This is a genomic window from Kribbella ginsengisoli, from assembly GCF_039537185.1.
Lineage (GTDB): Bacteria > Actinomycetota > Actinomycetes > Propionibacteriales > Kribbellaceae > Kribbella > Kribbella koreensis.
This window is the reverse complement of the sequence record NZ_BAABAA010000016.1, coordinates 1-55,262: the sequence shown is the minus strand read 5'-3', so window position 1 is coordinate 55,262 and position 55,262 is coordinate 1. Positions and strand designations below refer to the sequence as shown.

Below are 55,262 nucleotides of genomic sequence, written 5' to 3'. Positions count from 1 at the left end.
GTCGCGGCGTCGTACCGGTTGCACCGCAGGCTGACCGCCTGACGGTGCAACCGGATGGTTGGGCTAGCGGACGATCGCGACCGGGCAGTGGGCGTGGTGCAGGACCTGGTGGCTGGTCGAGCCGAGCAGCAGACCGGTGAAGCCGCCGCGGCCGCGGGAGCCGACGACGAGCAGGTCGGCCGATTCAGCCGCGTGCAGGAGGACCTGGGCCGGCCGGCCGGGGACGAGCTCGATGTCGACCTTGACGTCGGGGTGGTCCGCACGAGGTCCGGCGATGGCCTCGGAGACGAGTACCTCGGCCGCGTCGCGGACCTGGGCGTTGTCGAAGACCAGCTCACCCTTGCCGTTCTCGTAGGTGGAGAACGGGCTGCTCCAGGCGTTCACCGCGATCACCTGGCCGTCGAGCGCCTCGGCCTCCTGGAAGGCGAAGTCGATCGCCCTGGCCGACACCTTCGACCCGTCCACGCCGACCACGACGCGCCGCACTGCGTGCAGGGTGGGCAGCGTGTCCGGCGGTACCACGACGACCGGGCAGTTCGCGTGCGCGCTGACCTGGACCGCGACCGAGCCGAGGATCATGGCGCCGAACCCACCGAGGCCACGGGTGCCGAGGACGAGCATCCGGGCCTGGCTGGTCTCTTCGATCAGCTCTGGCGCGGGTGTGCCCTCCAGCAGCACGGTTTCCACCTGCAGGTGCGGGTGGGATTGCCGGATGGAGGCAGCGAGAGTCTCGAGTCCGCGCTCGCGGGCAGTGCGGAGTGCCGCCAGCGGCACCACCTTGCCGGGCGAGGGACGGTCCATGATCACCAGCTCGAACACCTCGGCGACACGCAGCGGTACGTGCGTGCGCGCGGCTTCGGCGGCGGCCCAGTTGACGGCTGCGGTGCTTTCCTGCGAGCGGTCGTATCCGACGACGATCGGGGCGGTTGGTGACGACATGATGCCTCCTCGGAGCTTGATTCCTTCTGCTTCGACTGTCGTCGTGAAAGCCAGGTCCGGGCAGGGCTCTTGGTCCCGTCACGGCGGGGCCGTCGGACCTCAGCGCACTGGCTGGTGGCCGGCGGCGATCCGGATCCCGGTGTAGTCCGCGACGACGGGATCGGCTCCGAGGACCCGAAGCTCCCCGGCGCGGCGGCCCCGGCCGATGCCGATCACCAGCCCGAAGGCTCCGGCGCGAGCCGCCTGGGCTCCGGCGGGCGTCGCTGCGAGGACGACAGTGCGCGACGGCCGTACGCCGAGCCGGCGGGCGGCGACGAGGAACGCGTCGGGTTCCGGCAGGTTCGCCAACCCGGGTTCGCATGCGCCGACGTGGAGGTCGAACAGCTCGCCGAGTCCGGCCTGTGCCAGTTCTTCGGCTGCTGCCAGGTCGGTCCAGACCGCGGCGGTCGACAGACCCGCTGCGACGAGCCGGCCGATCAAGGCCGACAGGGCGGGAACCGCTGCCCCGGCGGAACCGGCGGTCAGCCGGCCGAGGTCGAAGACGACGGCGTCGAACCGCATCGCGTCGACGGACGCCGACCCGTTCTCCGGCCGGGCCGGGTCGTTCTCCGGCAGCGCCGCTCCGTTGTCCGGCAGCGCTGAACCGTTCACCGGTGACGCCGGGCCGCCTCCCGTTGACGCGGGCTCCGAGCCGTCAGTTGCCCGCCGGGCCAGGACGACCGCAGTACCGACCAGGATCAGCCCGGCGGCCAGCAACACGAGCGGAGCGACAAGCCGGCCGGGGAACCATTCGTTCACCGCGATCGGGAGGATCTGCAGCGCTCCGATCGCCCCGATGGTGACCAGTGCGAGGTTCCAGCCCCTGAAGGCGTAGACCAGCAGACCGGCGACCGTCACGAGACCGACGATGATGCCGATGTCGAGCGGCATCATCATTCCGGAGCCAACGACCAGTCCGGCAGCAGCAGCCAGCTGGGTGACGTGCTCGGCGCGGACAAGGCTGCCGTGGGCCAGCAGGAACCACTCGAGCGCTGCGAACCATACGGCCAGCCCTGGCCAGTACTGCGCGTTGGCGTGCGCACCGATGGCCCCAGCGGCGACCAGGGTCGTGACGACGAGTACCAGCTGCGGCCCGGCCATCCGCTTGCTCAGCAACCAGGGCACGACGGCGTACGCCGAACTGCCGAGGCCGGCCAGCAAGGTGATGTTCATCGGCCGCCAGCCGAGGGTGTCGCCGAGAAGACCGAAGAAGAGCACGGCTGCCGCGGTAGAGCCGAGCCAGATCGTGCCGCGAAGGCGGCGGGCGGCCGGCGACTGCCCGGGGATGGCCAGCCCACCGGACAGCAGCACCAGAGCCGCCGTGGCAGTGATCGCCAATCGGGCCGAGTCCTGCAGGTCCGGCCAGTACCTGGCCGCGACCAGACCGATGCCGGTCAGCAGGACGACCCCGCCGACATACGCCAGCGCCTCGGTCAGCACGGTGGACCGCCGGTCGCTGGGTGAGGGCCGCAGCAGGACCGGGCCAGAGATCCGGTTGTGTGTCATGCAACGACTCTCCGCGCGGTCTGTGGCAGCCCACAGGGCCGAAGGTCACCAGCTTGCCGGGTCTGGCTGCCTCGGGCGTCCGGCCTGACAGATAGGGACCTTGGGCCCTGCCCGGAGGCCTTGCGGTTCGGTGATCCTGAAGGCACAGGGGAGGCGGTCGACCCGCCGGACCAGCGACAACCAGAGGTGGCCGAGGCCACGAGATTCACCGTCATCAGGACGGCAGACTGGTTCCGGCGGGTCGGCCGGTCCCCGGATCCAAGGGGGCAGTGATGGGCGTCGGTCGACCGCGACGAGGCGAGCCATGGGTCGTGATGCAGGCTCGCCGACTGGGCTGCGGGCACAACCCGCTGCGCCGCCCGTCCGATCGGTTCGAGGCGGCGCTCGCCGTCATCGCCCTGTTCGCGGGCATCCTGCTGATCCCGGTGGGAGCAGCCGTCGGTACGTCGGTCGAGAAGGCTGACGAGTCGCGAGTGGCTGAGCAACGCGCCGTACTGCGCCAGCTCGCTGCCAGGACCACGGCGGACGCACCGGCCGTCACGGGCCAGGAACTCGGCCGGATCACCTGGCCTGTCCCCGTTGTCTGGCAGGACGAGACCGGCGTCGACCACCGCGGCCTCGTGGACCTCATGCTGGGCACGAAGGCGAACACCGAGGTGGTGGTCTGGGTCGACCGCTCAGGCGCTCTGGTGAAGCCGCCCCGGACCGCCGGCGACAGCGCCGCCATCGGCGACGCGGTGGGCTTCGGGACCGTCATCGGCTGCTGGCTGGTGCTGTGGGTCCTGCTGCTGATCGCCCGGCGGGCACTGGATCGGCGGCGACTCGCCGACTGGGCGGCCGAGTGGGAGCAGGTGGCGCCGGGCTGGACCCACCACGACGGCTGACCAGCTGAGACCAACGACGGCCCGGTCCCCTCCTCTCGGACCGGGCCGTCGTGCTGGGCGGATTGTTATTGCCAGGCGTCCAGGGTCTCGTGCCAGTCGAGCCGCGGAGTGTCCGTTGCCGCGTGTTCCGGGTAGCCGGCGCGAATGATGACCTGCGGCCGGGCACTGTGGCCGACCAGGTCCTGGACCCGGGCGCGCAGCGGCGCGTATTCGACGGCCTGGTTGAGGAACGATGCCGCGATGTCGTAGGTCGTTGCCGTGAGCAACGCGTGCTGGAGGGCCAGGCCCGCGCGGGTCCAGTCCACCTGGTCGTCGACGGCGGTGGTGAGGACGGCGATCTGCGGATCGGCCTCGAAGACCGCCGCGTCCCGGTCGGGATCGCCGAAGCCGGCCGAGAGATCACGCACGAGGGTCGGGTGGGTCGGAAGCGGGCCGAGCGCGGATGCGGGGACGCCGTCGCCGAAGCGCCGGCCACCGACCCACCGGCCGCGTTCGGTCAGCCGGTCCTCGTCGTGCAACTCGAGATCTTCGGCCGTGTGCAGGATCCGGCGGAGTTCGTGTTTCGCGTCGGCGCCCAGCCAGCGCAGGTCGGCTCCCTCGGCCCGGGCGGCCGCGCTGATCTGCTCGAGCACCATCGACGACACCTCGGCCGCGAGCAGTGGACCGCGGTAGGTCCGCCGGCGGCGCAGTTCGCCGTACAGGGTGCCGAGCGGTGACACGGTCGTGCGCATGCGGGACCCGAGGAAGATCCGGACCGCGATGTCGGGCCGGTCCGGGTCCGGGTCGATCGCCAGCGTGGTCTCGTACCGGAGCATGGCCGCCGCCACCCGCACGTTGAGCGCGGCGGCGCCCAGGCCGATCCGGGTCATCCGCCCGGACGGGTCCTCGGCCGGCAGCGTCCGGTCCGGGTCGAGCAGCACGTCGATCACCTGGCCGGTGATCTCGAACCGCCAGGGCTGGGTATTGTGCATCGACGGAGCCAGCCCGGCCGAGTTGAGCAGGATGCCGACCTCGTCGTGGCTGAGCAGCGGGTTGCCGTACTGGATCACCATAATCTGACTCTTTCCGAATGCTGGGGCGCGACTGCGAGCCAGCCGAGCTCCTTGCGGATACGGTCCGCCAGGGCCTGCCGGGCGTCCGGCTCGCCGTGGACGACGTAGACCGTCTGCGGTGGTTCCGGGGACGCGGCCAGCCAGTCGACCAGTTCGTCGGAGTCCGCGTGCGCGGAGAACTCCGGCAGGTCGGTGACCTGGGCGCGGACGGGGACGTAACGGCCGTGGATCTTCACCGAGGTGGCGCCGTCGAGCAGGCTGCGCCCGCGGGTACCGGGGACCTGGAAGCCGGTCAGCAGCACGGTGTTGCGCCGATCGGGCAACTGGTGGGTCAGGTGATGGAGCACCCGGCCCCCGGTCGCCATCCCCGAGGCGGACACGATGATGCACGGGCGTCCGGGGCTGTTCAGCCGCTGGGACTCCTCGGCGCTGTGGACCAGCCGGAGGTCACCGGGGTCGAACGGGTCGTCGGTGCCGACCAGATCGGGGCGCAGCTCGGGCGCCTTCTCCTGGATGGCGGTCCGGTACGCGTTCAGGGCGGCCAGCGCCATCGGACTGTCGACGAACACGGGCAGGTGCGGGATCAGCCCATCGTGGGCGAGTCCGGCCAGTGTGTGCAGCACGATCGCCGTCCGGTCGACGGCGAAGGCCGGGATCAGCGTGACCCCGCCGCGGTGGGCGGTGGCGGTGATCAACCGGCCGAGACGCTCGCGATCCAGCGGGGCGTGCTTGCGGTTGCCGTAGGTCGACTCGACGACGATGGCGTCGACGGCCGGGGGAGTCACCGGTGGCCGCAGCAAGGGATGCTGCTGCCGGCCGAGGTCTCCACTGACCAGCAGGCGATGTCCGTTCCGCTCGAGGACTGCGAAGGTCGACCCGAGGATGTGCCCCGCGCGGTGCAGCCTGACCGTGGTACCGCCAGGCAGCTCGATCGCGCGATCGCCGACCGGCTGGAACAGCGCGATCGCGCGTTCGGCGTCAGCGGTGTCGAACAATGGCAGCGGCGGGTTGTGGCGGGAGTAGCCACCGGCGCGGGCGTGCTCGGCATCTTCCTCCTGCAGGTGTGCCGCGTCGCGCAGCACGATCGAGGCGACCGTCGCGGTGGACTCCGAGCAGATGACCGGCCCCTGGAAGCCCTGCCGGACAAGGGCCGGCAGGTAGCCACAGTGGTCGAGGTGTGCGTGGGTGAGCACGACCGCACGGAGACTGGCGGGATCGACGGGGAAGTCGTCCCAGTTGCGGCGACGCCAGGCCGCCTCGCCCTGGAACAGACCGCAGTCGGCCAGGTAGCGCTGTCCCTCCTCTTCGTAGAGGAACTTGCTTCCGGTGACAGTGCCTGCCGCGCCGAGGAAGGTGAGCACGCCGGATGTCATCGCAGCGACCTCTCGTAGCTGTGGACGGCGTCGGTCAGCTGATCGGACTGCTCGGGCGTCAGCCGGGCGGTCAGGCTGGGAAGCTCGACGTTCTGGCCGAAGCGGAGGACGACCCGGCCGAGGGCCCGCAGAGCCGCCAGGATCTCCGTCGCCTGGATCTGCAGCTGGGTTGCCTGCCCGAAGCGGATCAGCTCCAGCCGCAGCTCGTCCAGCCGGCCGACCAGCTCGGAGAGCTCGTCGATGATGATCTGGTTGTACGCCGCGAGGGCGGCGGGTGCCTCGTTGTCCGGGATAGCCGGCAACAGGAGTGCCCCCTCGGCCTGGAGACGTGGCAGGACCCGGTGCCGGTAGGTGCCGGACGTCCGCTGCAAGGTCATCAGCAGCTTCTCCGGCTCGGTCCAGCCCTCGGCCAGGCACTCGTCCTCGAGGGCGGCCAGGTCGTTCTCCCAGCGGGTGATCTCGTTCTGCAGGGCGGCGATGTCCGTCATGACTGCTCCTCGGAACCGGTATGGACGAAGGCGGAGACGGGTCGCCGGGGCGTCGTGGCGCGGACCGTGCTGTGGCCGAACCGGATCACCATCTGGGCGTAACCGGGCTTGCCGGTGATCCGCTGGACCTTGCGGCGCAGGTCGTCGAACTCGAGCGGCTGGTTCAGGAACGCGGCCTTCAGGCCGTCACGGGTGGCGACCAGCAGGCTGTGCTGGAGGCCCAGGCCGGCCGCGACCTGCTCGGCCAGGGAGTCACCGGCGGTCGAGAGGACGGCCAGTACGGGGTCGGCCTCGAAAGTCGTCCGGGCGCGGGTCTGGTCGGCGGGCTTGGTACCGAGGTCGCGGACAGGCGCCGGATAGACGGCCGACTTCGGGCCCAGTACCGAGCTCGGGATCCCGTCCACGGCGCGATCGCCGCCGACCCAGTGGGCGCGCTCGGCGCGGCGGTGCCAGTCGCCGATCTCGCGCAGGTCGGTGTCGATCAGCAGCCCCAGTACCTCGTGGACCTGGTCGGGTGGCAGCCAACTGAGCTCGGCGTTCTCCGCCATCGCCGCCCGGGTCAGCGCGACCCGCGAATCGGTCGGGACCTTGACCGGCCGGACCGGCTCCCGGCTGGTGTGCCGGCGGGGGATCTGGTCGAACAGTTCGCGCAGTTCGCGGTTGGGGGAGTCGGTCGGCTGGAGCACGATCCGGCCGACCAGGTCGAGGTCGGCCGGGTCCGGTACCAGGCCGTACCAGCTGTCGTAGTGCAGGGCGGCCGCGGCGCAGCGCAGGTTGAAGATCGCGGCGCCGGCCGCGATCCGCATCGCCCGGCCGGTCGGGTCCTCGGCGGGCAGTGCGCGCGAGCCGTCCACGAAGACGTCGATCACGGTGCCGTTCACCTCGAACCGCCAGGGCTGGGTGTTGTGCATGCTCGGAGCCGCCACGGCGGCGCCGAGCAGGACGTCGATCTGTTCCATCGACAGCTGGTCTTCGGGCATCAGGGCCTCCACGAACTGCTCGCGCGGCAACTCCTGCCGCACTTCCAGCGTCGACCGGGGCCGGGCCGGCAGGCAGTGGGCATGGGTCCCGTCCGGTCAGGCCCTTCGGCACCAACCAGCGTGACCACGGGCTCTGCCGCCACCCGTGCCGCGGCCCTGACGATCGATGTGTCCCAACAAACCGAAAGGAAAGACCATGACCACCACACCGCACCGGCGGCACGTTCCCGCCCCTGTGATGGAGCCCGACGGCGATCGGGGACCGACCCGCACCACCCGGGTGGCCGCCGGGCGGGCACTCGCCGTCCTCCGGATCCTCTACGGCCTCACCTTCTTGTGGGCCTTCGTCGACAAGGTGTTCGGCCTCGGCTACGCCACGAAGTCCGGCAAGGGCTGGATCGACGGCGGCGACCCGACCGCCGGATTCCTCGGCAAGGGCGCCAGCGGCCCGTTCGAGAGCTTCTACCACTCGCTGGTCGGTGACTTCTGGGTCACCCCGCTGTTCATGATCGGCCTGGCCGGCATCGGCCTCGCCCTCACGCTGGGGATCGGCATGCGGATCGCGGCCGTCGCCGGCACGATCCTGTACCTCCTCATGTGGAGCGCGGTGCTGCCGCCCGAGAACAACCCCGTGCTCGACGACCACATCGTCGGCGCCGTCACCCTGATCGTTCTCGCCCTCGTTGCCGCCGGCAACGTCTGGGGTCTCGGCCAGTGGTGGTCGCGGCTGTCGATCGTCAACCGGTACCCCTGGTTGCGGTGAGTCCGATGACCAAGCAGCCTGTGATCCACGTGGGTGTCGACGGCTCCTGGCGAGACACGGGCGCGCTGGAGTGGGCCTTGCAGGAGTCCTTGATCCGCAAGGCCCCGCTCCGGGCGGTCCACGTCCTCGACGAAGGGCTACGGCACGCGCCGTACTGGGAGCCCAAGGTCGTCGACGACGCGGCGCTCAACCTGGTGGACGAGGTCCAGCGGAAGATGGAGAGCCGTGATCCGGTCCGGGACCACACCACCAACCTGATGGTCGGTCCGCCGGCGGAAACGCTGGCCGAACTCGCCGGCAGCGGCGAGATGCTGGTGGTCGGGCGCCGGGGGATGAGCTCGGTGAAACGGCTGCTGGTCGGCTCCACCTCCGAGGCCGTGGCGAACCTGGCCACGGTGCCGGTGGTCGTGGTGCCGGAAGGGTGGAAGCTCTCCGATCACGCCGGACCGGTAGTCGTAGGGCTGGACGACTCCGGCGATTCGGAGACCGCCATCGAGTTCGCCGCGACCGCCGCGATCGAGCGGCACACGGCACTGCGGATGGTGAACGTCTGGGACCTGCCGGCCATCTACAGCTGGGATGCGATGAACGTCGCCGGAGTGAGTGACGAGTGGTCACGCAACGCCGAGCGGCACTTCGAGGCCATTGCCCAGCAGTGGCGGAACAAGTACCCAGAGCTGACCATCGAGTCCGAAGTTCGGCGAGGTCACTCCGTGGACGGACTGATCGCCGCCGCCGAGGCCGCCGACGCGCAGCTGCTCGTCGTCGGTGGACGGCGCCACCACAAGGTGGCCACCGTCCTGCTCGGCTCGGTCGCCAGAGGGGTTCTGCAGCATGCGACCTGCCCCGTCGCCGTTGTTCATCTCGAACAGCGCGACGCCTAGTCAGCTGGGGTCTGCGTGGAGAGGAGCGCGTAACTCCAGCACGGTGCCGTGCGGCTGGTTGGACTCCAGCCGTACGGCGCCACCTAATGTGGCGGCTCGCTCCTCGAGGTTGTGCAGACCGCTCCGCCGGCCGGAGGTCCCGATCCCGATCCCGTTGTCGGAGACCCGGGTGGTGACCTCGGTACCGGTGACGGCGACCTCGACCTTGACGGCACTCGCCTGAGCATGCCGGACGACGTTCGAGAGCGACTCCCGGACGGCAGCGAGGATCTGCGGTCGCACCGACCCCGGTACGGCGGTGTCGATCGGGCCGGTGAGGATCAGCTCGGGGCGGAAGCCCAGCGGTTCGGCGTACTCGCTGACCAGGTTCTGCAGGTCGCTGCGCAGGGACGCCTTGGTGGGCCGGGCCTGGAGTTCGAAGATCGCGCCGCGCAGGTCGCGGATGGTGGCATCGATGTCCTCGACCGCCCTGGTGATGCGTTCCTGGACGTCGGGGCGAACCATCCGGTGCATCCCCTGTAGTTGCAGGCCGGTGGCGAACAGCCGCTGGATGACCAGGTCGTGCAGGTCCCTGGCGATCCGGTCGCGATCTTCCAGCACCGCGAGGATCGAGCGGTTCTGCTGGGCTTGCGCCCGGTCGAGAGCCAGTGTCGCCTGGTCGGCGAACATCCGGACCAGGTCGGTGCCGACCGTCACCTCGAGCACCGTGCCGCGCTCGGCGGCCACGATCAGGATGCCGCCGGTGCTGTCCTCGCCGCCCGGCAGCGGGGCAAGGATGGTCCGGCCGAGGTCGCCGAGCTCCGGGAAGTCGGCCAGCCGGCCGTTCTCCTTGGCGAATGTGGACAGGTCGTCCAGGATCACCTGCTCGTCGCCGCTGAGCACGTCGCCGACCACCGGGAGACCGGTTGGCATCCGGCGGCCGAGGTAGGGGTCGAAGGCCGGCGGCCCGTCGATCGCCTGCACCACCAGCTCCTCGCCGTCCAGCAGCAGGACCGCGCCGACCATCGAGCCGGAGACTTCACGGGCCCGGGACGCGATCAGCTGGAGCGCTTCCTGCGGATCGAACTCGCCGAGCATCAGCTGGGTGATCTCGGCGGTCACTTCGTGCCAGCGCCGGCGCCGCTCGGTATCGGCGTACAGGCGTGCATTGTCGATCACTACGCCGGCCGCGGCGGCCAGTGCGGTCACGGTGCGCTCGTCGTCCTCGGTGAAGTCGGCGCCTTCGGCCTTCTCGGTCAGGTACAGGTTGCCGAACGCGTGCTCGCGGGTGCGGATCGGCACCCCGAGGAAGCTGCGCATCGGCGGGTGGTTGGCGGGGAAGCCGAACGAGCGTGGGTGTTCGGCCAGGTCGGTCAGCCGCAACGGGGTGGGATGGTCGATCAGCAGGCCGAGGATGCCGTGGCCTTCGGGGTACGGGCCGATCGCGGCGATCTCTTCAGCGGTGACGCCGTGGGTGATGAACCGGACCAGGCGTTTGCCGTCGTGGCCGACCACACCCAGGGCGCCGTAGCGGGCGCCGACCAGCTCGCAGGCGGCGGTGACGATCCGGTCCAGCGTGCTGGTCAGATCGAGGTCCGCGCCGATGCCGACGACGGCATCGAGCAGCGCGCGGAGGCGCTCCTGGGAGTCCATGATCTCGTCGACGCGGCCGAGCAACTCCTGCAGCAGCGCGTCGAGCCGGACCCGGGACAGCCCGGCGAACTCGAGTGCCCCCTCGTCCCACGAGGCGCGCGTCACCTCTTCCCTCCCACCCATGTCGACCACCGTACGGAACCGCAGAGGGAATTCCTACCCACCGTGGCCTTTCGGTGGGCCGAAGGTCCTCCGGATCGGCGCCTTCGGTCCCGCGGGCCGGTGTCCGGCGGCACTCCCGCCGGGCCGTCGCGGGCGAGACGCTGGAGTCAATGGATGAGGAGGATGACATGGGTACCTGGGCACGGACCGGACCGGTGGTCGTCGAGGTCGACGGCAGCGCCGAGAACTTTCACGTGGTCGACTACGCGTGCTTGGAGGCGGCGCGTTCCGGTGCTGAGCTCGTACTGGTGGCGCCGTACCAGGCGCACAGCTCGTTCAACCCCATGACACCGGGTTATCAGCCACAACCGCCCGCCGAACTCGCGGCCGCTGCTCTTCGGGACGCGGTGGCTCATGTCCGCCACCACTACGGTTACGAACTGCAGACCACCGCGGTGTCCGAGGAGGGCGCCCGGCTGAAGGTGCTGCCGCACGCGGCCCGGCATGCCCGGCTGCTCGTCGTCGGCCGGACCAAGACCCGCGGGCCGCAGCGACTGGTGGCCGCGCAGGGGAACATCTTCCTGACCGCGCGGACCGGCTGCCCGGTGATCGTGGTGCCGCTCAACTGGCGGCCGACGCTGCTCGACCGGAAAGTTGCCGTAGGCATCGACGGTACGCCGCTGTCCCTCGAGGCCGTGGAGTTCGCCTTCCGGGCGGCGGCCGACCGTGAGGGTGACCTGACCGTGGTGCACGCGCAGCACGCACCGCGGCACGACCCCGACGACGTCGAGGGTTCCTGGGTACGCCGCGGCGAGCTGACCGTGTCCGAGACCCTGGCCGGCTGGGACGAGGAGTACCCGGAGGTCAAGGTCACCCGGTTCCTGACAGCCAAGCCGGTCGTCGAAGCGCTGGTCCACGAAGGCGTCCACGTCGGTCTGGTGGTACTCGGCGCGCGGGCCGGGCTGCTGCCGGTCGGCGACCCGGTCGCCCGCCGCGCGGTGGCCGCGATGACCTGCCCGGTCGCGATCGTTCCTCATCACGTGACGGCCGAAGAACGCGACCGGAGGTACCGCGCGGTCGAGCCCACCACTGACGTCGTGGTGCCGACATACTGAGCTGGTGATGTTCGCGACGGGGCTCGCCGACGTCCGCGGCGGGCTGCGCGCGGACCTGATCGCCGGGGTGACGGTAGCCGCCTACCTGGTCCCGCAGGCGATGGCTTATGCCCAACTGGCAGGCCTTCCGCCCGTCGCCGGCCTTTGGGCAGTACTGGGCCCGTTGGCGGTCTATGCGGTGCTCGGTACTTCGCGGCTCCTGTCGGTCGGACCCGAATCGACCACCGCCCTGATGACGGCAGCCACCTTGGGAGCCGTGGCGACGGGTGATCCATCGCGGTATGCGGCCCTGGCGGCCGCCCTGGCCATGCTGGTCGGTGTCATCTGCATCGTCGCGTGGCTGCTCCACCTGGGCTTTCTGGCAGACCTCCTCTCGAAGCCGGTGCTGGTCGGGTACCTGGCCGGCATCGCCGTGATCATGATCGCTGGCCAGCTCGGCCGGATGACCGGCAGCAAGGTCTCCGGTGAATCTCCGGCCGCGCAGCTGTCGTCGGCCGTCCGGCAGATCGGGTCCTGGCATCCGGCGACCCTGGTGCTTTCTCTTTGTGTTCTCGCTCTGCTGCTCGCTGCGGCCCGGTGGGCGCCACGTCTTCCGGCGCCGCTGCTGGTGATGGTGCTGGCGGCTGTGGTCGCTGCAGTAGCAGGCCTGGGAGATCACGGGGTGGCTCTGATCGGCAATGTGCCCTCCGGACTACCAGTGCCGACTCTGCCGGCCATCACCGCCGACGATCTGCGGCTGCTGATCCTGCCCGCGGTGGGTGTTGCGCTGGTCGGTTACACGGACACAGTGCTGACCGGCCGCGCCTTCGCCAGCCAGGGGCACGAGCGGGTCGACGCCGATCAGGAACTGCTTGCCTTGGGCATCGCCAACCTGACGGCGGGTGGTTTGCGCGGGTTCCCGGTCAGCAGTAGCGGCAGCCGTACCGCGGTAGCCGCAGCAGCCGGCGCGAAGAGCCAGGTCTACTCGCTGGTCGCGCTCGCGATGGTCATCGCCACGTTACTGTTCGCTGGCCCGCTGCTGGAGACCTTCCCCACCGGGGCTCTGGGCGCCCTGGTCGTCTACGCAGCGGTACGCCTGGTGGATGTCGGCGAGTTCCGGCGGTTCGCCCGGTTCCGGCGCAGCGAGCTGATCCTGGCGCTGGCGACGTGCGTCGGCGTCGTCGCGCTCGATGTCCTGTACGGCGTACTGGTGGCGGTCGCGTTGTCGGTCCTGGACCTGTTCCGCCGGGTCGCGCGACCTCATGACGGGATCCTCGGGATCGCTCCCGGCGTACCGGGGATGCACGACGTGGACGACTATCCGACGGCGCGTCCGGTGCCCGGACTGGTGGTCTACCGCTACGACTCACCACTGTTCTTCGCCAACGCCGAGAACTTCCACCGGCGCGCGCTGGCGGCCGTCGACGCCGCACCCGAGCCGGTCCGGTGGCTGCTGCTCAACGCCGAGGCGAACGTCGAGATCGACATCACCGCGATCGACGCCCTGGACTCACTGCGGGAGGAACTCACCGCACGCGGCATCGTCTTGGCCCTGGCCCGGGTCAAGCAGGAACTCCGCGACGATCTCGAAGCAGCCGGATTCCTGGATCGCCTCGGTCCGGGCCGGATCTTCCTGACGCTACCCACCGCGATCGAGGCCTTCCGCGCCCACAGCACCGGCTGACCGGCGCGGCAGTCAGGGCCCGCGGGCCCTGGACCACGCTGCGGTGGATCTCCTCGGTCGGCCGGGACATCGGCCGCCCGCTCCTGCTGGTGCGCAACCACCACGGGGCGGTCATCAGGCATTGCTCCCCTCGGCATGCGGCCGCTGGCCCCAGGCGAGCAGGCGGCGGCCCTCGAGGAGTTCGATGGTGAGGCGGATGAGATGGCGTTCGCGGTCCGGCGCCCACGGCCTGACCGGAGGAATGTCCGGCAGTTCGTCCGAGTCGACCGCCGACAGGTGCCCGGTCGCGGTCACGGTCCAGCCAAGATGACGGTCGAGGTCGACCTCGTCGGCCTCGAAGGCGACCACGTCGCCGCGTTCGGCAGCGCGGTACTTGTCACCGTCCGCGGTGGCGAACAGCAGCGACCGGCCGTCGAGCGCGAAGTTGACCAGGCGCACCACGGGCAGGCCACCCCGGGTGAACACCAGCCGGCCGACCTGGACAGACGACAGCAGCCGCAGTGACTCGTCGTCATCGAGGATCTGCAGACCCGAGTGGTCGAACCGGCGGCGAGCCGCTGCGGTCATGATGACCTCCTTCGGAGCGGAGAGCGGTCTACCCTGTTCCCCAGGACAGTCTGCGAGGGCGGGAGTGGCGCGCGATGACGATCAAGGTGTTCCTGCTGGACGACCACGAAGTGGTCCGTCTCGGGCTGCGGCAGTTGCTGGAGGCCGAGGAGGACATCGAGGTGATCGGCGCCGCCGGTACGGCCGCGCAGGCGATCGCGCGGGTGCCCGCGCTGCGCCCGGACGTCGCGGTACTGGACGTCCGGCTGCCCGACGGCGACGGCATCTCGGTCTGCCGCGACCTGCGGTCGGCGATGGACGACCCGCCGGCCTGCCTGATGCTGACGTCGTACTCCGACGACGAGGCCCTCTTCACCGCGATCATGGCCGGCGCGGCCGGGTACCTGCTCAAGCAGGTCAGCGGCACCGACCTGGTCGGAGCGGTGCGACGCCTGGCCGCGGGGGAGTCGTTGCTGGATCCGGCGATGACGACAGCCGTGCTGGAGCGACTGCGGCACCCGGCCGAGGAGGACGACGACCCGCGGTACAAGTCGCTGACCGAGCAGGAACGCCGGATCCTCGACCTGATCGCCGAGGGCAAGACGAACCGGCAGATCGCCCAGGAGATGTTCCTGGCCGAGAAGACCGTGAAGAACTACGTCTCCGGCCTGCTCCGCAAGCTCGACATGGAACGCCGCACCGAGGCGGCCGTCTACGCCGTGGAGCGGACCAAACGCCGCCCGGCGAAGTGAGCTACCGGGTCCGAACACCCCGTCCATCGATCTCCTCCGCTTCGATCACGCGGTAAGGACTCCAGTCAGTCACCTGAAGACTCCCGTCAAGTCCCCCGGCGCCTGCGTCAATCGAACCTGGCCGATCCTGCCGAGATCAGTGCCACAGGCCCTCAGTTCATGGGACCCAGGTCCCTGCGGACCGGTCATCCTCGATTTCGCGGCGGGATCAGCCGACCAGCGCCTTGGTGGCCTGGGCGATGGCGTCGAGGCCGGCCTTGGCGTCGCTGAACAGCATCCGGGTCTTCGGATCGGTGAACAGCGGGTTGTCGATATCGGCGTACCCGTGCCCCATCGACCGCTTGATGACGATCACGGAGCCGGCCACGATGTTGCCCAGCGACCGGTTCATCGCCTTGGCCATCAAGACGGTGAGGATCGTGCCCGAGGCACCGACGAGCGCGCCGGCGGTGATCAGCACCGTGTTGCTGAGCAGGAAGCCGGCCATCGCCACGGCCATACCGGTGCAGGCGTTCAGCAGCGAGACGACCACGGGCATGTCGGCGCCGCCGATCGGGAGCACGAAGGTGCCCCCCGAGAACGATCGCGGTCAGGTACTGGGTTGGGCGTGCTCTGTCCGCTCTCGCCGGGTGACCCCGAGGGCCGCCGGTCCACGGCGACGAGGAAGCGTCACCAGGTACGGATGCGGCGTCCGGTGATCTGCTCGGGCTCGACCACGACGTATACCTGGCGGTCGCCGCCGCCCCACGGTTCGAGGTCCAGCAGCTTGCGGAGCTGCGCGGTCTCGTGCGGGCCTGCCTGCCGGGCGACGCCGTCGATCAGAACGCTCCAGCCCTCGTGCATGCCGTCGTCGATCCGGTCGACCTCGAAGGCGACCGCGCCCGTACCGTAGCGGCCCAGCGCGGTGGTCGCGCCGGTCCGGAAGACCACGGCCCCGTCGTGCATCGCGAAGTTCACCGGTACGACGTACGGCCGGCCGACCAGCTGGAAGGCGATCCGCCCGACGCCTCCGGGCTCGATCAGCCGGCGGCACTCGTCTTCGCGCATGGTGTCGAGCACCGGGTGCCGCGCTGCCCGGCCGTGGCCGGCAGGCTGCTCAGGGTGGGCGCCGAGCAGATCGGAGATGGTGGTGTCGAGCGCGTCGGCCAGCCGGATCAGGTCGCCGCCGGTCAGTGCGACCGGAGCGGTCTCGATCCGGTCGACGTACGAGGGATCCATCCGGGCCCGCTCGGCGACCTCGTCCCGGCTGAGGCCGAGCGCGGTTCGCCGGCCACGCACCCGCCGGCTCAGATCGCTGCCGGTCCAGCCGTGTCCTTGCCCGGTCCGCTTCGTCGTGTTCATGGCCATCGCCTCCGTGAACATCAGACCGCGCCGCGGCCCCGGCGATCATCTGCCATCTGCCCTGTGACCACGGGACCTATGTCCCTCCCGGCCACCGGTGCCTGGCGGAGACGATCGATGCATGTTCCAGATACGAGTGCATGGACGGGGCGGCCAGGGGGTGGTGACCACTGCCGAGCTGCTGTCCGTCGCGGCCTTCGCCGAAGGGCGGTACGCGCAGGCGTTCCCCACGTTCGGGTCCGAACGCACGGGCGCGCCGGTGGTCGGCTACTGCCGCATCGACGACCTGCCGATCCGCAGCCACGAACCGGTGGGCAAGCCCGACGCGGTGCTGATCCAGGACGCCACCCTGCTGCACCAGGTGGATGTCTTCGACGGTCTCGACACCGACGGCTATCTGCTCATCAACACGTCCCGCGACCTGGCCGCGCTCGGTCTGGCCGACTACGTCCAGCGGTTCGCCAGGGACCGGGTGATGACGGTGCCCGCGAGCGAGCTGGCGCTGAAGCACCTGGGCCGTCCGTTGCCGGGAGCGGTACTGCTCGGCGCCTTCGCGGCGCTCACCGGTGAGGTCGACGTCGCCTCGGTGAACAAGGCGATCCGGGAGCGCTTCTCCGGCTCCGTCGCGGCCGGCAACGTCGCCGCGGCCGACGAGGCCTATGACCATGTCCGCGCCCAGCTCGAGGAGAGGGTTCGTGCGCAAGCAGATTGAGGGTTCCCGCGGGGTCGCCGAGGCGGTCGCGCTCTGCCGGCCGGAGGTGACCTGCGCCTATCCGATCTCGCCGCAGACCCACATCGTCGAGGCGCTCAGCTCACTGGTGAAGTCCGGTGAGCTGGCGCCGTGCGAGTACGTCAACGTGGAGTCCGAGTTCGCCGCGATGTCAGTCGCGATCGGCGCCTCCGCGGCCGGTGCGCGGGCGTACACGGCCACCGCCAGCCAAGGCCTGCTCTACATGGCCGAGCCGCTGTACAACGCCTCCGGCCTCGGCCTGCCGATCGTGATGACGGTGGCCAACCGGGCGATCGGGGCTCCGATCAACATTTGGAACGACCACAGCGACTCGATGTCCCAGCGCGACTCGGGCTGGATCCAGCTGTACGCCGAGACGAACCAGGAAGCGCTCGATCTGCACATCCAGGCGTTCCGGATCGCCGAGGAGCTGTCCCTGCCGGTGATGGTCTGTATGGACGGCTTCGTGCTGACCCACGCGGTCGAGCAGGTGGACGTCCCCGACCAGGCGCAGGTCGATGCCTTCCTGCCGCCGTACGTTCCGCGCCAGGTGCTCGACCCGGCCGACCCGGTCTCGATCGGCGCGATGGTCGGCCCGGACGCCTTCACCGAGGTGCGGTACCTCGCCCACGACAAGCAGATGCAGGCGCTCGACCTGATCCCGGCGGTCGCAGCCGACTTCGGCGCGGCCTTCGGACGTGACTCCGGTGGGCTGGTTCGTCCGTACCGATGCGGCGACGCCGAGACCATCGTGGTCGCCCTGGGATCGGTGCTCGGCACGATCAAGGACACCGTCGACGAGCTCCGGGCCGGTGGAATGCGGATCGGCGCACTCGGGTTGACCTCGTTCCGGCCGTTCCCGCTGGACGCCGTCCGGAGCGTGCTCGGCAACGCGCGGCGGGTCGTCGTACTGGAGCGCGCGCTGGCGGTCGGTATCGGCGGCATCGTCTCCGCGAACGTCCGGATGGCCCTGTCGGGGATCTCGCTGCACGGCTACACCGTGATCGCCGGCCTCGGTGGCCGGCCGATCACCAAGGCTTCGCTGACCCGGCTGTTCCACGACGCCGCCGCGGACGAGCTCGAACCGCTGACCTTCCTCGACCTGAAGCGGGACCTGGTCGAGCGCGAACTGCAGCGGACCAGGACGATCCGGCGCTCCGGCCCGGCCGCGGAGAACCTGCTGCGCGACCTCGGTACCCGGACCGGTTGAGAGGACAGCCATGGAACGCGTGAGGTTCTACCAGATCGGAAGCTACGCGGCCGGGAACCGGCTGCTCGACAGCGAACTGCAGACCGTGCAGTCCGACACCCATCGGACGAACTCGCTCAACTCCGGGCACCGAGCCTGCCAGGGCTGCGGCGAGGCACTTGGTGCCCGGTACGTCCTGGATGCCGTGATGCGGGCCACCGACCGCCAGATGGTCGCGGTCAACGCGACGGGGTGCCTCGAGGTCTTCTCCACGCCGTACCCCGAGAGCGCCTGGCAGGTCCCGTGGCTGCACTCGCTGTTCGGCAACGCGCCGGCGGTGGCCACCGGGGTCGCCGCGGCACTCAAGGCGAAGGGGCAGACCGGCGTACGGGTGATCGGCCAGGGTGGCGACGGTGGGACCGTCGACATCGGGCTGGCCTGTCTGTCCGGCATGTTCGAGCGCAACGACGACGTGCTGTACATCTGCTACGACAACGGCGGCTACATGAACACCGGCGTCCAGCGGTCCGGCGCGACCCCGCACGGCGCGGCGACGACGACCACCCCGGCCGTCGGCCCGCAACCGGGTAACGACTTCGGGCAGGGCAAGAACCTGCCGGCGATCGCGATGGCACACCGCATTCCGTATGTCGCGACGGCGACGGTCGCCGACCTCCGTGACCTCGAGTACAAAGCGACCCGGGCGATGGAGTTCCGCGGCGCGCGGTACCTGCACGTCCTGGTGCCCTGCCCGCTGGGTTGGCGGACCGCGTCGAACGAGACCATCCAGATCGCCCGGCTGGCCACCGAGACCGGGGTCTTCCCCGTCTTCGAGGCCGAGGACGGCGAGGTGGTGGCGGTCTCCAAGATCCGCAGGCGCCGGCCGGTCGAGGACTACCTGCGGCCGCAGGGCCGGTTCGGGCACCTGTTCGGCGAGCAGCGCCGCGACGACATCATCGCCAGGATCCAGGCCGAGGCGGACCGCAACGTCCGGATCTTCGGCCTGACCGAACCGGAAAGGAGCCAGGTAGATGCCTGAGGCAAGCAAGCACGATTCGCTCCCATTCGCGATCACCCTCGACGTCGGATCCAGCCTGGCCAACAAGACCGGCGCCTGGCGGACCGAAGTACCGGCGTACGTCGATCGGCTGCCGCCCTGCAACGACGCCTGCCCGGCAGGGGAGAACATCCAGCAGTGGCTCAAGCACGCCGAGGAGGCGGACTACGAGTCGGCCTGGCGGGCGATCATGGCCGACAACCCGTTCCCGGCCACCATGGGCCGGATCTGCTACCGCCCCTGCGAGACGGCCTGCAACCGGGCCACCCTGGACGAGCCGGTCGGCATCAACTCGGTCGAGCGCTTCCTCGGCGACGAGGCGATCAAGCAGGGCTGGAACGTCACGCTGACGCTGCCTCCCAGCGGTAAGCACGTGCTCGTGGTCGGCGCCGGCCCGTCGGGGCTCTCGGCGGCGTACCACCTGCGGCTGCTCGGCCACGAGGTCACCGTCCGGGACAGTTGCCCGGAAGCCGGCGGCATGATGCGGTACGGCATCCCTGCCTACCGGCTGCCGCGCGATGTCGTCGACGCGGAGATCCGCCGGATCACCGACCTCGGAGTCCGGCTGGAGCTCGGTACCAAGGTGACGGACCTGGAGGCCGAGCTGGCCGCCTTCGACGCCGTCTTCCTGGCGGTCGGGGCGCACATCGGCCGGCGAGCGGACATTCCCGCTGGTGACTCCGCCCGCATCCTCGACGCCGTCTCCGTGCTGGCCGGGGTGGAGGAGGGCGAGCAGCCGTTGCTCGGCCGCCGGGTCGCTGTCTACGGCGGTGGCAACACCGCGATGGACGTCGCCCGGACCGCCCGCAGGCTCGGCGCCACCGACGCCGTCGTCGTGTACCGCCGCACCCGCGACCGGATGCCGGCCCACGAGATCGAGGTCGTGGAGGCGCTCGAGGAAGGGGTGCGGATGCGCTGGCTGTCGACCATCGCGTACGCCGACGAAGGCCGGATCAGGATCGAGAAGATGAAGCTCGACGAGACCGGGTTCCCGCAGCCGACCGGTGAGTTCGAGGACCTGGACGCAGACTCGGTGGTCCTGGCCCTGGGGCAGCTGTCGGACCTGGCGCTGGTGGAGGGACTCGACGATGTCGTGATCAGCGACCACGTGGTCCAGGTCGGCGCGCATCTGATGACCGGCCGGCCGGGCCTGTTCGCCGGTGGCGACATGATCCCGTCCGAACGGACCGCGACGGTGGCGATCGGGCACGGCAAGAAGGCTGCCCGCAACATCGACGCGTGGCTGCGCGGTACGACGGATCAGCGGCCGCCCCGCCACGACCTGGCCACGTACGACCGGCTGAACACCTGGTACTACTCCGACGCGCCGGCGACCGTCCGGCCCCGGCTGGAGCTCGCCCGCCGGATCAGCACCTTCGACGAGGTGACCGGCGGTCTGGACGCATCGACCGCGCTGTTCGAGGCGCGCCGCTGCATGTCCTGCGGCAACTGCCTGGAGTGCGACAACTGCTTCAGCGTCTGCCCGGACAACGCGGTGATCAAGCTCGGGCACGGCAAGTACGAGATCGACCTCGACTTCTGCAAGGGCTGCGGGCTGTGTGCCGCCGAGTGCCCGAGCGGCGTGATCGAGATGTTCCCCGAACGTTCCTGAAGTTGCCGATGGCAAGGAGATTGACCGATGTACGAAGGAAAGAAGTTCGTCCTGGTCGGGGTCGACGAGACTCCGGAGAGCCAGCTGGCCCTGCACTGGGCCGTCGACGCGGCCCGGACCGGCGGAATGGCCGTCCGGGTGATCCGCGCCTATCTGCCCGAGGTGAGTCAGTGGCCGGCCATCGGCGCGGAGGGCTACATCCCGCACACTCCGGTCGACGAGTACCAGGCGCAGCTGGACGCCGCGGTCGCCTATGTGCGTGATCGCCTGGGCTACGAGGCAGGTTCGGGCTGGCTGGCGTGCGAGAGCGCCGCCAACGCGATTCTGGCCGAGGCGCCGCAGGCCGAGCTGATCGTGGTCGGGACGCGGGCGCACCATCGGCTGGGGACCGTGCTCGGCTCGGTGGCGACCGCCGTGACCGCTCGGGCGGCGTGTCCGGTCGTAGTCGTCCGCGGGACGGACAGGACCGGGCCGATCCTGGTCGGTACGGACGGGTCGCCGGACTCCGAGCGCGCGATCGAGTTCGCGTTCGAGTACGCGGCGCGCATCGGCGTACCGCTTGATGTCGTCTACTGCCGGCAGCCGCAGAGCCGGGGTGAGTCAGCCAATGCCGACGCGCAGACCCTGCTGCGGGACTGGCTGGCGGAGAGCCTGGCGACGTACTGCGACAAGTACCCCGGTGTGAAGGTGAAGGCCAGGGTCGTCGACGGCCGTCCGGCGACGGCGTTGGCCGAACTGACCACCGGCGCGTCGCTCGTGGTCGTCGGATCGCGGGGCCGCGGCGGTGTCGCCGGCCTGCTGCTCGGCTCCGTCAGCCAGAGTCTGCTGCGGACCGCCGACTGCCCGGTCGTCGTCGTCCGTCGCTGAGGTCTTTGCCGGAAGGTCCCTGCGGGGGTGGGGACCTTCGGCCCGCGTGACGAGGCCCCTTCCCGGGTCCAGCGGCCTCTCGGGTCAGGTCCGATTCCCGTGTGCCAGGTCACACCGGAAACGGAAGACTCAGGGGCAAGGATCGAGGGAAGGAAAAGGGCGATGAACACCATCCGGAAGCAGACCACCACCGACCTGGCGCTGGACGAACCGATCGTGGTGGACGGCCTGTCGGTGTACGGCGTCGAGCTGGGCGAGCTGCGGGTCCGGCGGGGTGAGGTCGTCGCGCTGGTCGGTCCGAACGGGTCCGGCAAGAGCTCGGTGAGCCAGGTTCTGGTGGGCGCGCTGCCGGCATCGACCGGTACGGCCCGGGTGCTGGGTCTGGACCCACTGGACGGCGCGGCCGCGCTCAAGGGACGGCTGGGCTTCCTGGTCCGTGACCTGGAGACGATGGGGTCGCTGACCTCCCGCGACGTACTGGACATCTGCGCGGCGGTCCGGGACTGCACGACGGCGTACGCGCTGGAGCTGGCCGCGCGGCTGGAGCTGGACCTGGACCAGCCCATGAGCCGGCTGAGCCGGGGCCAACTGCGCCGGCTGGGCATCGTCCAGGCCCTGATGCACCGCCCAGAGGTCGTCGTCCTCGACGACCCGACGACAGAGCTGGACGAGGCCGGTTGCGTGACGCTGGCGGAGGTCCTGCGCGAGGTGGCGGCCGAAGGCGCCGCAGTACTGGTCACCGCCCAGAGCGAGACCGAGGCGGAGTCCTACGCCGACCGGATCGCAACCTTCTCCCAACTGACGGCCACCGACCGGAGCACGACCACCGCGCCGGCTCCCGTCCCCATGCCGGAACCTCCCTCCGCGGCAGAACCCACCCCGGCGCCGGAGTCCACCGCCGTGCCGGCACTCGGCACCGCGCCGGCGACCTGCTCAGGTTCAGAGGTACCGGCCGCGGCGAAACCTCGAATCCTCAACCGGTCCTCGGCGCCGCATGGTTCAGTCCCGCGGCCGGCCGGTGATGCGCGACGGTGCCGGCTGACCGGATCGGATCCGTCGGCCCGCCCGCCGCCCGGGTCGAGACAGGTGGCGCACGCGACGATCGCCGGCCCGCCCGGCAGGTGACCTGCAGACGGCCGGTACGACGGGACACTGTCGGACCGGCCTCCACCGCGCAACGACCCGGTGGCCATCATTCGTGGAAACGGAGGCAACTCATGCTCGTCTTTCTGATCGTTCTCCTGGTTCTCTGGCTGGTCCTGACGATCATCGGCTTCGCCATCAAGGGTTTGGTCTGGCTCGCGATCATCGGGATCGTGCTGTTCCTGGGGACCGGCGCCATCGGGTACGTCCGGCGCAAGGCGGCCAACCGCTGACCGGTCCAGCTTGATGCTTCCGGAGTACCGACTAGGGTTTCGGCCATGGAGAGCAGCGTGTACGTCGCATCGGTGGAGGGATATACCGGCAAGTCCACGGTGGCGCTCGGAGTGCTCCAGCAGTTGTCCAAGCGGGTTGAGCGGGTGTCGGTGTTCCGGCCGATCGTGCGGCCGGACACCGCGCTGTACGGCGGACGCGACTACGTCCTGGACCTGCTCACCTCGCACGACGCTGTCTCGCTGCCGTACGACGAATGCGTCGGGGTGACGTACGACGAGGTGCACAAGGACCCCGACGCGGCGCTCGACCGGATCGTGCAGCGGTACCGCGACGTAGTTGATCGTGGTGACCCGGTGCTGATCGTCGGGAGCGACTACACCGACGTCGGGACGCCGACCGAGTTCTCCTACAACGCGAGGATCGCGGCCAACCTCGGAGCGCCGGTTCTCCTGGTGCTGAACGGTTCGGGGCGCAGCCCGGCGGACCTGCGGACGCTGGCCGACATGGCCGGCGCGGAGCTGGCGGCCAACCACGGCTCGCTGTTCGCGGTCGTCGCCAACCGGGTCGGCGGTGATGAGCTGGCGTCGGTCATCGCGGCGCTGGCGGGTACCGGCGTACCGGCGTACGCGATCCCCGAGGAGCCGCTGCTCAGCGCCCCGGCCGTGACGGATCTGATGAAGGCGGTCGACGGGCGGCTGCTCGGTGGCGATCCGCGGCTGCTGGCGCGGGAGGCCAGCGGGTTGGTGGTGGCCGGGATGACGATGCCGAACGTGCTGGACCGGCTGTTCGAAGGCGCAGCGGTGATCACCGCGGCGGACCGCCCTGAGGTCGTGGTCGGTGTGCTGATGGCGCACGCCTCGCAGAACTTCCCACAGGTCTCGGCGATCTTCCTGAACGGTGGTTTCGAGCTGCCGCCGCAGATCCTGCGACTGATCGAGGGCATCGGCAGCACGATGCCGCTGATCGAGACCGGCCTCGGTACCCACGCCGCATCGACTGCATTGACCGCCGTCCGCGGCCGGCTGACCAAGGACTCGGCGCGCAAGGTGGACCGGGCGCTGGCGTTGTTCGACCAGCACGTCGACGGGACCGCGTTGCTGGACCGGCTCGCGGTGGCGCGCAGCGCGGCGGTCACGCCGTTGATGTTCGAGCACCAGCTGGTCGACGAAGCTGTTGCCCAGCGCAAGCACATCGTGCTGCCCGAGGGTGAGGAGGAGCGGATCCTGGGTGCCGCCGACGTCGTACTGCGCCGTGGTGTCGCCGATCTGACCTTGCTCGGCGATCCGGTCGTGATCAGTGCGAAGGCGGCCGCGCTCGGGGTGGACCTCTCGGCCGCGCGGATCCTGAGCCCGGACGACGAGGAGCTGGGGGAGCGGTTCGCGCAGGAGTACCACCGGCTGCGGCAGCACCGCGGCGTCGACCTCGACAAGGCCCGCGAAGTCGTCCGGGACGTGTCGTACTTCGGCACGATGATGGTGCAGCTCGGCCTGGCCGACGGGATGGTGTCGGGATCGGTGCACACCACCGCGCACACGATCCGGCCGGCGCTCGAGGTGGTCAAGACGCTGCCCGGTGTCTCGGTCGTCTCCTCGGTGTTCTTCATGTGCCTGGAGAATCAGGTCCTGGTGTACGGCGACTGCGCGGTGAACCCCGATCCGACGTCCGAGCAGCTGGCTGACATCGCGATCTCGTCGGCGGCGACCGCGGCGGCCTTCGGGGTCGAGCCGCGGGTGGCGATGCTGTCGTACTCGACCGGTACGTCCGGCAGCGGGACCGACGTCGAGAAGGTGTCGAAGGCGACCGGGATCGTCCGGGAGCGGGCGCCCTCGTTGCTCGTGGAGGGGCCGATCCAGTACGACGCGGCGATCGACAGCGCGGTGGCACGGACGAAGTTGCCGGACTCGGAGGTCGCGGGCCGGGCGACGGTGTTCATCTTCCCTGACCTCAATACGGGCAACAACACCTACAAGGCGGTGCAGCGGTCGGCCAATGCGGTCGCGGTTGGACCGGTGCTGCAGGGTTTGCGGAAGCCGGTGAACGACTTGTCCCGCGGGGCGACCGTGCGGGACATCATCAACACGGTGGCGATCACGGCCGTTCAGGCGCAGTACGGCGTACGGGGTGGAACTGATGAGTGAGCACGTGCTGGTGATCAACGCAGGCTCGTCGTCACTGAAATACAGCCTGATCGACGCCGGGTCGGGGAAGGCGGCCGGGTCCGGCCTGGTCGAGCGGATCGGCGAGGCGGAGGGCCGGCACCTGCATCGCGGACCTGACGGCGAGACGAGTACCGACGGCAAGATCGACACCCATGAGGACGCGTTGCGCGCGGCCCTGGACGCCTTCGAGACCCATGGCCCGTCGCTGGACGCGGTCGAGGTCGCCGCGGTCGGCCATCGCGTGGTGCACGGCGGATCGCGCTTCGCCGACCCTGTGCTGATCGACGACGAGCTGATCGACGCCGTCACCGCGCTCGTGCCGTTGGCGCCGCTGCACAACCCGGCGAATCTCGAGGGGATGCGGGTGGCTCGGCGGCTCTTCCCGGAGCTGCCGCAGGTCGCGGTCTTCGACACCGCGTTCCATCAGACCCTCGAGCCGGCGGCCTACACCTACGCGGTGCCGCTGGCTTGGCGTGACGACCATGACATCCGCCGGTACGGCTTCCACGGTACGTCCCACGCCTTCGTCTCGGCTGAATCAGCACGATTCCTCGGCCGCGACCCGGCCGGGCTGAACGTGATCGTCCTGCACCTCGGCAACGGCTGCTCGGCCGCGGCGATCCGGGGCGGCGTCTCGGTCGACACCTCGATGGGCATGACTCCGCTGGAAGGACTGGTGATGGGCAGCCGCTCCGGCGACCTGGATCCGGCGATCCACGCCCACCTGGTCCGCGAACTCGGCTGGACCGTCGAGGAGGTCGACCACGCCCTGAACTTCGACTCCGGCCTGAAAGGCCTTGCCGGAGGCAACGACTTCCGCGAACTCTCCACCCGCGTGGAGGCCGGTGACCCGGTCGCCCAACTGGCCTTCGACGTCTACTGCCACCGGATCAAGAAATACGTCGGCGCGTACTACGCCGTCCTCGGCACCGTCGACGCCATCGTCTTCACGGCGGGGGTCGGCCAGAACGGGGCCGACGTCCGCGCGGCGTCGCTCGGCGGGCTCGAGCGGCTGGGGATCCGGATAGATGCCCAACGCAACGATGCGGCCGCGGACGGGAGCCGGCTGGTGTCCGCCGACGACAGCCCGGTGGCAGTGCTGGTGATCCCCACGAACGAGGAGTGGCAGATCGCGCGCGAGGCGCTCGCGGTCGTCGGAGGCTCCTGACGGGCCGCCGGACTGCGCGGCCGCGGTACCGGGGTCCCGTTCTGTTGGGGACCTAGGACCCTGGTCGCTCCCTGACACCGATCGGACCCTCTAAGCAGTGAACCGCCGCCGCCCGGCGGCGCTGCTGCGGAGGGGAACGAACCGATGAAACCGAGGGGCCTGGCCGTGGTGATCACGGCCATCGCGATGATGACCGGGGCGATGACCACGGCGTCGTCATCGCCGGTGGCGACACCGGGGATCGCGATCCTGCCCGATCTGCCGGAGCCGTCCGGCGCGCAGTTCGTCGCGGGCGCGAGCAACGTCGTACCGGCGACAGCCGCGCCGGCCGACGACATCCGGACGGACCCGTCGAAGGCTGTCGCGGCGGGCTTCTACACCTGTCCCGGGTTCAGCTCCGTCGACGACCAGACGCCGCTCGCGAACCTGTATCGCGACATCTACACCTGGGGACCGTTCGCGCCGTACAAGGTCGGCAACGGCGGTGGCAACATCAATTGGCGCCTGAACCCGTACAAGAACCCCAGCTGGTACATGTGGTTCCACTCGCTGCGCTGGCTCGGCCAGGGCATCGTCGCGGCCGGTCAAGGCGACCTGACCGCGCTGACCCGGGTGAACACGATCGCCTACGACTGGTCGCGTGACAATCCGTACTCCTGGAAGGCCGACGTCGGCGCCTGGGAGTCGACCATGCACCGGACCAACGTGCTGATCTGTCTGCGCCAGGCGATCCTGTCCGGCCTGCAGGTCACCACGTTGCCGGCCAAATACGCCTGGCTGGACACCGCGCTGGTCAACCACGCCAGGTTCCTGACGGCGAACTGGAGCGGTGCCTGGAACCACGGCACCGACGAGAGCATCGCCCTGTTCGGGGTCGGCTGCACGCTGGGCCGGTCCGACTACAAGCAGACCGCGCAGAGCCGGCTGGCCGCCGGGATCACCACGTCGATCGATACCCAGGGCTCGACCAACGAGCAGTCCGTCGGGTACGCGCAGTTCAACTATTCGCTGTGGGGGCGTGCGGTGACCGTGCTGCAGAACTGCGGCGCCGTCCCCGGGTCGACCATCTCGAGCCGGCGGACGCTGATGGCGACCTGGCTCGCGTTGGCCACGACTTCGCTCGGCAAGCTGCACCAGCTCGGTGACTCGGAGTTGCTGGCGACCCTTGCGGCGCCCGGTACGCCGATGGAGTACGCCGCATCGCTCGGCACCAGAGGCACCGCACCGTCGAAGCGGGTCGGGATCTACTCGGCCGGGTACGTGTTCGGCAGGACCGGGTGGGGCGCGGTCCGGGGCTTCACCGGCGAATCGACGTACAGCATCAGGTTCGGTCCGGCCCGGGCGATGCACGGGCACAGTGACCACACGTCGATCACCTACACCGCTCGTGGCCGCGACATCCTGGTCGACAGCGGGCACGCGGGGTATCAGAACGACGTCTGGCGTACCTGGGCGAAGAGCCCCGCCGCGCACAGCATGATGACGACGCCACGGACCGCCGACCGCCTTCCGGTGACCAAACTGACCAGGTCGCTGGTGAAGGCGAATGCCGAGTTCTACGAGTTCAGCGACGTACCGGGTACCTCGGTCAGCCGGACGCGCGCAGTACTGGTGCTGAAGGATCCGGACCTGGTGGTCTCACTCGACCGCGGACTGGCCAAGACACCGCAGGCGTTCCAGACTCTGTGGCACCTGCCCGCCGACCAGCGCGCGACCGTGTACTCCCGCGCTACCGCCATCGCGATGGCCCCGGGCGACTCGACCAGGACGATCATCTTCCAGATCCCTTACCGGCAAGCGCTTCCGCCAGGCGCGACTCTGGTGAAGCAGGGCCAGACCAACCCGATCCAGGGCTGGTACTACCCGAGCACCTTCAACCGGAAGTCCGCGCCGACCCTGATGCAGGCAAGGTCCGGTACGTCCGCGACGATCCTGTCGTTCGTCGTACCGGTGCGGGCGACCGGATCGGTCACCTACACGACTCACTGGTCAGGCACCAGCTACGTGATCGCCCTCGATGTTGCCGGCCAACGGATCTCCGTAGGAGTGTCGGCCGGGGGAGGGCTCTACCGGGCGACGCCGTAGCGCGTCAGTGCTCCGGATCGAACAACCGCAGGTCCTTCCCGATCATGCCGTCCACACCCAGGGCGTGCGCCTTGACGAGGTCGTCCTCGTTGTCCACCGGCCAGGTGAGGACGACCTCGGCGCCGCGCCTCAGCTCAGTGACGAGCTCGGGGGTGAGGAGTCGCCGGTGAACACAGGCCCCGTACGCCGGCCTGCTGCGCAGCCTGGAACGCAACCGCCGCAGGCCGCGCCGGCTCCCGGCCGACAACACCGGTCGTACCGACGGCAGCTCCCGGAACGCCCTGAGCATCCACCAGTGCTGGGTACACACGGTGACAACGGTGTCCGGACACGTGTCGCGCAGGACGGCCGCCACCCGGCCGGCCAGACGGGGATGGATCCCTTTCAGATCCAGCAACAACCGCGGTTCGCCGCCCATCGCCTCGACGAGTTCGGGCAGCTCGTACAGCTCGATGTCGCGCCGGAGGAGCAGCTCGTCCCGCTCCCACAACCAGCGGGGGCCCAGCGACTTCAGGTGACGTACCTCGAGGCGACCGCGGAAGGCGTGCACGTCGGCCTCGATCAGGTCCGCGCCGGCGTCGAGCGCGGCCCGCAAAGCGCCGAGGTCGTTGCCGGCCCGATGCGCCACCACCAACCGCGGTCTCATGCTGTCGCAGGCTCCCGGGACCTGCCTCGCCAGCGCAGGAAGTGGGAACCGCCGCCCAGCAGCAGCGCCGGAACCCAGTAGAGCAGCGCCGTCAGGGCGACCGCCCCGAACGCGGCGCTCCAGGGAACGCCGATCGAGGCGAGACCGGCGACCAAGGCACCTTCACGCGGGCTCGCGCCGTGCACGCCGGGCAGGATTCCGGCGATCTGGCTGGCCCCGAAGACGGCGATCAACTGGAACGGGGACACCGAGTCGCCGACGGCCTGCAGCGCCCCGATCAGCAGGCCGAGGATGCTGGCCTGATAGCCGATCGACAAGACGATCCCCAGCACGAACACCTTCGGCGACGGCAACGGCCAGCGACGGGTCAGCCCGGGACGCCGCCGGGACACGACGATCGCGGCCACCAGCGCGACGGCCGCGATGCCGAGCGCCACCGCGATCACGACCGGCGGGAGCGCCACTCCGCAGACCACGACGGCGACGACCAGCCCGACGGCGCCGACGAACCGGTCGAGGGCGACCTCGGCGACGGCGGGGGCGCGGCGTACCCCGACGCCCTCGAGCCGGTGGATCCGCCACAGGTCGGCGCCGGCATGCCCTGGTGAGATGAGGCCGAGGATCTCACTCTCCGCATAGGTCCGCAGATGCCAGCGGCGCGATCTGCCACTGGTCGACACGGCGTGCCAGCGCAGCGGGCACAGGACGTACTTGCCGATCGCGAACGGCAGCAGGCCGATGATGGCCGGCAGGATCGCGGCGTGCGGGATCCGCTCGAAGTTCCACACGGACACGGTGACGGCGATCACGAGTACGGCGACGCGGACCGCGCGGTTGGCGATGAGCGCCCGCCCGAACCGCAGGCAGGCATGGACTTGTTTCCGGCCGTGGTGCACGCGGCCTCCTTCCGACTCCCGGGCAGCGTCTCCTTGTGACACAGGAGACTTTCGGCCCGGTGTGTGCGGAACTACGCCCCTGGGAGCAACTGTGCGGCGTCGGTTTCAGTGTAGGCAGGTGATTCCAGAAGCCAGTGGGGTGAACGGTGATGCTCAAGTCCGGTACGACTCCTGATCGCGGCAGCAGACGGATCGTCCTGCTGCTCGCAGTGGTGCTCGCGGTCGCACTGGCGGCCGGCTCGGTGATAGTCCTGGTGAACCGTGATCAGCGGACGGACGGCCCCGGGCCGGTCGCGTCCGCGACGCCGAGCGGCTCGGCATCCACCCAGCCTTCGTCTACTCAGCCTTCCGCGTCCACCCGGCCTTCGACCTCCGCGCGGCCGTCGTCCTCGCCGACGTCGACTGTGCCGTCGAGTGCGCCCACCAATCGGCGCAGCGCGGCTGACTCGCTCTCGACGTTCTTCTCCTCGGCCGGCGTGCTGGATCGTCAACTGAAGGAGGCCGCGGCGGCGATCAACGCGTCCGGTCCGCCGTGGACCGCTGCGAACCCTGGGGTGGCTCAGAAGGTACGGGCCGCCAAGCTGGCTCCGGTGGCAGGCGCGATCCCAGCAGGCATGTCGCACGACCTCCTTCAGTCGGTGGTCCTGGTGCTGAGCGACCTGACGTCGAGGCGGTACGCGATGGGATCCTTCGAGTTCCAGCCGCCGGACCCGTACGCGAACCTGCTGCGCGAACTCCGCAACGGCCACCCGGCCGCGGCGCGGTACGCCGATGACGTGGCCGCCGCCCGCGCGCTGGCCCGCTCGACTGCTCCGTTGGCGCCGGTGCCGGGCAGTTCCCGGCGTACTGCCGAGGTGCTGCTGCTGGTCCGCTACGTCACGCTCGCGAACGGCGGCTGCGGGTCGCGGGGCGGCACCGTGCTGACCCGGCTGCCCGAGGTCGTTTGGGGCCCTGTCACCCGGAACCCCGAAGCCGACGGCACGGTCGGCGGGGTGGCCTTCAGCGCCGACCTGGATTCGGACGGGCGCTGGCAGGTCAACCTGTTCGCCTGCTGACCGGGAGGGGTGTAGAGATGGTCACGATCAGCCGCCAGGCCGCGCTGCGCGCCTCGCAGAAGATGAGGCCGGTTCTGCGTGAGATCGCCGTGATCGCCGGGGGCATCGTGTTGTACTTCGGTGTCCGCGGCCTCATCGACAGCCGGGTCGACACTGCTTTCCGCAACGCCGCGCACGTGGTCAACCTCGAGCAGTCCGTCGGTTTGTTCACCGAGCCGGCACTGCAGGCCGCGGCGTCGCAGCACGGCTGGCTGCTGCGGGCCACGGACTACATCTACATCTACGGCCACTGGCCGGTCGTGCTGACAACCCTGCTGTGGTTGCTGATCCGGCATCGCGCCGCGTACCGGCGGTTTCGCGACGCGATGCTCATCTCCGGCGGGATCGGGCTGGCGATCTTCGCCCTCTTCCCGGTCGCCCCGCCGCGATTCCTGACCAGCTACGGTTTCGTCGACACGGTGACCCAGCAGACCTCGGCGTACCGGGTCCTGCAACCACCGGCCTTCGTGAACCAGTACGCCGCGGTGCCGAGCCTGCACTTCGGCTGGAACCTGTTGATGGGGATCGCCGTGGCGGGATTCGCCGGCCATTGGCTGGCCCGGCTGTTCGGCTGGCTGATGCCACTGTGGATGCTGATCTCGGTCGTACTGACCGCGAACCACTACCTGTTCGACGCCCTGGCCGGCGGCGCCGTCGCGCTGTTCGGTCTCGCGGTGGCAACCCGATGGGCCAGAGCCCGCGACAGGCGTACCGACCATTCACAATGAAAGGGCTCAACGTTCCCGGCGGCCTGGCGTCGCGGCCCCGGCCCGGCCGGCGCCCGAGAAGGCCGTCGCGATGCCGAGGACGAAGCCGACGTCGTACCAGTTGCCGTTGTTGTGCACCTCGTAGATGCTCACCTTGCTGGTGAACAAGGAGATCACAAAGGTGATCGGGCTGATCAGGCCGTGCCACAGGCCCAGCCAGAAGCCGGCGTCGTGCCCCGCGCCGGCTCCGGCGACATCGTTGGCCCCGGCAGCACAGGCGGTCAGCAACAGCAGGCAGGCCGCTGTTGCCGCGATCCAGCCGCGGCGGGGGCTTCTCTTGGGCATCGTCGTCAACGGCTGTGCTGCTCTCGCATCTGTTCGGCCGTCATGATGTGGGCTCCTGGGCCCGGAATGAAGACGGTCTCGGTGCCGGTGTCGTCCCAGCGGACCAGGTACGGCGGATCGCCGGCCGGACCGTGGACCTCCAAGATCTGACCGTGCCGCCTCATCTCACTCAGATGGGTGCTCTCGACCACCACCCAGTCGCCAGGCGTTGCCTTCATCGTGCTGGTCCTTCCCGTGGGGCAAGTCGTCCTTCCAGCCAATCCCCGGTCGCCCGGCCGCTACAGGGCTCAAGGACCCGGTCGGGTGGGACTTAGGTCCCGGCCGGCGCCGGGCAGGTCCCATCGGAAGGGACCGGACGACTCTGGGCCGGCTCGCTGCGGCGGCCGACGATGACAGTGCAGAACTGTCCAGCAAGAAGGGGTGACGACGATGGTGGCGACGAAACGATGGACCGTCGAGATCTTCATCGACGAGCACGAGGACGACCGGAGCACCCACGCCGAGGCGCGGTTGCACACCGACGACGACACGCACCTGATCGGCCGGGGGACCGCCCACCGCAACCCCGGCGACCGCGAGATCGCGGAGATCGGCGACGAGGTCGCGGTGGCCCGGGCGCTGTCGAAGCTGTCGCGCGAGCTGCTCCACGCCGCGACCGGTGACATCGAGCAGATCACCAAGCACCACGTCCACCTGCACAGCTGACCGGGTGGCACTCCGGCACACGCTCCCGGGACTTTGGACCCTGCCCGGGACGCATGGCCGGCGGAAGCGTGGAAGGTGGAGGAAAGGAGTTTGTGATGACACCGGTACGGATCTGGATCGGGCTGGTACTGCTGGCCCTTGGTGTGATCGGGATACTCCAGGCCGCCGGCGCCGGCCTGGGCGGAGTCACCGACTGGTGGCCGATCGCCGTGATCGGCCTCGGCCTGACGGCGCTGGTGACGAGGCGGCGCGCGACGGTAGGCCCACTGCTGCTCATCGCGCTGGGCTTCGTGCTGCTGGCCGACCAGCTGTCGTGGACCACCGGCAGCCTGTTCGGCCCGGCGTTGCTCGTCGTCGTCGGCCTGATCGTGCTGTTCGGTCTGACCCGCAGCAACCACAGCCCCAGCACCGGCTCGGGCAGCACCTTCGCACTGTTCGGTGGTACCCGCATGACCGATCGCTCCGAGCACCTGCAGCGCTGTGACGCCACGGCGATCGCCGGCAGCGTGACGCTCGACCTGCGCGAGTCGCGGATCGATGAGGCTGCCACGGTCGACGCCTTGGGTGGCGGGTTGCCATCAAAGGCACCCCCATCCTCGGCGGCTTCGACGACAAGACCCACGCCGACGGCTACCTGCCACCGAACGCCCCGGTCCTGAACCTCAACGGCCTCGCGATCCTCGGCGGCGTCACCGTCGCCAACGAGCCCCGCGCCCTCGACCACCACCAAGACACCACCGTCGCCCACCAGAACTGACAACCGCCATGGACCAGAGCACCAGCGTTCATCTGCGCGAGTCGTCGCCGGACCTGTCCGTCGGAACCCGGATAGATCTGGACGACGTGGTCAAGCAGTACGTCATCGGCGACACGACGGTGACCGCGCTGACGGACGTGAACCTTCATGTCGACGAGACTGCCTTCGTCGTCGTGCTGGGCCCCTCGGGAAGTGGCAAGACGACGCTGCTCAACATGATCGGGTTGCTCGACACTCCGACGGGCGGCCGGGTCGCGCTCAACGGCCGGGACATGACCGGGGCGTCGCGCGGCGCGCAGTTCGCGCTGCGGCGCCATACCGTGAGCTTCATCTTCCAGACCTTCAACCTGTTCCCCGGACTGACCGCCCTGGAGAACGTGCAGTTCGGGGCCGAGGTCGCCGGACGCGGGTCAGCGGCCGAGGTCGCGCGGGCCGAGCTGGCCCGCGTCGGCCTGGCCGACCGGATGCGTCATTTCCCGCACCAGTTGTCGGGTGGCGAGCAGCAGCGGGTCGCGATCGCCCGGGCGCTGGCCACCGACAACCCGATCCTGCTGGCCGACGAGCCGACCGGGGAGCTCGACTTCGGCACCGGCGTACAGATCCTGGAACTTCTGCAGCAGCAGGCCGAGGCGGGCAAGACGGTTCTGGTCGTCACCCACAACCGCGAGTTGTCGCGGGTGGCGGACCGGGTGATCGAGCTGTCCAGCGGCCGCATCGTCAGCGACGGTCCACCCAGCGGCGGTAAGTGCCGCACGGCGGACCTGCACTGGTGACGGCCATGCGCGCGGGCTCTCTCCGGCTCTGGCTCACCTGGTCGTGGCGCGACCTGCGGCGCCGCTGGCTCCTGGTGACGACGCTCGCCCTGGTGATCGCCGTGGGAACCGGTGTGTACGCGGGTCTCGGTGGCACCAGCGCCTGGCGCATCGAGTCGAACGACCGCAGCTATCACAGTCTGGCGATGCATGACCTACGCGTGCAGTTGCCGGAAGGCGGGTTCGCCGCCGAGGGATCGCTGGCGCGCGCTGTCGCCGGTCTGCGGGATGCCTCCGCTGTCACCGCGGTGGTCGAGCGGCTGGTCACACCCACCCTCGTCGAGGTCCCAACCGGCACTGGCCCGCTACTCGTCCCCGGCGAGGTCGTGGGCATGCCGTCCGGTCAGGCCCCGGTCAATGCCTTGTACGTCGACGGCGGCCGCGGCTTTCGCTCCAACGACACCGCGGTGGCGGTGCTGGAGTCCAAGTTCGCGGCCGCGCACAACCTTCCAGCACAGGGACGCCTGTTGCTCAGCGCGGGTACACCGGTCGAGTACGTCGGAACCGGCTACACGCCGGAGTACTTCCAGGTGATCGGGCGCAGCGGCATGGTTCTGGGCGAGACGGGGTACGCCGTCGTGTTCATGCCGCGGGCCGCCGCACAGCACGCGACGGGGCACCCGGGCAAGGTGAACGATCTGGTCCTGCTGCTGCGACCGGGGAGTGACCAGCAGGTGCTGCGAGAGCAACTCGCCGCGGCGGTGGCGCCCTTCGGTGGAACCGTCACCACTCAGGCCGAGGATCCGGTCCACCGGGCGTTGTACGAGGACGCCCGCAACGACCAGACCACCTGGAACGTGTTCGCCTTCCTGATCCTGTTCGGAGCGGCGTTCGCGACCTTCAACCTGGTCAACCGGATGATCGAGGCCCAGCGCCGGGAGATCGGCATCGGCATGGCGCTCGGCGTACCGGCCCGCCGGCTCGCGGTCCGGCCGATGCTGGTCGGCGTACAGATCGCTGTCGTCGGGGTGATCGCGGGCATCGGCGTCGGCTGGCTCGTCGGCCGGGCGATGGGCAGTGTGATGGCGGACCTGCTGCCCCTGCCGGTCTGGGTGACACCGTTCCAGGCGGGCCGGTTCCTGCAGGCCGCCGTACTGGGGCTGCTCATCCCGATACTCGCTACCGTCGTTCCGATCATCCGCGCTGTCCGGATGGATCCGGTCCAAGCCATCCGGACGGGCGCGTACGGCGCGGCGCGATCAGGAGGCCGCCTGCTGTCGCTGCTGTCCAAGGCGCATCTGCCTGGACGCGCCTACCTGTCGATGTCGCTGCGCAACGTGCTCCGAGCCCCGCGGCGGACTGCGTTCACCGTGCTCGGTATCGCCGCCGCGATGACTTCGCTCGTGGCAGTACTCGGACTCCTGGACACCTTCTCCGCCGCCGGGCAGGCGAACCGGGCGGAGGTCGCGCACAGCAGTCCCGATCGGCTTGTGGTCACGCTGGACACGTACTACCCGCTGAGCTCCGACGCGATCCGCGCGGTTTCCGGGACCTCCGGCGTCACCGCGTCGGAGCCTCAACTGGCGGTCCCGGCAACCCTCACCGATGGGGGGACCGCGGTCGACGTCGTGGTCCAGGTGACCGATCTCGGCAACAAGATCTGGGCTCCGACTCTGCTTCGCGACACCGGTCGCAAGGACGGCATCGTGTTGTCGAGGAAGGCAGCGGACGACCTGGGTGTGGAGCCGGGCTCGACGGTCGGTCTGCGGCACCCGGTGAGATCGGCCGACGGCTTCCGCCTGGTCACCACCCAGGTACCGGTCCGCGCGCTGCATCCCGACCCGTGGCGCACTTTCGCCTATCTCGACACAGGTGGAGCTGAGCTCTTCGGGCTGACCGGCACCGCCAACCAGGTCACGGTGGTTCCTTCCGGGGGGAGCGATGAGCTCAGGAGCAGCCTGTTCCGGCTGCACGGCGTCGCGGCGATCGAGGCGGCGGGTGGTTTCGCCGAGGTGCTGGACAACGCGCTCGCCCAGTTCACCGGCATTCTCCGGGTGATCGAGGGCGCCACCGTCTTGCTGGCGCTGCTGATCGCGTTCAACACGGCGGGTATCAGCGCCGACGAACGGACTCGCGAACACGCCACGATGTTCGCTTTCGGCCTGCCGCCGCGGGTCGTCCTGGCGATGGCGATCGCCGAGAACGCCGTCATCGGCCTGCTCGGCACCCTCGTCGGTCTGGCCGGCGGCTACGCCGGGCTGCGGTACATCGTCTCCGGTTTCGACCAGGTGACACCAGAGCTCCTGGTCGAGCCCACCCTGTCCACCAGCACCGTCCTGCTCACGCTCGTGGTGGGCGTCTCGGTGGTTGCCCTCGCCCCGGTCCTGTCGCTGCGACGCGACCGCCGGATGAACATCCCCGCGGCCCTGCGGGTAGTGGAGTAGTCAGGCCTGGTCGCGAACTCCTCGAGGGTGCCTACACTTCGAAGGAGGAGGGCGACAAGCATGGCCGATGACCGGACCTGGGAACCGTACAGTCCATCCGTGGCGTCGCGTGGGCGAGAGGTGCTCGGGTGGCTGGCGTACGTCCAGGCGCTCGGACCACAGGTTGCGGCTGTGGACCCTCGTCGGTCGGACGAAGTACCGGTGCTGATGGTGCCCGGCTTCCTGGCCGGTGACTGGTCGCTGGTTCCACTGGCGCGGCACCTGAGGCGTTCGGGCCATGCGACCTTCACCAGCGGCATCGTGCTGAACTGCGGTTGTACCGAGATGTTGCTCGAGTTGCTCGAACGCCGGCTGGAGCAGGTGGTCCAAGAAGCCGGCAGACCCGTCGTGCTGGTCGGACAGAGCCGCGGTGGCACGCTCTGCCGGATGCTGGCGGTACGCCGCCCCGACCAGGTGGCGGGCCTTGTCACCTTGGCCTCACCACTGTTGCACCAACTGGCGACAACCCCGGAAATCATCACCCAGGTGAATCTGCTGGCCCGCTTGAACCTCGGTGCGTGGCCCTGGCTCGTCTCGACCGACTGCCTGTCCGGAGGCTGTGCGGATCGCACGAGTGCCCTGCTCGAGTCCGCCTGGCCAGACGGGCTGCCCTTCGTCTCGCTCTACTCACGCCAGGACGGAGTCGTCGATTGGCGCGCCTGTCTCGACCCTGCGGCGGAGCACGTCGAGGTCCGCAGTACCCACAACGGGATGGGCGCGGACCGAACCGTCCAGCGTTTGCTGTCGAGCAGGCTGAAGACCCTCACCGGACAGCCGCGCCAACCAGCACAGTGAGCTCCTCGGCCATCAAGTCGGCCAGCCGCTGGACGTCCGGAACCTGGTCACGATCCGCGACGACGCCGATGTGTATGTTCCCGCAGTAGCTCATCACGGTGATGTTGAGGCCAAGTCCGTCGGTGATGCCGGCCAGCGGCACGATCGACTCGACCTCCGCCCCGGCCAGGTACAACGGTTCCCGCGGTCCGGGCACGTTGGAGATGTTCACGTTCATCGCGGGGGTCCGGGGAGCCCAGGTGTTGAGCCGGGTCAGCAGTTGGGTGGTTCGGACGACGAGGACCGGAGGCACCATCCGGAGCGTGTCGGCCAGCGCGTCCGGAGCAGTGCTGCCGAGATCGCGCAGCGCGGTCAGCATCGCCGCCCGGGCGGCGATCAGGCGGGCGACCGGTTCGTCGACGTCGGTCGGAATGGGCACCACGACGGCGCTGAGATCGTTGCCGAAGGCGGTCGAGCGGCCGGCCCGCAACGAGACCGGTACGACTGCCGTCAGCGGCCGCCGGGGGAGTTCTTCGTGGTCCAGCAACCAGCGACGCAGCGCGCCGGCCGCGATCGCCATCACGACGTCGTTCACACTCACCTGGAACCGGTTCTTCACCGACCTCACCTGATCGAACCCGACGGTGGCGATGCCGATCCGGCGATGCGGGGAGATCTGCCGGTTGAACGATGTCCGCGGCGCCTGGACCGGGGCCCGGTGCCGGTGTTCCCGCCGGACCAGGGCGAGGCCGGCGCCGACCAGCCGGACCCCGGGCATGGTGCCGAAGACAGGCAGTTCGTCGACGCCGGACAGCATGGAGGGGATACCGGCCGCCGCCCGCAACGGCTGGCGGACGATGCCGGTGAGGCCGCGCCACAGCATCGACGGTGAGGACGGCCGCGAGGGCGGTGTGGCAGGGACCGGCGTGGTTGCCGCTGCTGGGGTGCGCGGCTGCGGTGCAGGGTCCGTGAGGGTCGCGACGATCTCCGCGCCCGCGAGGCCGTCGGCGACCGCGTGGTGGACCTTGGTCAGTACCGCAGCGCGACCGTTGGCGAGGCCCTGGATCAGGTACATCTCCCACAGTGGTCGCGAGCGGTCCAGCCGCCGGGAGAAGATCCGGGCTACCTGCTCACGCAGGATCTCGTCGTCGCCCGGCTCGGGCAGGGCGATCTCCCGCAGGTGGTACGACAAGTCACAGTCGGTCTCGGTCCAGTACGGACGGTCGAGCCCGAAAGGAACCCGGACCAGCCGCCGGCGAAACGCCGGGATCAGTGGCAGCCGCTCCTGGACGAGGTCGCGCAGACGGCCGGCCGTGAGCCGTCCGCCGGGCAACGCCGACGGATCGAAGGTGATCAGGGCTGCGGTGTGGGTGCTGACCCGGTTGTTCTCCGCGGCCAGGTACATCATGCCGAGATCGTCGACCTGCCGCATCGTCACGCCTCAGCCACGGCGCTGGTGGCGCCACGCCAGTGCCGGACGGCCTCCTCGGGCGACCCGAGCCGGTGGAAGGGATCCTCCAGCCACGACCGCAACAGTTCGGCGGACCGGGCGGCGTACAGACCGTCCGCGATCCGCTCGTCGAAGGTCCAGCGCAGCGTCAGCATCTGCCGCACCTGAACGGTCCCGGCGACGGCCACCGGGGTCGGCCGAACCTGGCCCACGACGAGGAACAGCGGGCAGTCCCCGTGCTGGTAGAGATGGTGGAAGGCCGCATCCGTCTTGAGGCTGCCCAGGTTCGAGACCACGGCCGATGCGTACAGCGGGTCCGAGCGGCTCAGCGCGCCGGGCAGCAGTCCCCGCTCGGCAAGCCAGTGGGACATGCTGATCGCCACGTCCAGCAGGGGAGTCGGCAGGGTCAGGAACAGGTCCACCTCCTTGTCGACGTCGGCGCCGTGCCCGACGCGTGCCTCCGTCACGGCGGCTTCGAGGCTGCGGATCGTGGTGGCGAGCGGTTCGTTCGGCTCGAAGCGCCGCTTGAGCATCTCCAGCGGTGCGTCGTCGGTCATCGCCTTCTTGGCGCCGAAGGACAGGTAGATGCCGTCGCGGTCGTAGTACCGGCGGCGGGCGATGAACCTGTTCAGCCGGGGCCGGTCGTGCAGCAGCTGGGCCACCTGGTGCAGTACCAGGACGAAGAGGCTCAGCTGCGGACCGCCCGCCGCGTTCCAGCGGCGGATCCAGTCCTGCGCCGCCGCGATGTCGATGTGCTGCTCGAAGTAGACCTCTGAGTCGGTACGCCGGCGCATGACGAACGGCATGATGGCCCGTTCGCCGGGAACGTCAACGCGCCGGCCGTTGCGCCGCGGCAGTCTGATCCGCACCGTCATCACCTCCTCCGCTCTCGATGGTGAACACCCGCGACGATCCCGAGTAGGGCCGAAGGACCCGGTCGTGGACCTCTCCATGCCAGCAGATCTGGTAGTCACCGGGCTCCGCGGCAGCGGGCACGGTCCAGGTGACGACCACGAGCTGACCGCGCCGGGCGCGCCGCCACCGGAACGTGGTGGACCAGTCGCCGTCGTCGGCGACGGTGGTCCAGCTGTGGCCGTAAAACCTGCGGACCTCCAGGTAGGTGCCGTTGCGATGCAGGTCGTGGTTCGGATAAGCCGCCGCGAACACCGCCGTCACGGTGTCGCCGTGGCGGTAGCGGGATCGCGGTTCGACGAGCACGTCGCCGAACCGGTGACCGGGCGGCGGCTGGTCAGGCGGAATCCGCGGCCGGGCATGCCGCTGGCGGTCACTGAGATCCGGTCCTGGTGAGCCGATGCTGACCGGTTTCCCGTCCCGCATCGCCGTCGCCAGCTCGGAGACGATCTGGACCAGGGCGGGCAGGGTCCAGCGACCGAACAGGGTGCTGCCACCTTCGTACTGCTGGGTGTCGTACTCCTCCGGGGTGGTGACGTAGTGGAGATAGCCGTTGCTGTAGCCGGCGACCAGTACATCGGCGAGGTCAGCCGCCAGGATCGATGCGACCGCCCGGCGCAGGCGCAGTCCGGCGACGATCGTGACCTCGGCGGGGACCCCGATCAGGACGAGCTGACCGATCCGCAGCAACTGGATCGGCGCTGCCCGCGCGACGTAGGGACCGAACAGGTTCACCGCCCGCCCGCCGACGACCATCGCCTTCGGAGCCTGGGTGTCCCGCAGCCGTGGGGAACGGGCATAGACGAGCCGGGAGAGCCGGTCCCACAAGGGATTGCCGCCTTCGCGGAAGCCGCGGAAGGCTGGACCGTCCTCGTGGCTGCCGGCCAGTGCGGAGGCGCCGCCGATCGGGTCGCCGGTCTGGTGCACCCTGCCGTCGCCGGTGAATTCCGGCCGTACCGTGACGGCGGCGAGGTCCACATAGGTGAGCCGGTGGTCGATTCCAGCGGTCAGGGTCCGGCCACCGGCCGTCATCAGCGCGGCGGCCGCGGCGTACTGGCGGAGTCCGATGATGCGGGTGTTCTCCAGATCGTTCGCGGTCGGGCCGTTTCCGGGTCTCAGCTCCAGGTTCGGCGTCTGATCGCCGGCGTTGGTCTGGGCGAACGCGGCGACGAAGTCCGCGGACCGGCGAGCGCGGTAGTCGACGCCTTCGACCAGCCGCTCCCAGTGGTACGCGGCGTAGCCCTTGTTGTCCGAGCTGATCAGTGTGTTGGTGTTCGTCATGCTGGTGTTGTGGGTGGCGAACCAGTTGATCGCCGCGACCGGCCTGCCGTCGCGGTCGATCCGCAGCAGCGTCGTCTGTGGATCGATACCGTCGGGGAAATGGTCCCGGTCACCCACCGGGTTGTTGTCGAAGGCAACCTTGGAGCGATTGGCGCTGGCGTTCTCGAGCCGGCCGTGGGCGAGGGTCAGCACGGCCGGCGCCAGGTCGTCGTGTGCGCGGCGGACCGCTTCGGTCATCCCGTCGACGATCGCGGTGAAGGTCCTGGGCCGGAAGCCGCCGGTGTTCGAGTGGTACAGCCGATGATGGGAGTAGCCGCCCGGCCCGGAGTGCGTGTGCGTTGCGGTCACCATCGTGTTCTGCTCGGTGTAGAGACCGTCGTACTCCCGCGCCAGAGCGTGCAGCAGCGCACGGTGGATGCTGTCGAAGACCATCGGCAGGTCGTTGATCACCAACAGCACTCGCCGGCCACTCGCCGGGTGCAGCACGGCGAACGCCCGCGACCGCAGTCTCAGGTGGATGCCCTCACTGCGCTGCCAGGACTTGCCGTAGCCGAGCATGCCGACCTCCACCGGCTCACCGGTGATATCGGCGATGCCGCGACCCACGAGGTACTCGGTCATCTCAGCGAGCCTCCGTCCGCACGCACTCTGCAGCAGCATCCGTCGCCCACCCGGCTCACGGCAGGGCCGAAGGTCCCTTCACTGGTCCTGTGAGCAGCCGAGAGCTGGGTGGGGCGGGTGGTGTGTGACTGTTGGAAGTGGCAGCAGATGCGGACGGTCGAATGCTTCCAGCCAGCCGGCGACGGGCCAGCCGATGTTGCCGTCCTGGTAGTTCGACGGGAACTGCCCGAAGCGGCTGTGAACATAGAGGTACCAGACCGTGAGATCGATCGGTCCCGGTGCCAGTACGGCGAGCGTCCGGATCGTGCTCTGGCCGTTGAAATGCGTCGTCACGTCGTAGGTGTTCAGATGGTCGAACACCGGCGCCAGTTCGCCGCGGCGATGCAACTCCTGGGCCGGCAACGCGGCCGAACCGTGGACTGCGACAGAGCTCGACCGCCTTGAAGAGTTGGCCCGTTGCAACATTCCGCCATGGGTGATCGGCATCAGGCTTGGTCGTCCCGAGATCGCCGTTGCGCAGAAGGCGGCACAGGCCGGTATCACGCTCGAGCCGGCGAACCAGCCGCCGTACGGCAAGAGCACGGCCGAGCCCAACCCGAACCAGCCGCTGGGTTCGCCAGAACAACCGGACGGGCCGGACGGCTACGTCGCACGGGCTCTGCTCAACGTGACGCCATGTATCGCGTCATCGGGGGGCTTCGACCAGGCGGGTCGCCATCGCCAGGTCGGTGATCAGGATGTTGACCCAGCTGCCTAGCAGGGCGGCGCGAATCGCGGAGAACTTACGGTCGCCGCCGGCGACTCCGATGCGGCGGGGTACCGCGAGCAGTTCTTTGGCGCTGACGCCGATCACCCGCTGGTCGAAGGACGAGGGGACGTGGTTCCCGTCCTCGTCGAAGAAGCGGAAGCAGACGTCGCCGACGGCGCCGAGCCGGCGTAGTTCCTCCTGGTCCCGTTCGGCGACCGCGTTGCCGCTGCGTTGCAGGAGCGGGGACGGTTCGAGACTGCCGATCCCGACCATCGCGTCGGTGAGCTGACCCCAGGTGCCCAGAACGTCGCGAACGGACTCGTCGTTCATCATCGCGCGCCGTACCGCGGATGATCCGACCAGTCCTGGTGCCGGGAGGTAGACAGGCATCGCGCCGGTCAGTTCGGCGAAGCGGGCGGTCAGGCGGGTGGCCTGCATCTGCACCGCCGGATCGCCGAGACCGCCGACGATCTGGACGACCTTGTCGACCACCGGCACGCTCTTGCGTGGCATCCGGTCGACCGCGCTGATGAGCGTCTCGCTCCAGGACGAGATCCCGATGACGTGGCCGCCGCTGAGCGTCATGTCGAGGTAGGCGGCTGCCCCCGAACCAAGAGCGGGGAGTACGTCGTCAGCCGAGCCCGCGGTGTCGACGACGACGGCGTCTCGTAGTCCGTACCGGCTCTGCAGCTCGTCCTCCAGATCGCTGTGCACGCCGCTCGGCATGGTCACCACGGTGTGGACGATCCCGACCTCCACGGCCTGCTTCAGCATCCGCGACACTCGCGCCTGGGAGAGGTTCAGCTCGGTCGCGATCTTCGGCTGGCGGATGCCCTTCTCGTGGTACATCCGGGCCACCTTCGCGAGCAGCCGTAGCTCGTCCAGCCCGGGCTGACGTACTGCGCGCTTGCCGTTCACCTTGACCCCCTTCAGGCCGATCAGGATTGGACTATAGGCCAGCCAGACAGATGTACACCCGAGGTGCGCCGCCGGCGTCGGGGAGCGGATCGGCCGGTGACTGCCGCCTGCCGGTCGCAACGACCGAGCCGTCCCGGGGATCCACGATCCGGTAGCCGAGCGGGACGGTGTCGTCGAACACCGGAACCGGCCCGCCTTGGTCTCGGTAGACGATGAACAGCCGCCCCGGTACGCCGAGGGCCCGCGCCGCGATCGCCTTCGTCCAGTCGGGCGCCATGTCGGTCGTCGGCAGCCCGGCCAGGATCGTGCTGATCAGACCGACGTAGGTCGATCCCTCGAAGTCGACCGCTGCACGCCAGTCGGCTCCCGGGGCGAGGAAGTACTCCTCGTGCCCCGGCTCGGCGGGGTGGAGCCGCCATTGCCAGAGGCTGCCGGCGCCGTACACGACTCCCATCGTCCCGCCCGCGCACAGGTTGCTCCAGGCTTCGTGTCCCTGCCACCAGCCGCTCGCCTTGCCGGTTCGTCCCGTGTTCTCGTACGTCGGTTCTCCGTTGGCGACGGCCTTGACCGGCAGGTTCCGCCACATGTCCGCGACCCGCTCGGGGACGTGCTCACCCTCGTGACCGGTCTGGCACCACTGGAAGTCCAGCCAGTCGGCGTCCTGATGGGCCTGCGGACGGATGTGCGGCCGGTAGTGGATGCCGGTCGGTTGCCGGTAGCAGTCCCAGGCGTGCACCTCTTCGCCACCGGCGGCGATCTGGGGCTCGTCGCCGCTGCCATCGGCGCCGACGAGGTAGATCGCCGGGCTCGCGCCGTATCTCGCGACGAGATAGCGGCAGTACCGCGCGTACTCCGCGGGTGGCACGACCGGGCCGGCCACGTCGAGACCCTTCCAGCCGAAGCCGTGGAAGACCGGCTGGAGGACCGGTACCAGGTGATGGTCGACGAGAATCCGGAGCAGCTCGTCGAGGTACTGGAAATAGCCGACCTCGAGCTCGTTCAGGTGACCGGAGCCGAGGTCGGCGAAACCGACGCCGAAACCCTCGTCCTGGGTGCGGTCGCGCGGCCCGACCGCTCGCATGTCCGGCTGCACGGTCATCAGGAGCACCGCGTTGAAGCCCTTCGCCTGCCGGTCCGCGGCATAGCTCCGGACCTGTTCGGGGGTCGCGCGCCAGGGGAGTGCCCAGGCGGTGTCGGCAACCAGGATCGCCGGCGTACCGTCCGCGTGGACGAGGCTTCGGCCACCGGCCGACATCCGCCAGAAGCCATGGGCGAGGAACGGATTGCGCTCGTCGGCGTCGGCCGTACCGATCTCCAGGCGACCGGTCTGCCCGCCCACCGCGCCGCCACTGGTCCACGACCAGCGTCCAGGCTCGGGTGCGGCGAACCTGACCCGCCAGGACTCCCCACCGTCCCAGAACGCGGGACGCCGCAGCCGGGTACCACCCTCGTGCTCGAAATCCACCCAGACCTCGGCCTCGGCGTAGGGAGCGGCGTGCCGACCCGACAGTGTGAACTCGAGCTCGCGCCAGACGACCGGGTCAGGGACTGAGATGGACATGACACTCCACGTGGTGAGCTGTGCGGATAGACTGGCGCGCAAACGTAGAACACGTGCTCTGGGGTCGGTGAAATTCCGAGCCGGCGGTGACAGTCCGCGACCCGTGCGCTCGCAAGAGCGTCCGGTTGATCTGGTGAAACTCCAGAACCGACGGTAAAAGTCCGGATGGGAAGATGCACGTGGCAGTCTGCGGGACGGTGTGCGTTGTCGACGTGACCGGGTGAGTCCACCCGTCGCGTCCGCGTTGCCGTCGCGGAGCTTGTCGTTGCCCCGGAGCGCCATGCCGAGAGGACAACGACCGTGAGTTCTGTAAAGACCAGGCTGGACACCATCCAGCGAGCCGTCGACGAGATAGCGCTCGGCCGGCCGGTGGTGGTCGTGGACGACGAGGACCGGGAGAACGAGGGCGATCTGACCTTCGCGGCCGGCCTGGCGACTCCGGAGTTGATGGCGCTGCTGGTGCGCTACACGAGCGGCTACGTCTGCGCACCGGCCGCACCCGAGATCCTCGACCGGCTCGCGTTGCCGCTGATGGTTCCGGACAACCAGGACAGCCTGCGGACGGCGTACACGGTCTCCGTCGACGCCGCCACCGGAGTCGGGACGGGCATCTCCGCCGCCGACCGGGCGCGGACGGTCCGCGTGCTGGCCGACCCGGCGGCACAGCCCACGGACCTGATCCGGCCCGGTCACATCCTGCCGCTGCGTGCGGTGCCGGGCGGCGTCCGGCAGCGACCGGGTCACACCGAGGCCACCGTCGAACTCGTCCGGCTGGCGGGGTTGCCACCGGTGGGTGTGATCGGTGAGTTGATGAACGACGACGGCACTCTGATGACCGGTCCGGACCTGCGGGCTTTCGCCGACAGGCACGACCTCGCGATGGTCTCGATCGCCGATCTGGTCAGTTTCCTGTCCTGACCAATCGGCGCGCGGCCTCCGCGATGCCCGCGGGGGACAGGCCATAGCGGTCCAGGAGATAGCCGGCCGATCCCGTCGGGGCGAACTCGGGGAAGCCGAGGATCGAGACCCGCGTCGGGTGGTGCTGGACGACGGTCTCCGCGACCGCGCCGCCGAGCCCGCCGCCGGACACGGCCTCCTCCGCGGTGACGATTCCGGCCGTCTCCCGCGCGGCCGCGACGACGGCGTCGACGTCGAGCGGCTTCACCGTGGGCATCGACAGCACTCTGGCCGAGATTCCCTCGGTGGCGAGTTGCTCGGCCGCGGCCAGGGCCCGCCACAGGATCGTCCCGTTGCTGATCAGGGTCACGTCGTTCCCGGCCCGGACGGTGATCGCCTTGCCGACCTGGAACTCGTAGTCGTCGCGGTAGATCATCGGCACGCTCATCCGGCTGACCCGGATGAACACCGGCCCCTCGACCGCCGCGGCCCAGCGCAGCGCGGCCGCGGTCTCGATCGGATCGGCAGGGACGACGACGGTGAGATTGGCGATCGCGCGCAGCCAGGCGATGTCCTCGACCGAGTGATGCGTCGGGCCCAGCTCGCCGTAGGCCACCCCGGGGCTCATCCCGCACAGCTTGACGTTGGTGTTCGAGTACGCGACGTCCGCCTTGATCTGCTCCAGCGCCCGGGCGGTGAGGAAGCAGGAAGCAGCCGAGACGAACGGGATCCGGCCGCCGTTGGCCAGTCCGGACGCGACCCCGACCATGTCCTGTTCGGCGATGCCGACGTTGATCAGCCGATCCGGGAAGGCCTTGCGGAAACTGTTCAGCTTGCTCGAACCGACCGAGTCGTTCACCACGCCGACGATCCGGTGATCCGCGTGCGCCAGCTCGGCGAGCGTCTCGACGTAGGCGTCGCGGCAGTCGTACCGCGGCTGGTCGGCGATCGAGGTGTCGACGACGGTCATACCAACTCCCTGTCGTATCGGGGTCTGCCCACGGACTCCAGTTCGGTCAGCGCCTGCTGGAACTCGGCGCTGTCGGGGACCCGGTGGTGCCAGGCGACGTTGTTGCTCATGTACGAGATCGGATGGCCCTTGTGGGTGTGGGCGATCACGAAGGTCGGTTTGCCCGGCCGGAACGGTACGGCGGACAGCACGTCGAGCAGCTCGCCGTGGTCGTGCCCGTTGACCTCGACCACCGCGAAGCCGAACGCAGCCGCCTTGTCGGGCAGCGGATCGAGGTCGTTGGTCTCCTTGGTGGTGGCGCCCTGTTGCAGCCGGTTCCGGTCGACGATCACGGTCAGCCGGTCCAGCTGGTACTGCGAGGCGGCCATCATCGCCTCCCAGTTGCTGCCCTCCTGCAACTCGCCGTCGCCGACCAGGACATAGGTACGGCGCATGGACACGTCCAGCTTGGCCGACAGGGCGTGGCCGACCGCGATCGGCAGCCCGTGACCGAGCGGTCCGGTGTTGGCCTCGACGCCGGCGACCTTGCGCCGGTTGGGATGGCCGTTCAGCGCGGACAGCGGCTTCAGGAAGGTGGCGAGCTCCTCGACCGGGAGGAAACCGAACGCGGCCAGGGTGGTGTACAGCGCCCCGGCGACGTGCCCCTTGCTCAGGATGAACCGGTCGCGTTCGGGATCGGTGACCTGGTCCGGGCTGATCTCGAGGACGGCGCCGTACAGGGTCGCCAGGATGTCGATCGCGGAGAAGTCACCGCCGATGTGCCCGGCCCCGGCATGGTGGACCAGCTTGAGGTCCTGGATCCGGATCTGCCGGGCGGCCTCGGCGATGTGCGCCACCTGCTCGCTACGGCTGCTGTGGATCGGCAGCCGTCCGAGGACCGGCATCGTCGTGTGTTCGACCGTCAGCGTCATGCATCCCCCAGCTCGGTCAGGCAGGTGAGCAAGACGTTCTGGATCAGCCGTTGCGCCGCCAGCGCGTCGTGCGAGGCTTGTGCCGCGGCCAGGGCGTCCTCGTCGAGCCGGTCGAGTGCGTGGTGCACTGCCTTGAGGAACCGGATCGCCTGCTTGGCGGCTTGGACGCTGTCCTCGCGGAACGGGAACTGGTCCAGCTGCCAGACGCCTTCCCAGTTGTTCCTGCGCAGCGTGTGGAAGAACTCGAACGTCTCGACCAGGTGGACCGAACCGACCACCATGTCGTCGTCCCAGCCGCGCAGGTTGTCGTTGACGTCGATCGCGAACAGCCGGCCGTAGTCGATCGCCAGCTGGGCCGCGTCGGCGGGCGTCTCCTGACCGTAGAGCGAGTGCCCGAAGTCGAGCAGGATTCCGAGGTTCGGCAGCCCGATCTTCTCGATCCCGAGCAGGGTGCGGGCGACGTTGGGGAAGATGATCTTCACCCGCGGTTCGCGTGGCTTGTACTCGATCACGAAGTTGATGTCGGGGTGGGCCGAGACCAGCTCGGTCAGGCCGTCCAGGGCCAGGTTCCAGATGTCGTGGTAGTTCACCTGGAACGGGTAGTCCCAGCCGTCCTGGCCCGGCCAGAGCTTCACGTAGGAACAGCCGAGGTCCTTCGCCAGTTCGGTTGCCTGGTGCAACAGTTCCATCGCCTGTTTGCGCACGGCGGGGTCCGGGTTGGTGAAGGATCCCTTGACGAAGTCGCGGGTGTAGATCTCCGGAGTGATCGCGATCGCCTTCAGGTTGTTGCGGGCCAGCGCGGCCTTCACCTCGTCGAGGGTTCCGTCGTAGCCGGCGAACGGCCAGTTCAGGTCGACCACGGACAGGTCCCCGACGGCGCCGGCCCGGTCGATCTGCTCGAGCAGCCCGACCGGCGGTCCGTAGCCGTCGGTGGCGTAGCGGTCCTTGTAGGTCGCGAAGTGCCAGATACCCGCGCCGAAGACCGGCATGTCAGTCATGGTCATCTCCTTCATATCTGGTCAGCCCTTGGTGGCGCCGGCAGTCAGGCCGCCGACGATCCAGCGCTGGAGCAGGGTGTATGCGATCAGGATCGGCACCACGGCGATCAGGATGCCCGCCGCGAGACCGGTGTTGTTGTTGGCGAACTGGCCCTGGAAGTTGAGCAGCCCGACCGGGATCGTCTTGTGCGCGTCGGAGTTCAGCAGGATCAGCGCGAAGAGGAACTCGTTCCAGGTCGCCACCGCGTCCAGGATCGCGACCGTCACCAGAGCCGGCAACGACAGCGGCAGGATCATCGTGAAGAACACCCGCCAGTTGCCGGCGCCGTCCACCTTGGCCGCCTCGATGATCTCGTCGGGGATCTGCCGGAAGAACGACTGCAGCACCAGCACCTCGAACGGGATGCCGAAGGCGAGGTACGGCCCGATCAGGCCGAACAGACTGTCGGTCGCGCCGGCCGAGCGCATCATGATGAAGACCGGGACGATCGCGATGTAGATCGGGATGGTCAGCCCGAGGAAGACCGTGAACATCACCGTCCGGCGGAACTTCATCCGCAGCTTGGCCAGGGCGAACCCGAGCATGGCCGAGATCAGCACTCCGAGCGGCACCTTCATCAGTGCCAGCAGCGCGCTGTTGCGGTACGTGGTGGCGAAGTTGCCGATGCCCCACGCGTCCTTGAAGTTGGCCAGGGTGAACTGGTCCGGCCAGGACAGCGGCCCGCTGCCGATGAAGTCCGCGAGCGGCCGGACCGCGGTGACCACCAGCAGTGCCAGCGGGGAGATCCAGAAGATCGCCGCCACCGCGAGCACCAGAGTCATCACCAGCCCGCGCCGGCCCTTGGGCGGCCGGCTCGCCGGTGCCACCTCGGCGGGTACGGCGGTCTGCACCCGAACTGGCGCGATCGTCATGATGCCTCCCGGGTCTGCGATCGCACGTACGGGATGCCCACCGCGATTGCGACGAGGGTGATCACGACCGCGATCGCCGTACCGTAACCAGCCTGGTAGTACTGGAAGACGTTGAAGTACATCCAGGTTCCCATCACCTGCGTCGACGTACCGGGACCGCCGTACGTCATCGCGTAGATCATGTCGAAGACCTTGAACGAGTCGATCAGCGACAGCGCGAGCACGATGTAGTGGGCCGGCCGCAGGCTCGGCATCGTGATGTGCCAGAACTGTTGCCACCGGCTCGCACCGTCGACGGTCGCCGCCTCGTAGAGCTCGTCCGGAATTCCCTGCAGGGCGGCAAGGTAGAGCAGCATCGGGAAGCCGGTCCGCAACCAGATCGCCGGCACCATCACCGCCCACAACGCGGTCGAGTCCTGTCCCAGCCACGGCTGCGCGAGCCCGTCGAGCCCGATCAATCGCAGGAACGAGTTGATCGCGCCGTACTGCGGGTTGTAGAGCCAGCCCCAGATCGAGGCGATCGACACCAGCGGCAGGACCGCCGGGGTGTAGAAGACCAGCCGCAGGATCGGCTTGCCGTGCACCTTGCCGTTCAGCGCGATCGCGAGTGCCAGGCCGATCACGGTCGGCACCGCGATCGTCACCACGGTCCAGATCACGTTGTTGCGGACCGCGGACACGACGACCGGGTCGCTCGGCAGTTTGACGTAGTTCTCCAGCCCGACGAACCTGTACGTCGCGCTCAGACCGTCCCAGTCGGTCAGGCTGAACCACACTGATGACATCGCCGGGTACACCAGGAACGCGACGTACACCACCAGGGCAGGCAGCGCGAACAACCACGGCGACCACTTGCCGCCCCGCTTGACCTTCGTTGGCTTGGACAGTGCGATCGTCGCCATGGTGGCCGATCAGCCCTTCGCCCAGGCCGAGACGATGTCCTGCATCTTCTTCGCCGCGGCGTCCGGCTTCAGCGAGCCCTGGAGCAGATCGCTCTGCACGCTGAAGTACTGGTCGGCCTGCTTCTTCGGGAACGCCTGGTCCTGGATCGTGTAGAACGGGTTGCCGCCGAACTTCTGCGCCCACTCCGCTGACAGCGGCAGCGCCTTCGGGTCGGGCTCGGCGCCCTTGACCGTCGACGCACTGACCTGCATCGCCTTCTGCGTCGCGGGCTGCACGATGAAGTCGAGCAGTGCGGCGCTCTTGTCGGCGTTCCCGGTCTTGGCGTTGATCATGTAGCCCTCGACGAAGCCCGAGTGCCGGGCCGGGCTCTGGTCGGTCGGCAGCTCGAAGTTGCCGAAGGCGGCCGGGCTCTTCTTCGCCGACAAGATGGCGGCCGCCTCGGTCCAGGGTCCGGTGATCGTGTACGCCGTCTTGCCCTGGACGTACCCGGGTTCGATATCGGCCGGGTCGAGGCCGAGTGCGCCCTGCGGCAGCCACTTCTTGTCCTGCCACTTCTTGAACAACGCGAACGCCTCGACGACCTCGGGCCGGTCCCAGCTCTCGGCGCCGGTCAGCAGCTTGTCGTGCAGCTCCGGGCCGGCGGTGTGCTCGAGCAGGTACTCGAACAGCCGCATGATGTCCCAGCCGTACTTGCCGCCCAGACCACAGGGCGTGACCCCGACGGCGACCAGCTTGTCGTTCATCGTCTCCAGCTCGGCGTAGGTCTTCGGCGGGGCGCTGACACCGGCCTTCGCAAGGAGCGACTTGTTGTACCAGGCACCTATCCCGAGGGAGACGAACGGCAGGCCGGACTTCACACCGTCGAACGTCATCCCGCCGATCGCCGCGGTGTTGATCTTCGAGTCCCAGCCGTACTTCTGGTAGTACGGCGTCAGGTCGAGTGCCTGCTTCGCCTTCGCGAACGGACTGCCGATCTGACCACCCCAGATCCGCCAGATGTCCGGGCCCTTGCCGCCCAGGAGCTGGGTCCGGAGCTTGTCCGGGTAGACGGCCGCTCCCGATCCGGGCAGGCTCTCGACGGTGGTCGTCGTACCGTTCTGCGCGTCGAACTTCTTCAGCTGCGCTTTCAGCAGGCCGATCGTCGAGTCGTCCTCGTAGGTGAACAACCGCAGGTTGTTGGAGGCGGCCGCGGTCGCGCCACTGCTGGTCGACGTACCGCTCCCGGTGCAGGCGGTCAGACCGGCGCCTGCGACGGCGGCGGAGGTGAGGCCGAGGAATCCCCGGCGGGTGAAGGTGCTGCCAGTCATGATGTGCTCCTTTGCCGGGCGAACCGGCGGATCTTGGCGAACATGTCCTCCAGCAGGAAGCGGACGTCGACCTGTTCGACCACACTGATCGGGTTGTTGGTGCCGGGCAGATACCAGCCGTCGATGCCGAACCGAGGGGCCGGACGCACCAGCAGGTTGCCGCTGTCGGGGTAGAGCATCAACGAGATGGCCGGCGAGTCGCCGAGGGAGCGGGACTCGATCGGCTCGCCGTGCCACTTCTCGTTCCACTCGTGCAACTGCTCGATGAGGTACTTGCCCAGAGGACCGGCGTCGCCGATCTTCTCGTCGAGTTCGGCGTAGCTGACCGACACCTTGGTGTAGACGTCGCTCGGTACCTGCCAGACGGTGATGCCGGATCCGAACACCACGTTGGCCGCGTGGATGTCGTTCGACAGGTTGAACTCGATACCGGGGTACGAGCTGTGACCGTGGTAGCCGCGGCCACCGATCCAGATCACGATCACCTCGCGGTGCACGATCTCCGGGTCGAGCAGGATCGCCGAAGCCATGTCGGTGAGCGGACCGAGGAAGGACACGAAGAGCGGGTCGCCCGGCCCGGCCAGCTTGGACTCCTCGATGATCAGCCGGGCACCGGGGGAGTCCACCGGAGTCTGCTCGTCCGGGATGCCGGTCGGGGCGCCGTTCGCGACCGGCACCTTGCCGGCCAGGTCGAGCAGGTCCAGCAGCAGGTCGATCTCCTCGCGCGATTCCGCCATGCTCCGGTTCGATCGGCGGGTGCCGAAATGGGCGGGGATCAGGCCGCGGATGTCGAAGGTCGGCGACAACAGTCCGTGCACGATCGCGAACTGGTCGTCGGCCTCGTTCTTGGCGTCGGTGTTGATGATCACCCGGCGTCTGCTCGGTTTCATCGGCTCCCATCCTGTGAATAGATATTCAGTACCGCATAAAGGCTCGCCATGAGTTTCACCGCGCCGCTAGAGTCCCGTCAAGAGCTCGGTTGAAAGTTGTCGGAAGGGGTGCGGTCGAAGGTGGCGAGAGCAGAGGCCGTACTGGCTGTCGATCAGGGCACCACGAACACGAAGGCGATTCTGATCGGCGCGGACGGCGCGGTACTGGGCACGGGCGCCGCGCCGGTCGGGCTCTCGAGCCCTCGACCTGGCTGGGCCGAGCAGGATGCCGACGACATCTGGAGCAGCGTCCTGCGGGCCGTCGAGCAGGCGATCGCCGGTGCGGACCCAGTCGACCTCGTCGGGATCGCCTTGTCGACGCAGCGTGAATCGGTCGTCGGGTGGAGTCGTGGTTCCGGGCGATCGGTGACACCGGTGATCGGCTGGCAGGACGTGCGGGCATCGACCTGGTGCTCGCAGCTACCGGCGGCTGTCGGCAAACTGGTCCGCTCGCGCACCGGGCTGAGGGTGGACGCGATGTTCTCGGCACCGAAGCTCAACTGGCTACTGTCGCGGCTCGATCCCGGCGATCTGCACGTCGGCACGATGGATTCGTGGCTGATCCATCAACTCACCGGTGGGCGTGAGCACCTGACCGAGGCCGGCAACGCATCCCGGACCCTCCTGTACGACGTGGTCGAGCTCGGCTGGTCCACCGAACTGCTGGACGCCTTCGGGGTGCCGCGCTCCGTGCTGCCGGAGGTGCGCGCCTCGAATGCCGGCTTCGGGACAACCGCGGGCGTCCGCGGACTGCCGGACGGGATTCCGATTGTCGCGGTCCTCGGTGATTCGCATGCTGCGATGTATGGCCAGGGGTGCCGGTCGGCGGGGTTGGTCAAGGCCACCTATGGAACCGGGTCGTCGGTGATGACGCCGGTCGAATCGTTCGTCCCGGACGGCTGCACTCTGGCGTGGCTCACCGAGCGGCCGGTGTACGCACTCGAGGGCAACATCGTCTCGTCAGGTGCGGCGCTGGCCTGGACCGCCGAACTGCTCGGCCTGCCGGACGTCGGGACGCTTGTCGAGTTGGCTGCGACGGTGCCTGACGCAGGCGGTGTCACCCTGGTGCCGGCCTTCGCCGGGCTCGGGGCACCGCACTGGGACCGCAACGCCCGGGCGGCCATCACCGGGATGAGCACAGCCACCACGCGGGCGAACATCGCCCGCGCCTGTGTCGACGCGGTCGCTCACCAGATCTGCGACATCACCGACTGGATCGGCGCGACCGGAGTTCCCCTTCGCCGGCTGCGCGCGGACGGCGGCGCGACCGTGTCCAGCCTGTTGATGCAGACCCAGGCCGACCTGCTCGGCTTCGGAGTGGAGGTTTCCGACGTCGCCGAAATCTCAGCACTCGGGGCCGCCGAACTCGCCTGGACGACGCTCGGCCAGGCGACCGGCTGGGCAGAGCAACGAACCACCCGCGTCTTCGAACCCACCCTCGACCAGTCCGCTCGCAGGCGACAGCGCGCCCACTGGGCCGGCGCCGTCGCCGCGGTACAGGCACCCTCCTGATCCCCGGCGAGACCCACGCTGGTTCTCATCGGATCCGATCCCAGCCGCGACGGGGGCGGTGGCTGCCGAGGCCGGCGTCGTCGCGGCCGCGGTAGACGATGTAGGGGCGGGTCAGGTAGCCGACCGGAGCGCTGAAGACGTGGACCAGGCGGGTGAAGGGCCATAGCGCGAAGAGGCCGAAGGCTACGAGGGCGTGGAGCCGGAAGCCGAGCGGCGCTTGGCTCATCAGCGAGGCGTCGGGATGGAAGGCGAGGAACGAGCGGTACCAGACCGAGACGCCTTCGCGGTAGTTGTACTCGCCGCCGATCGTCAGGATCGAGCCGGCGATCGTGTTCCACATGCCCAGCACGATCGCGGTCGCCAGGAAGGCGTACATCACCTTGTCCATCACCGTCGTGGCGGAGAAGACGGGACCGACCGTGCGTCGGCGGTAGACCAGGATGGCCAGACCGGCCACCGTCATCACGCCGGCCAGCAAGCCGCCGGTCACGGCCACCACGTGGTACGTCCGTTCGCTGACCCCGATGGCGTCCGTCCAGGACTGCGGCACCAGCAGACCGATGACGTGGCCGCCCACGACGCCGAGCATGCCGAAGTGGAACAGTGGGCTGCCGATCCGGAGCAGGCGGTTCTCGTACAGCTGAGAGGATCTGGTGGTCCAGCCGAACTTGTCGTAGCGATAACGCCACAGGTGACCGACCACGAAGATCGTCAGGCACAGGTAGGGGACGATGACGAAGAGGAACTCGTTCATCGGCGGGCTCCCGGGAACGACGGCATCGGTAGCAGCGTGGGTGCGGCCGCACCCGGACTGAACTGCGGACTGGCGAAGGGGGCGAGGCCGACCTCTTCCTCCGGAGGTCCTTCGGCGGCGAGGCGTCGTACGGCGTCGCGTTCGTCGCCGCGGAGCTGCGGCAGGGTGGCGGTGACGGCGTCGATGAGGTTCGCCCACGGGGATCGCTTGTCGCGC

At 69.3% G+C, this 55,262-nt stretch carries 54 protein-coding genes, 2 pseudogenes and 1 riboswitch (1 of these 57 running past the window's edge); of the genes and pseudogenes, 26 read left to right on the top strand and 30 right to left on the bottom strand.

The window, feature by feature from the left end:
• Window positions 1-42: the 3' portion of an ABC transporter permease gene (locus tag ABD768_RS37015; protein ID WP_344848750.1), read on the top strand. The gene continues 1,110 nt to the left of window position 1, outside the view; only the last 42 of its 1,152 coding nucleotides appear in the window; the start codon falls outside the window, past its left edge; the stop codon is at window positions 40-42.
• A 21-nt stretch (window positions 43-63) separates the two neighbouring features.
• Here ABD768_RS37015 and ABD768_RS37010 read toward each other — a convergent pair whose 3' ends face one another.
• Window positions 64-939 (bottom strand): universal stress protein, encoded by an 876-nt coding sequence (locus ABD768_RS37010; protein WP_343964974.1) that lies wholly within the window; start codon window positions 937-939, stop codon window positions 64-66.
• A gap of 99 nt (window positions 940-1,038) precedes the next feature.
• Complete coding sequence (locus ABD768_RS37005; RefSeq protein WP_344848748.1) at window positions 1,039-2,484, bottom strand: HAD family hydrolase; 1,446 nt, start codon at window positions 2,482-2,484, stop codon at window positions 1,039-1,041.
• A 272-nt stretch (window positions 2,485-2,756) separates the two neighbouring features.
• On the opposite strand from ABD768_RS37005, the gene ABD768_RS37000 reads away from it, so the two are divergent.
• A complete protein-coding gene (locus tag ABD768_RS37000) occupies window positions 2,757-3,368 on the top strand; it encodes an Rv1733c family protein (protein WP_344848746.1) in 612 nt (203 codons plus the stop codon).
• A gap of 65 nt (window positions 3,369-3,433) precedes the next feature.
• On the opposite strand, the gene ABD768_RS36995 is transcribed toward ABD768_RS37000, so the two are convergent.
• The 4 genes from ABD768_RS36995 to ABD768_RS36980 are packed head-to-tail and all read right to left on the bottom strand — an operon-like array spanning window position 3,434 to window position 7,261.
• Window positions 3,434-4,420, bottom strand: a complete 987-nt coding sequence (locus ABD768_RS36995; protein WP_344848744.1) for an Acg family FMN-binding oxidoreductase — start codon at window positions 4,418-4,420, stop codon at window positions 3,434-3,436.
• Window positions 4,414-5,793, bottom strand: a complete 1,380-nt coding sequence (locus ABD768_RS36990; protein ID WP_344848742.1) for an MBL fold metallo-hydrolase RNA specificity domain-containing protein — start codon at window positions 5,791-5,793, stop codon at window positions 4,414-4,416. The genes ABD768_RS36995 and ABD768_RS36990 overlap by 7 nt, the downstream gene beginning before the upstream one ends.
• Entirely contained in the window at window positions 5,790-6,281 is a 492-nt protein-coding gene (locus ABD768_RS36985; protein WP_343964965.1) for a hypothetical protein, read from the bottom strand. The genes ABD768_RS36990 and ABD768_RS36985 overlap by 4 nt, the downstream gene beginning before the upstream one ends.
• Complete coding sequence (locus tag ABD768_RS36980) at window positions 6,278-7,261, bottom strand: Acg family FMN-binding oxidoreductase (protein ID WP_344848740.1); 984 nt, start codon at window positions 7,259-7,261, stop codon at window positions 6,278-6,280. Before ABD768_RS36980 ends, ABD768_RS36985 begins: the two co-directional genes overlap by 4 nt.
• Window positions 7,262-7,457: 196 nt before the next feature.
• On the opposite strand from ABD768_RS36980, the gene ABD768_RS36975 reads away from it, so the two are divergent.
• Entirely contained in the window at window positions 7,458-8,024 is a 567-nt protein-coding gene (locus ABD768_RS36975; protein WP_344848738.1) for a hypothetical protein, read from the top strand.
• 5 nt (window positions 8,025-8,029) lie between these two features.
• On the top strand, window positions 8,030-8,908 hold the full coding sequence (locus ABD768_RS36970; protein ID WP_344848736.1) for a universal stress protein: 879 nt from the start codon (window positions 8,030-8,032) through the stop codon (window positions 8,906-8,908).
• Here ABD768_RS36970 and ABD768_RS36965 read toward each other — a convergent pair whose 3' ends face one another.
• The gene (locus ABD768_RS36965; RefSeq protein WP_344848734.1) at window positions 8,909-10,663 is read right to left on the bottom strand and encodes a GAF domain-containing sensor histidine kinase; all 1,755 of its coding nucleotides are present in this window, start codon (window positions 10,661-10,663) and stop codon (window positions 8,909-8,911) included. It lies immediately after the preceding gene.
• Between the two features lie 167 nt (window positions 10,664-10,830).
• On the opposite strand from ABD768_RS36965, the gene ABD768_RS36960 reads away from it, so the two are divergent.
• The gene (locus tag ABD768_RS36960) at window positions 10,831-11,757 is read left to right on the top strand and encodes a universal stress protein (protein ID WP_343964957.1); all 927 of its coding nucleotides are present in this window, start codon (window positions 10,831-10,833) and stop codon (window positions 11,755-11,757) included.
• Between the two features lie 7 nt (window positions 11,758-11,764).
• Window positions 11,765-13,420 carry a SulP family inorganic anion transporter gene (locus tag ABD768_RS36955; protein WP_344848910.1) on the top strand — a complete coding sequence of 552 codons (1,656 nt, stop codon included), beginning with the start codon at window positions 11,765-11,767 and terminating at the stop codon, window positions 13,418-13,420.
• A gap of 114 nt (window positions 13,421-13,534) precedes the next feature.
• On the opposite strand, the gene ABD768_RS36950 is transcribed toward ABD768_RS36955, so the two are convergent.
• Window positions 13,535-13,987, bottom strand: a complete 453-nt coding sequence (locus ABD768_RS36950) for a pyridoxamine 5'-phosphate oxidase family protein (protein ID WP_344848732.1) — start codon at window positions 13,985-13,987, stop codon at window positions 13,535-13,537.
• A gap of 74 nt (window positions 13,988-14,061) precedes the next feature.
• Between ABD768_RS36950 and ABD768_RS36945 the strand changes: the two genes are divergently transcribed.
• Entirely contained in the window at window positions 14,062-14,718 is a 657-nt protein-coding gene (locus tag ABD768_RS36945) for a response regulator (RefSeq protein WP_344848730.1), read from the top strand.
• 208 nt (window positions 14,719-14,926) lie between these two features.
• On the opposite strand, the gene ABD768_RS36940 is transcribed toward ABD768_RS36945, so the two are convergent.
• The 3 genes and pseudogenes from ABD768_RS36940 to ABD768_RS36930 form a co-directional block, all read right to left on the bottom strand.
• Window positions 14,927-15,109, bottom strand: a complete 183-nt coding sequence (locus ABD768_RS36940; RefSeq protein ID WP_344848908.1) for an NAD(P)(+) transhydrogenase (Re/Si-specific) subunit beta — start codon at window positions 15,107-15,109, stop codon at window positions 14,927-14,929.
• Window positions 15,095-15,286: pseudogene (locus ABD768_RS36935) on the bottom strand (NAD(P)(+) transhydrogenase (Re/Si-specific) subunit beta); the annotation flags it as partial. The gene ABD768_RS36940 and the pseudogene ABD768_RS36935, both read right to left, overlap by 15 nt.
• Before the next feature lie 101 nt (window positions 15,287-15,387).
• Window positions 15,388-16,059: a helix-turn-helix domain-containing protein gene (locus ABD768_RS36930; protein ID WP_344848728.1), complete on the bottom strand. Its 672-nt coding sequence runs from the start codon at window positions 16,057-16,059 to the stop codon at window positions 15,388-15,390.
• Between the two features lie 121 nt (window positions 16,060-16,180).
• Between ABD768_RS36930 and ABD768_RS36925 the strand changes: the two genes are divergently transcribed.
• From ABD768_RS36925 to ABD768_RS36880, 10 genes are all read left to right on the top strand, one after another.
• Window positions 16,181-16,771: a 2-oxoacid:acceptor oxidoreductase family protein gene (locus ABD768_RS36925; protein WP_343964948.1), complete on the top strand. Its 591-nt coding sequence runs from the start codon at window positions 16,181-16,183 to the stop codon at window positions 16,769-16,771.
• The gene (gene porA / locus ABD768_RS36920) at window positions 16,755-17,999 is read left to right on the top strand and encodes a pyruvate ferredoxin oxidoreductase (RefSeq protein WP_344848726.1); all 1,245 of its coding nucleotides are present in this window, start codon (window positions 16,755-16,757) and stop codon (window positions 17,997-17,999) included. The genes ABD768_RS36925 and porA overlap by 17 nt, the downstream gene beginning before the upstream one ends.
• A gap of 10 nt (window positions 18,000-18,009) precedes the next feature.
• Window positions 18,010-19,017 (top strand): thiamine pyrophosphate-dependent enzyme, encoded by a 1,008-nt coding sequence (locus tag ABD768_RS36915; protein ID WP_343964944.1) that lies wholly within the window; start codon window positions 18,010-18,012, stop codon window positions 19,015-19,017.
• Window positions 19,010-20,647, top strand: coding sequence for an NAD(P)-binding protein (locus ABD768_RS36910; RefSeq protein WP_344848723.1), 1,638 nt, complete (start codon window positions 19,010-19,012; stop codon window positions 20,645-20,647). The genes ABD768_RS36915 and ABD768_RS36910 overlap by 8 nt, the downstream gene beginning before the upstream one ends.
• A 27-nt stretch (window positions 20,648-20,674) precedes the next feature.
• Window positions 20,675-21,514, top strand: a complete 840-nt coding sequence (locus ABD768_RS36905) for a universal stress protein (protein ID WP_343964940.1) — start codon at window positions 20,675-20,677, stop codon at window positions 21,512-21,514.
• A 162-nt stretch (window positions 21,515-21,676) separates the two neighbouring features.
• The gene (locus tag ABD768_RS36900; protein WP_343964938.1) at window positions 21,677-22,639 is read left to right on the top strand and encodes an ATP-binding cassette domain-containing protein; all 963 of its coding nucleotides are present in this window, start codon (window positions 21,677-21,679) and stop codon (window positions 22,637-22,639) included.
• 92 nt (window positions 22,640-22,731) lie between these two features.
• Window positions 22,732-22,890, top strand: a complete 159-nt coding sequence (locus tag ABD768_RS36895) for a hypothetical protein (protein WP_343964936.1) — start codon at window positions 22,732-22,734, stop codon at window positions 22,888-22,890.
• A gap of 45 nt (window positions 22,891-22,935) precedes the next feature.
• Complete coding sequence (gene pta, locus ABD768_RS36890; RefSeq protein ID WP_344848722.1) at window positions 22,936-25,029, top strand: phosphate acetyltransferase; 2,094 nt, start codon at window positions 22,936-22,938, stop codon at window positions 25,027-25,029.
• Window positions 25,022-26,218, top strand: coding sequence for an acetate/propionate family kinase (locus ABD768_RS36885; RefSeq protein WP_344848720.1), 1,197 nt, complete (start codon window positions 25,022-25,024; stop codon window positions 26,216-26,218). Before pta ends, ABD768_RS36885 begins: the two co-directional genes overlap by 8 nt.
• A 144-nt stretch (window positions 26,219-26,362) precedes the next feature.
• Window positions 26,363-28,303, top strand: coding sequence for a heparinase II/III domain-containing protein (locus tag ABD768_RS36880; protein ID WP_344848719.1), 1,941 nt, complete (start codon window positions 26,363-26,365; stop codon window positions 28,301-28,303).
• 4 nt (window positions 28,304-28,307) lie between these two features.
• On the opposite strand, the gene ABD768_RS36875 is transcribed toward ABD768_RS36880, so the two are convergent.
• Window positions 28,308-28,949: a glycerophosphodiester phosphodiesterase gene (locus ABD768_RS36875; RefSeq protein WP_344848718.1), complete on the bottom strand. Its 642-nt coding sequence runs from the start codon at window positions 28,947-28,949 to the stop codon at window positions 28,308-28,310.
• Window positions 28,946-29,845 carry a lysylphosphatidylglycerol synthase domain-containing protein gene (locus ABD768_RS36870; RefSeq protein WP_344848716.1) on the bottom strand — a complete coding sequence of 300 codons (900 nt, stop codon included), beginning with the start codon at window positions 29,843-29,845 and terminating at the stop codon, window positions 28,946-28,948. The genes ABD768_RS36875 and ABD768_RS36870 overlap by 4 nt, the downstream gene beginning before the upstream one ends.
• A 146-nt stretch (window positions 29,846-29,991) precedes the next feature.
• Between ABD768_RS36870 and ABD768_RS36865 the strand changes: the two genes are divergently transcribed.
• Both ABD768_RS36865 and ABD768_RS36860 read left to right on the top strand, forming a co-directional pair.
• On the top strand, window positions 29,992-30,900 hold the full coding sequence (locus ABD768_RS36865) for a hypothetical protein (protein ID WP_344848714.1): 909 nt from the start codon (window positions 29,992-29,994) through the stop codon (window positions 30,898-30,900).
• A 17-nt stretch (window positions 30,901-30,917) separates the two neighbouring features.
• Window positions 30,918-31,667 carry a phosphatase PAP2 family protein gene (locus ABD768_RS36860; RefSeq protein WP_344848712.1) on the top strand — a complete coding sequence of 250 codons (750 nt, stop codon included), beginning with the start codon at window positions 30,918-30,920 and terminating at the stop codon, window positions 31,665-31,667.
• A gap of 6 nt (window positions 31,668-31,673) precedes the next feature.
• Here ABD768_RS36860 and ABD768_RS36855 read toward each other — a convergent pair whose 3' ends face one another.
• Both ABD768_RS36855 and ABD768_RS36850 read right to left on the bottom strand, forming a co-directional pair.
• Window positions 31,674-31,991, bottom strand: a complete 318-nt coding sequence (locus ABD768_RS36855) for a hypothetical protein (RefSeq protein ID WP_344848710.1) — start codon at window positions 31,989-31,991, stop codon at window positions 31,674-31,676.
• Window positions 31,992-31,996: 5 nt separating this feature from the next.
• Window positions 31,997-32,209, bottom strand: a complete 213-nt coding sequence (locus ABD768_RS36850; RefSeq protein WP_343964918.1) for a DUF1918 domain-containing protein — start codon at window positions 32,207-32,209, stop codon at window positions 31,997-31,999.
• 211 nt (window positions 32,210-32,420) lie between these two features.
• On the opposite strand from ABD768_RS36850, the gene ABD768_RS36845 reads away from it, so the two are divergent.
• From ABD768_RS36845 to ABD768_RS36825, 5 genes are all read left to right on the top strand, one after another.
• On the top strand, window positions 32,421-32,696 hold the full coding sequence (locus ABD768_RS36845) for a DUF1876 domain-containing protein (protein WP_343966578.1): 276 nt from the start codon (window positions 32,421-32,423) through the stop codon (window positions 32,694-32,696).
• A 95-nt stretch (window positions 32,697-32,791) separates the two neighbouring features.
• Window positions 32,792-33,355 (top strand): LiaF transmembrane domain-containing protein, encoded by a 564-nt coding sequence (locus tag ABD768_RS36840; protein ID WP_344848707.1) that lies wholly within the window; start codon window positions 32,792-32,794, stop codon window positions 33,353-33,355.
• Window positions 33,356-33,461: 106 nt separating this feature from the next.
• Complete coding sequence (locus ABD768_RS36835) at window positions 33,462-34,226, top strand: ABC transporter ATP-binding protein (protein ID WP_344848705.1); 765 nt, start codon at window positions 33,462-33,464, stop codon at window positions 34,224-34,226.
• 5 nt (window positions 34,227-34,231) lie between these two features.
• Window positions 34,232-36,649: an ABC transporter permease gene (locus tag ABD768_RS36830; protein ID WP_344848703.1), complete on the top strand. Its 2,418-nt coding sequence runs from the start codon at window positions 34,232-34,234 to the stop codon at window positions 36,647-36,649.
• Between the two features lie 99 nt (window positions 36,650-36,748).
• Window positions 36,749-37,483, top strand: coding sequence for an esterase/lipase family protein (locus tag ABD768_RS36825; protein WP_344848700.1), 735 nt, complete (start codon window positions 36,749-36,751; stop codon window positions 37,481-37,483).
• Here ABD768_RS36825 and ABD768_RS36820 read toward each other — a convergent pair.
• From ABD768_RS36820 to ABD768_RS36795, 6 genes are all read right to left on the bottom strand, one after another.
• Window positions 37,452-38,894 (bottom strand): WS/DGAT/MGAT family O-acyltransferase, encoded by a 1,443-nt coding sequence (locus ABD768_RS36820; RefSeq protein ID WP_343964908.1) that lies wholly within the window; start codon window positions 38,892-38,894, stop codon window positions 37,452-37,454. The two genes, ABD768_RS36825 and ABD768_RS36820, sit on opposite strands and share 32 nt — an antisense overlap.
• Before the next feature lie 2 nt (window positions 38,895-38,896).
• Window positions 38,897-39,781 (bottom strand): 2-oxo acid dehydrogenase subunit E2, encoded by an 885-nt coding sequence (locus tag ABD768_RS36815; RefSeq protein WP_344848697.1) that lies wholly within the window; start codon window positions 39,779-39,781, stop codon window positions 38,897-38,899.
• Entirely contained in the window at window positions 39,741-41,726 is a 1,986-nt protein-coding gene (locus ABD768_RS36810; protein WP_344848695.1) for a neutral/alkaline non-lysosomal ceramidase N-terminal domain-containing protein, read from the bottom strand. The genes ABD768_RS36815 and ABD768_RS36810 overlap by 41 nt, the downstream gene beginning before the upstream one ends.
• A 78-nt stretch (window positions 41,727-41,804) precedes the next feature.
• Window positions 41,805-42,128 (bottom strand): hypothetical protein, encoded by a 324-nt coding sequence (locus tag ABD768_RS36805; protein ID WP_344848693.1) that lies wholly within the window; start codon window positions 42,126-42,128, stop codon window positions 41,805-41,807.
• 283 nt (window positions 42,129-42,411) lie between these two features.
• Window positions 42,412-43,392: a sugar-binding transcriptional regulator gene (locus tag ABD768_RS36800; RefSeq protein ID WP_343964902.1), complete on the bottom strand. Its 981-nt coding sequence runs from the start codon at window positions 43,390-43,392 to the stop codon at window positions 42,412-42,414.
• 31 nt (window positions 43,393-43,423) lie between these two features.
• On the bottom strand, window positions 43,424-44,953 hold the full coding sequence (locus ABD768_RS36795) for a glycoside hydrolase family 140 protein (RefSeq protein ID WP_344848690.1): 1,530 nt from the start codon (window positions 44,951-44,953) through the stop codon (window positions 43,424-43,426).
• Window positions 44,954-45,002: 49 nt separating this feature from the next.
• A riboswitch (FMN riboswitch) is annotated at window positions 45,003-45,136 on the top strand.
• A gap of 117 nt (window positions 45,137-45,253) precedes the next feature.
• Between ABD768_RS36795 and ribB the strand changes: the two genes are divergently transcribed.
• Complete coding sequence (ribB, locus tag ABD768_RS36790; protein WP_343964898.1) at window positions 45,254-45,871, top strand: 3,4-dihydroxy-2-butanone-4-phosphate synthase; 618 nt, start codon at window positions 45,254-45,256, stop codon at window positions 45,869-45,871.
• On the opposite strand, the gene ABD768_RS36785 is transcribed toward ribB, so the two are convergent.
• Genes ABD768_RS36785 through ABD768_RS36755 form a run of 7 tightly spaced genes read right to left on the bottom strand, consistent with a single transcriptional unit; the run spans window position 45,855 to window position 52,741 of the window.
• Window positions 45,855-46,820, bottom strand: a complete 966-nt coding sequence (locus ABD768_RS36785) for a transketolase family protein (RefSeq protein WP_344848687.1) — start codon at window positions 46,818-46,820, stop codon at window positions 45,855-45,857. The two genes, ribB and ABD768_RS36785, sit on opposite strands and share 17 nt — an antisense overlap.
• Window positions 46,817-47,731 carry a transketolase gene (locus ABD768_RS36780; RefSeq protein ID WP_343964894.1) on the bottom strand — a complete coding sequence of 305 codons (915 nt, stop codon included), beginning with the start codon at window positions 47,729-47,731 and terminating at the stop codon, window positions 46,817-46,819. Before ABD768_RS36780 ends, ABD768_RS36785 begins: the two co-directional genes overlap by 4 nt.
• Window positions 47,728-48,729, bottom strand: coding sequence for a sugar phosphate isomerase/epimerase family protein (locus ABD768_RS36775; RefSeq protein ID WP_344848685.1), 1,002 nt, complete (start codon window positions 48,727-48,729; stop codon window positions 47,728-47,730). The genes ABD768_RS36780 and ABD768_RS36775 overlap by 4 nt, the downstream gene beginning before the upstream one ends.
• 21 nt (window positions 48,730-48,750) lie before the next feature.
• Window positions 48,751-49,641: a carbohydrate ABC transporter permease gene (locus tag ABD768_RS36770; RefSeq protein WP_343964890.1), complete on the bottom strand. Its 891-nt coding sequence runs from the start codon at window positions 49,639-49,641 to the stop codon at window positions 48,751-48,753.
• On the bottom strand, window positions 49,638-50,543 hold the full coding sequence (locus ABD768_RS36765; protein ID WP_343964888.1) for a carbohydrate ABC transporter permease: 906 nt from the start codon (window positions 50,541-50,543) through the stop codon (window positions 49,638-49,640). Before ABD768_RS36765 ends, ABD768_RS36770 begins: the two co-directional genes overlap by 4 nt.
• Window positions 50,544-50,552: 9 nt before the next feature.
• Window positions 50,553-51,851 carry an ABC transporter substrate-binding protein gene (locus ABD768_RS36760; protein ID WP_343964886.1) on the bottom strand — a complete coding sequence of 433 codons (1,299 nt, stop codon included), beginning with the start codon at window positions 51,849-51,851 and terminating at the stop codon, window positions 50,553-50,555.
• A complete protein-coding gene (locus tag ABD768_RS36755) occupies window positions 51,848-52,741 on the bottom strand; it encodes a nucleoside hydrolase (RefSeq protein ID WP_344848682.1) in 894 nt (297 codons plus the stop codon). Before ABD768_RS36755 ends, ABD768_RS36760 begins: the two co-directional genes overlap by 4 nt.
• Window positions 52,742-52,861: 120 nt before the next feature.
• On the opposite strand from ABD768_RS36755, the gene ABD768_RS36750 reads away from it, so the two are divergent.
• Window positions 52,862-54,292 carry an FGGY-family carbohydrate kinase gene (locus ABD768_RS36750; protein ID WP_344848681.1) on the top strand — a complete coding sequence of 477 codons (1,431 nt, stop codon included), beginning with the start codon at window positions 52,862-52,864 and terminating at the stop codon, window positions 54,290-54,292.
• A 25-nt stretch (window positions 54,293-54,317) separates the two neighbouring features.
• Here ABD768_RS36750 and narI read toward each other — a convergent pair whose 3' ends face one another.
• Together narI and ABD768_RS36740 are read right to left on the bottom strand one after the other, a co-directional pair.
• Entirely contained in the window at window positions 54,318-55,046 is a 729-nt protein-coding gene (gene narI, locus ABD768_RS36745; protein WP_344848680.1) for a respiratory nitrate reductase subunit gamma, read from the bottom strand.
• A pseudogene (locus ABD768_RS36740) lies at window positions 55,043-55,262 on the bottom strand (nitrate reductase molybdenum cofactor assembly chaperone); the annotation flags it as partial. The gene narI and the pseudogene ABD768_RS36740, both read right to left, overlap by 4 nt.

Coding starts and splice junctions, on each gene's coding strand:
- ABD768_RS36930 (WP_344848728.1), bottom strand. CDS start 16,059: ATGAACACGACGAAGCGGACCGGGCAAGGACACGGCTGGACCGGCAGC.
- ABD768_RS36860 (WP_344848712.1), top strand. CDS start 30,918: ATGGTCACGATCAGCCGCCAGGCCGCGCTGCGCGCCTCGCAGAAGATG.
- ABD768_RS36900 (WP_343964938.1), top strand. CDS start 21,677: ATGAACACCATCCGGAAGCAGACCACCACCGACCTGGCGCTGGACGAA.
- ABD768_RS36960 (WP_343964957.1), top strand. CDS start 10,831: ATGGGTACCTGGGCACGGACCGGACCGGTGGTCGTCGAGGTCGACGGC.
- ABD768_RS36905 (WP_343964940.1), top strand. CDS start 20,675: ATGTACGAAGGAAAGAAGTTCGTCCTGGTCGGGGTCGACGAGACTCCG.
- ABD768_RS36925 (WP_343964948.1), top strand. CDS start 16,181: ATGTTCCAGATACGAGTGCATGGACGGGGCGGCCAGGGGGTGGTGACC.
- ABD768_RS36975 (WP_344848738.1), top strand. CDS start 7,458: ATGACCACCACACCGCACCGGCGGCACGTTCCCGCCCCTGTGATGGAG.
- ABD768_RS36950 (WP_344848732.1), bottom strand. CDS start 13,987: ATGACCGCAGCGGCTCGCCGCCGGTTCGACCACTCGGGTCTGCAGATC.
- ABD768_RS36970 (WP_344848736.1), top strand. CDS start 8,030: ATGACCAAGCAGCCTGTGATCCACGTGGGTGTCGACGGCTCCTGGCGA.
- narI (WP_344848680.1), bottom strand. CDS start 55,046: ATGAACGAGTTCCTCTTCGTCATCGTCCCCTACCTGTGCCTGACGATC.
- ABD768_RS36855 (WP_344848710.1), bottom strand. CDS start 31,991: ATGCCCAAGAGAAGCCCCCGCCGCGGCTGGATCGCGGCAACAGCGGCC.
- ABD768_RS37010 (WP_343964974.1), bottom strand. CDS start 939: ATGTCGTCACCAACCGCCCCGATCGTCGTCGGATACGACCGCTCGCAG.
- ABD768_RS36895 (WP_343964936.1), top strand. CDS start 22,732: ATGCTCGTCTTTCTGATCGTTCTCCTGGTTCTCTGGCTGGTCCTGACG.
- ABD768_RS36945 (WP_344848730.1), top strand. CDS start 14,062: ATGACGATCAAGGTGTTCCTGCTGGACGACCACGAAGTGGTCCGTCTC.
- ABD768_RS36835 (WP_344848705.1), top strand. CDS start 33,462: ATGGACCAGAGCACCAGCGTTCATCTGCGCGAGTCGTCGCCGGACCTG.
- ABD768_RS36850 (WP_343964918.1), bottom strand. CDS start 32,209: ATGAAGGCAACGCCTGGCGACTGGGTGGTGGTCGAGAGCACCCATCTG.
- ABD768_RS36885 (WP_344848720.1), top strand. CDS start 25,022: ATGAGTGAGCACGTGCTGGTGATCAACGCAGGCTCGTCGTCACTGAAA.
- ABD768_RS36980 (WP_344848740.1), bottom strand. CDS start 7,261: ATGCCCGAAGACCAGCTGTCGATGGAACAGATCGACGTCCTGCTCGGC.
- pta (WP_344848722.1), top strand. CDS start 22,936: ATGGAGAGCAGCGTGTACGTCGCATCGGTGGAGGGATATACCGGCAAG.
- ABD768_RS36770 (WP_343964890.1), bottom strand. CDS start 49,641: ATGACGATCGCGCCAGTTCGGGTGCAGACCGCCGTACCCGCCGAGGTG.
- ABD768_RS36880 (WP_344848719.1), top strand. CDS start 26,363: ATGAAACCGAGGGGCCTGGCCGTGGTGATCACGGCCATCGCGATGATG.
- ABD768_RS36985 (WP_343964965.1), bottom strand. CDS start 6,281: ATGACGGACATCGCCGCCCTGCAGAACGAGATCACCCGCTGGGAGAAC.
- ABD768_RS36840 (WP_344848707.1), top strand. CDS start 32,792: ATGACACCGGTACGGATCTGGATCGGGCTGGTACTGCTGGCCCTTGGT.
- ABD768_RS36775 (WP_344848685.1), bottom strand. CDS start 48,729: ATGACTGACATGCCGGTCTTCGGCGCGGGTATCTGGCACTTCGCGACC.
- ABD768_RS36910 (WP_344848723.1), top strand. CDS start 19,010: ATGCCTGAGGCAAGCAAGCACGATTCGCTCCCATTCGCGATCACCCTC.
- ABD768_RS36755 (WP_344848682.1), bottom strand. CDS start 52,741: ATGAAACCGAGCAGACGCCGGGTGATCATCAACACCGACGCCAAGAAC.
- ABD768_RS36810 (WP_344848695.1), bottom strand. CDS start 41,726: ATGACCGAGTACCTCGTGGGTCGCGGCATCGCCGATATCACCGGTGAG.
- ABD768_RS36760 (WP_343964886.1), bottom strand. CDS start 51,851: ATGACTGGCAGCACCTTCACCCGCCGGGGATTCCTCGGCCTCACCTCC.
- ABD768_RS36820 (WP_343964908.1), bottom strand. CDS start 38,894: ATGCGGCAGGTCGACGATCTCGGCATGATGTACCTGGCCGCGGAGAAC.
- ABD768_RS36940 (WP_344848908.1), bottom strand. CDS start 15,109: ATGAACCGGTCGCTGGGCAACATCGTGGCCGGCTCCGTGATCGTCATC.
- ABD768_RS36780 (WP_343964894.1), bottom strand. CDS start 47,731: ATGACGCTGACGGTCGAACACACGACGATGCCGGTCCTCGGACGGCTG.
- ABD768_RS36965 (WP_344848734.1), bottom strand. CDS start 10,663: ATGGGTGGGAGGGAAGAGGTGACGCGCGCCTCGTGGGACGAGGGGGCA.
- ABD768_RS36845 (WP_343966578.1), top strand. CDS start 32,421: ATGGTGGCGACGAAACGATGGACCGTCGAGATCTTCATCGACGAGCAC.
- ABD768_RS36875 (WP_344848718.1), bottom strand. CDS start 28,949: ATGAGACCGCGGTTGGTGGTGGCGCATCGGGCCGGCAACGACCTCGGC.
- ABD768_RS36830 (WP_344848703.1), top strand. CDS start 34,232: ATGCGCGCGGGCTCTCTCCGGCTCTGGCTCACCTGGTCGTGGCGCGAC.
- ABD768_RS36990 (WP_344848742.1), bottom strand. CDS start 5,793: ATGACATCCGGCGTGCTCACCTTCCTCGGCGCGGCAGGCACTGTCACC.
- ABD768_RS36795 (WP_344848690.1), bottom strand. CDS start 44,953: ATGTCCATCTCAGTCCCTGACCCGGTCGTCTGGCGCGAGCTCGAGTTC.
- ABD768_RS36785 (WP_344848687.1), bottom strand. CDS start 46,820: ATGACCGTCGTCGACACCTCGATCGCCGACCAGCCGCGGTACGACTGC.
- ABD768_RS36915 (WP_343964944.1), top strand. CDS start 18,010: ATGGAACGCGTGAGGTTCTACCAGATCGGAAGCTACGCGGCCGGGAAC.
- ABD768_RS37005 (WP_344848748.1), bottom strand. CDS start 2,484: ATGACACACAACCGGATCTCTGGCCCGGTCCTGCTGCGGCCCTCACCC.
- ABD768_RS37000 (WP_344848746.1), top strand. CDS start 2,757: ATGGGCGTCGGTCGACCGCGACGAGGCGAGCCATGGGTCGTGATGCAG.
- ABD768_RS36995 (WP_344848744.1), bottom strand. CDS start 4,420: ATGGTGATCCAGTACGGCAACCCGCTGCTCAGCCACGACGAGGTCGGC.
- ABD768_RS36955 (WP_344848910.1), top strand. CDS start 11,765: ATGTTCGCGACGGGGCTCGCCGACGTCCGCGGCGGGCTGCGCGCGGAC.
- ABD768_RS36765 (WP_343964888.1), bottom strand. CDS start 50,543: ATGGCGACGATCGCACTGTCCAAGCCAACGAAGGTCAAGCGGGGCGGC.